This is a genomic window from Caldalkalibacillus mannanilyticus JCM 10596, assembly GCF_000615945.1.
Taxonomy (GTDB): domain Bacteria; phylum Bacillota; class Bacilli; order Caldalkalibacillales; family JCM-10596; genus Bacillus_AT; species Bacillus_AT mannanilyticus.
Genome location: NZ_BAMO01000025.1, coordinates 1 through 57,671, shown reverse-complemented (window position 1 = coordinate 57,671; position 57,671 = coordinate 1). Strand labels below are relative to the sequence as shown.

The following is a 57,671-nucleotide window of genomic DNA, read 5'->3' as shown; positions in this document are numbered from 1 at the left end:
GCGGCTATTAAAGAGGTTAAATGGATTCCAAGTTGGGGAGAAACACGCTTGCATAATATGGTTGCAGATCGTGGCGACTGGTGTATTTCCCGTCAAAGAGTGTGGGGAGTTCCTATTCCTATCTTCTACTGTACGGATTGTCATGTAGAAATAATTACAGATGACACCATTGACCATGTTTCAGGTGTATTCCGCCAAGAAGGATCGAATGCTTGGTATGCGAAAGAAGCTCAAGAGTTATTACCTGAAGGATTTACTTGCCCGAGTTGTGGTGGTACCCATTTTAGAAAAGAAACAGATACGATGGACGTGTGGTTTGATTCAGGTTCTTCTCATGAAGCCGTGCTAAAAGAGAGAGAAGAACTGCAATGGCCAGCAGACTTATACCTTGAAGGCTCCGATCAATATCGAGGCTGGTTTAACTCTTCATTATCTACAGCCGTCGCGACCAGTGGTCAAGCCCCTTATAAAACGATATTAAGTCATGGATTTACGCTTGATGGAGAAGGAAGAAAGATGTCTAAGTCCTTAGGAAATACGATCGTTCCAGCGAAGGTGATGGATCAATTAGGGGCAGATATTCTTCGTCTATGGGTAGCATCAGTAGACTATCAATCAGATGTTCGTATCTCAGATAATATCTTGAAACAAATTTCTGAAGTGTATCGTAAGATTCGTAATACGTTACGTTTTGTCTTAGGGAACCTAGAGGATTTCAATCCTACACAGGATCGAATTGCTCCGGCACAATGGTCTGAATTAGATCAATATATGATGATTAAGGCACAACGTCTTCTTGATCGAGTATTAAAATCCTACGAGCAATTCCAATTTCATAATGTCTATTCGACCATTCACAATTTCTGTACGATTGAGTTAAGCTCCTTGTACCTAGATATCTCTAAGGATCTATTGTATACAGAGCCTAGCACGTCTACGGCGCGTAAAGCGACTCAAACTGTGATGTATGAAATATTAACGATGATAGTTAAGCTAGTATCACCGATCATTCCACATACAGCGGATGAAGTGTGGAAATACGTACCAGGAACAGAGGTGAACAGTGTTCAATTAACAGATTTTCCACAGGTAGATTCAAGCTACTTCAATGATCAGTTAGAACAAAAATGGGATCAGTTTATCCTTGTTCGTGATGAAGTCTTAAAGGCGTTAGAGAATGCCAGAAAAGAAAAAGTAATAGGTCATTCCTTAAGTGCTGCCTTGCATCTATATCCTGAGCAAGGGGCTAGAGAGCTATTAGAACAGTTCGATCAATTAGAGAAGCTGTTTATTGTGTCTAAGGTAGAGCTTCATCAGTTGGAGGAGCTTCCTGCAGAGGGAGCAATTTCGTTAGAGGGACTAAAAGCTATTGTATTGCCGGCAGAAGGTGAGAAGTGTGAGCGTTGTTGGATTGTCACTCCAGAAATTGGTCAAGATCCAAATCATCCGACACTTTGTCCTGATTGTACAACGACTGTAAACACCCATTATGCACATTTGGTGGAATAAGCATAAACAAATGTAGAGAAGTGCTATAGAGCTAAATGATAAAATATAAAAGATCATAGTATTAGAGTTAATGCATAACCCCTTGGGAAAGGACGAATCAATTTCCCAAGGGGTTTATTTTTTTGAATGAAGGGTATAAGGGTTTATGACTGAATTAAAAGGGTATACTGAATTGTGAGAATATTAATGAAAAGGAGCATGACATGAGAAAGATAAGAAGAATGTCGCTTGAAGAGCTAGTTATGGAAAATAAAAAGAATTTACTAAAGGATCGCCATGCTTTGGACAAGATTGAAGAGAAAATTGAACAGAAAAGACTCCATTTACGCACCTAATGTCTAATGGATCAAGGAAAGAAAAAAGGCAGATCGTTGAAAGAATTAATTTCTTTAACGATCTGTCTTTTTTGTTACTGTAGGTAGAGCGATTGATCGGAGTTTTTTTGTAAAAATGAAAGGCAAATAGAATGAAATTGATAGGCTTCCTCGTCGTGGGGAAGCAGACCACTGTTTTCAAAAATATGCAATTCTGATCGTGGATTTAGATGTTTAAATCTGTTGGCATAGTGGACAGGAAGTAGCTTGGCATGTCGTCCCCAGAGAACCAGAGTCGGCATGGTCAGTTCCGACCATTCACTTTGGATAGGCACATCCAATTTTCCTCTTAAAAAAGCTTGGGTTGCTTCTCCTGCATAATTTCCTCCACGATGAGCAGCTAAGTAATATTGTTCAACGATATCCTCAGTTAAGTTTTCTTGGTGGTGATAGATAAACTCCTTTAAGAATTGTCTAATGTTTATTTTGGAAGAAATTAAATAATATAGAGATTGGTTAAGAATAGGAACCTGTAAAGCTAGATTTTTTAAAAACGCCGCATACATTTCATTTTGTTGCTGATGCTCCTCTTCGAGCTCTAGACCAGAAGGACAGATAAGGATCATTTGTTCAAGGGATGAAGCGTCTTGGGCAGCAAGTTGAATAACAAAACCAGCTGAAATGCCACTTGCTAGAATGGAGGTTGGGCGTTTGATCACATCTCGAATAAAATCTGTCAATAAATCAACATAGATCTGTGCTGAATAGCTTATTTTGGGCTTATCTGACAGACCGAAACCAAGTAAATCTATAGAGTAGACCTGGTAGTGATTGGAGAGTTCATCAATATTTTTTCTCCATTCATACGAAGAAGAGCCAGCTCCCACTCCATGAACCAGGAGTAGAGGCTTTCCTTTTCCTTTGACATGATAAGCGATGTGTCCCGCATGCCAGGGGTAAAAATAAAGCTCATCAAAATGAGTGGGATTCCATTCCTTTGATCTTCGTTCTATCTGTTGATTGATTTTGTTTAGGGTGAAGGCTGCCATTCCTGTTAAAGCTAAGGTTTTCATGATTGTTCTCACTAGTAGAGCCTCCTATTCGCGAATATATTCTCAATATTCCCCATCGTGTATTTTTTACTCTATCTAGTTTTCTGTTGTTTCCTCAGGTCGGGTGTGCTACAATTTGAGAAAAAATGCCTTTCAATTATGAGGAGGAAATCATGCTTTATTTTGTCATCGCACTCGTCGTCTTTCTACTAGACCAAGGAACTAAGAAACTCGTTATGGATCGTATGGCTTTGGGGGAGTCCATTCCTATACTATCCGATATTTTTTTCCTTACCTCTCATCGTAACCCAGGTGCGGCATTTGGCATTTTACCGAATCAACGCTGGTTTTTTATCATTGTTACGATCATTGTGGTCATCGGAATCATTTATTACCTCATTAAATTGAAGAATACGAAGAAACTCCTCTCCATTTCTCTGGGTTTAATTTTGGGAGGGGCTCTAGGCAATTTCTTAGACCGTGTCTTGTACGGAGAGGTAGTAGACTTCTTAGATGTAAAAATCCGTTTGGGTCAATTCTATTACGACTATCCTATCTTTAATATTGCAGATAGCGCCTTAGTGATTGGAGTAATCTTATTGCTGTTGGATACCTTAAAGGATAGCATAAGAGAAATCAAACAAAATCAAGCAACAACAGAATAGGATTGGAGCGTACATAATATGGAACAGGTTTTTGACTGGACATTTGAATCAACAGAACCAGAAAGAGTTGATCGATTTTTAAGTCTTGAAAATGAAGATTGGTCTCGTACTCAAATTCAAGAATGGATCAAATCAGGAAATATCGAAGTAAATGGAAATAAAATAAAGCCAAATTACAAATTGCAAGAGAATGACTGTATAGTGCTCAAAGTCCCACCACCTCAAGAATTGCATATTGCCCCAGAAAAAATGAACTTAGATATTGTTTTTGAAGATCAAGATGTCGTGGTCGTGAATAAGCCTCGCGGATTGGTTGTTCATCCAGCTCCGGGACATTATACCGGAACCCTTGTGAATGGCTTGTTAGCTCATTGTCAGGACCTCTCTGGAATTAATGGAGTATTAAGACCAGGGATCGTACATCGTATTGATATGGATACCTCAGGCCTTTTGATGGTAGCCAAAAATGATCGGGCTCACGCATCACTAGCTGAGCAACTTAAGGCTCATACGGTATCAAGAATGTATGTAGGGATTGTTCATGGTGATATTCAACATGAAAAAGGAACAATAGAAGCTCCTATAGGCAGAGACCCTGTTTTGAGAAAGCAGATGGCAGTCGTTGCTACTGGTAAGCCTGCGGTTACTCATTTTCGAGTACTAGAAAGGTTTGGTGAGTTTACACTGGTAGAACTGAAATTAGAAACAGGGAGGACTCATCAAATTCGAGTTCACATGAAATATATAGGTCATCCTCTGGCAGGAGATCCGAAATATGGACCGTCCAAAACATTAGAAATCAAAGGACAAGCATTACATGCTAAGGTCCTAGGATTTGATCATCCAAGGACAGGTGAAAGAATCCATTTTGAAGCTCCACTACCTAGAGACATGGAAACGGAAATAGAGCGCTTGAGAAGGTAGCTAGAGAAGATTATGGAAAGTCTATAAGCAAAAGAGGAAGAATCATGGGGAAACATCATCTTACAGTAGAAAAAATGACCGTTCAAGAAATCAAAGACTGGTTTCATCAGACATCGAGAGAAGAGATCTTGCTTTACTTAGATGTGATAAAAAAAGATCAAAGGGCAAGTGTCCATAAATTAGTAAAAGCATGGGAGAACAAAGAAGCTCAATACCAAGCACAACTTAATCAATGGCAGGTAATGAGTAGGGAAGAGAAGCTTCTTTTTTCAAAGGGCTATCAATATATTGTCGGCATAGATGAGGTAGGAAGGGGGCCGTTAGCAGGTCCTGTGGTGGCAGCAGCCGTCATTTTGCCTGAGGATTTCTTTTTACTTGGAATCAATGATTCTAAAAAACTAAGTGCCTCCAAAAGAGAAGAGTTAGCAGCCATCATAAAAAAAGAAGCTCTGGCCTATTCTGTTGCTTTTGTTGATGCCAAAGAAATTGATCGCATTAACATTTATGAGGCGACTAAAGTAGCGATGCTAAAAGCCATTCAGGAGTTACCTCTCTCTCCTAGCTATGCCTTAATTGACGCTATGAAACTCCCTTTGTCGATCCCTTATCAAGCGATCATTAAAGGGGATGCCCAGTCTATATCGATTGCTGCAGCCTCCATTGTGGCGAAAGTGGAAAGAGATCAATGGATGGAAACAATGTCTGAGTTATATCCGCAGTATGGATTTGAGCGAAATATGGGCTATGGAACAAAGGAACATGTTGAGGCGATTCAAGTACATGGAATCACCCCCATTCACAGAAAGTCTTTTGTAACGAACCTTTGTTAATAAATGAGCAGGAGTTGAGCAGGGATGCTTTCGTTCCCTTTTTTATCAAACATCATAAGAGGACTACAAAATCAAAGTAACCTATCACAATCTGTTACATTAACACCGGGGCAAATTGTATCTGGAGAAATTCTCAAACTTTTTCCAGATCAATCTGCCCTTGTTCAGTTGGGGAAAATTCAAGTTCATGCCAAACTTGAAACGCCGCTCAACGTTGATCAAAAAGCTTGGTTTCAGGTTCAAGAAAATAGGAACCCAGTGACCTTAAAGATTGTTTCTACTGTACAGCAGCCTACGCTTTCTTCCCGTATTCAAGAACCGAATGACCAGTATTTTCCATTATTATCTCTGTTTGGATTGAAGAAAACAGAGAGCAACATGGAAATCCTCAGATTTTTTGTTGATGAAAAATTGCCTATGGCAAAGGAAGGAATACAAATGCTAAGCCGATTGGTAAGTGAATCTAAGTCATCAGCAGAGCCATTATTAAGAGCTGCTCAATCCACCATTTTTAGAGGCTTACCACTTACTCCAGAGATTGTACAATCCATTCGTAGTTATTTGTTTGATCCACCAGTGCATCAGCAATTAAAAGAGTTTCTACCCATGCTGTCCAAACCTGAATTACATACTACACAGAGAGAGCTGGAGATTCAGCTGAATCGACTGGTCATTCAAGAAATAAGTCCGCCTTCAATTAAGTTGGCACTTCAACAGCTGGGGCTTGAACAGGAGAAAATACTAAAACAATCCATCAGACAAACTCTTCATGGTCCTCCAGAGCCACTTCCCTTAGAGCAGCAGCAACTTAAAACCGTTCTTCAACGTTTGGTGATGGACCCAGCCCTACCTAGCGCAATCAAAGAAAAAGCAAAGGGTATGATTCAGCATATTACAGGCCAACAAATTTTTTTACAAAGTGATGTGAATCCACAGAGTCCGTTTTATCAGGTGCTGTTTCAACTACCCATAGAATTTTCCCAGCAAACACAATACCTTTATGGTCAACTGGAAGGAAAGAAAAAAAACAATGGGCAGGTTGACCCTGACAACTGTAGATTGTTGTTTTATTTACAATTCCAATCCTTGGGGGAAACGGTTATTGATGTACAGGTTATCAATAGGCTTGTTTCTATTGCTATCTATAATGCCACTTCATTAAAGGAGATTATACACCAATACAAACCAATTCTATCTGTGGCATTGGGGGAAAAGGGATACACCTTGTCAAATCTAAGCTGGAAGGAGCCTCAGCAGGGGCATCAAGGTAGTCAGTCAGCTCTAAATTACCCTCTCCCTATACGCCCCTATAAAGGAGTGGATATCAAAATATGAGTGAAAAAGATCTATCAAGGAAAAAAGCAGTAGCTCTGCGCTATGATCAAAATGTTGCAGAAGCTCCTCAAGTAAAAGCGAAAGGTACAGGGGTGGTAGCCGATCAAATTATTGAATTAGCTCAACAAAATAATATTCCTATTCAGGAGGATACGGCACTTGTTGAGCTTTTATCTAAATTAGAACTTGATCAGCAAATACCTGAAGAGCTTTTTGAGGTCGTTGCTGAGATCATGGCGATGATCTATCGAATGGAAAAGAGGGTTGCAGAGAATGAGCAAGGAGGTGCGTAAGGCGCTTGGGAACTACGGAGAGGGATTGGCTTTAAGAGAATATATTTCCTCCGGCTATGAGCTCTTGGAACAACAATATCGATGTAAGCTAGGAGAAATCGACTTAATTTTTCAAAAAGAAAACTGCCTTTATTTCGTGGAGGTTAGAACGAAAACAAATGATTCCTTTGGCTTAGCAGAGGAATCAATCACTCAGAGGAAACAGGAAACCATTAGGAAGGTAGCCCAGTTTTACCTACAATCCAACCGTTTTCAGGATGTCAACCTTCAATTTGATGTGGTAGCCATCAGGATTTCTAAAAAAGAGAAAAAAGCTTGGATGAAACGGTTTGCTCAAGCTTTTTAAGTCTGTTTTTTATAAAAAGAAAGCCATTGTTACCTTTGTAGTGGGAATGAGGAGGATTTATAAAAATGTATATAAAGCTGTACGGAGCTCATTTATTAGGGCTTGATAGTCATATGATCGAAATCGAGGCAGATATTTCAAATGGGCTTCCCCATTTTGACATCGTAGGTCTACCTGGAACAGCATTGAAAGAATCAAAGGAGAGAGTCAGATCCGCCATCAAGAATAGTGGTTTTCAATTTCCTATGAAACGAATTACCATTAACTTAGCTCCTGCCCATATACGGAAAGAAGGATCTTATTTTGATACGGCGATCGCTTTAGCGATTCTCTTAGCTGATGAACAAATTGTATTATCAACAGAACAATACAACAAACTGGGAAATCAGTTATTTGTAGGGGAGCTTGCCTTGGATGGCAGTACCCGAAGAAACGATGGAATATTTCCACTGGTTTTAGCTGCAAAAGAAAAAAGGTATAAGAAAATGATTATCCCGAAAGAGAATCAAGAAGAAACAGCCTCTATTACAGGAATTGATATCATACCCATTCAACATCTTCGTGAATTAATTGACCTCATCAAAGAAACACCTTCTGATTTTACTCCCATCAAAACAACTTCTATTGAAACAAATGTCAAAAATACAAAACAGCTTGATCATGAAAAAAGACGAAGAGAAGAGCGAACCTTATTTGAGGATATTAAGGGTCAAGAACAGGTTAAACGTGCCTTTGAAGTAGCAGCGATAGGGAACCATCATCTCTTGATGATTGGACCTCCTGGTAGTGGAAAAACGATGTTAGCTTCAAGTTTTGGGACCTTGCTGCCAGAACTTTCGGAGAAGCAGTCTATCGAAGTGACAAAAATATATAGTGTCAATGGTGGGCTACAAGGAGAAGTCGGATTACGGAAAGAGCGTCCCTTTCGTTCTCCCATCATACAGCAACCACAGCGGGGATGATTGGGGGAGGGGTTCCAGTAAGACCTGGTGAGATCAGTATGGCTCATCATGGGGTTTTGTTTCTGGACGAGTTTTTAGAATTCAGAAGACCTGTTCTGGAGTCCTTGCGTGAACCGTTAGAAGAAGGCAGAGTAACCATCTCGCGCAATCACCATCAATATGTATTTCCTGCACAATTTTTGCTGATTGTAGCCATGAATCCTTGCCCCTGTGGTTTTTATGGTTATGAAAGTGAAAGAAAACAATGTATTTGTTCAGCCGCTCAAATAGAAAAGTATCGTGGGAAATTATCAGGTCCTCTATATGACCGTTTAGATATCCATATTGATGTTCCATTGATTAGCTTTCAAGAATTGACCAAAGAGAAGGGTGGGGATGGGGAATACACCACATCAAAAATGTGCCAGAGGATTCAACGAGCACTCCAATTTAAACAACAGCGAAAGGGGTCAGAAGTGGTTAACTCAAGACTGTCAGCGAAAGAAGTTGAGCAAGAATGCTCTTTAACCTCAGGGGCTCAGGAACTCCTCAAGCTTGCTTTTGAAAAGCTTCATTTTAGTGCCAGAGGTTATCATAAAATCTTAAAGCTGGCTCGTAGCATTGCTGATTTGAATCAAACAGAACAGATTGACGAATTAGCTATCTCCGAGGCGATATCTTATCGCTCACTTGATCGAAAAAGGTAGGGAATGATTACTTCTATACCCATAACAAAGCCCTTATATAGTTCTTCACTTCGTACACACTATAAATACTCTAAGAATGAATTAGAGAAGTTTTCAAACACAAGGGGGCTAGTATCGATGGCGAGCAGAAATAGGTTATTGGTACCAGGCGTTGAAAAGTTTTTGGACGAAGTGAAGTTTGAGATTGCTGAGGAGTTTGGTGTGCAATTAGGAGGACAATCGTCCTCTAGACAGAACGGATCTGTTGGGGGCGAAATTACGAAGCGCTTGGTTCAACAAGCAGAAAGTATGCAGTTTAAACAAAAATAATGAACAAACTGGGGTGAGTGAAGGGTGCCAAAGAAAAAACAGAGAGCGTATGATCCGAATCCTTCAACTCCACTTGATCATTGGAGTGTGGATGTTGATCCAGCAATGATGTCTGGGCAGTATTGGGAGCGGGAAGAAAACTCTCCGCTTGAAAAAGACATTGGCTGGGCAACAGAAGAAAATAAAGATTTACAAAAAAATATACCACCTGCGGGTGCCATGTTTATGCACCCCACCCATGATGTTAGTTATGAAAAAGATACTGTTCTTGGAGATGAAGCACCATAACGTTAGTAAATACAATGGCTAAATGGGTTTATCCCGAAGCAAGCCTCTTATGGAAACGGCACTTATGTGTTGAAGAGGCTTGTGTATACATACAAAACGACAAAATTTTCAATCTTGTCATAAAACGAAGCAGAAAAAAGAAGGGAAACAGGGTGCTAAAATAGAATTGTGAGGGATGGGGTCCAAGGAGGAGACGAATGGACATTACAATAAAACGCATGATCTTGCCTTTTATTTGTTTTAGCATTGCTGCATTAATAGGATGTACATCAACTATAGAGGTGGCTCAATCCGATCCATTACCACAAGGACTGAATCAAGAAAATAAAGAAGCATCGGAGCTTCGTGGACTTAGTGAATGGGGAGAAAAAAAATATAAAAAGGTCCTCCTTATTTCACAAACTGGGAAAGAAATCAATGTAAACCCTGAAGAATTTGAACATTATTGGAAAACTTTCTACCCATTTTTATTGGAAGAACCTACTTTTGAATTTGCACAGCAGTATACCATTATTACTTGGGATGAGGGGAATCAAGCTTATGTAACACAGGTGGCGGAAGAGGGAATAAAAGTAGGTCAACTTTTTTATTCTCACCCTGATATGTCCGCATTTTTACATTGGATTGACACTCAAATCGGAGAGCAATATTTAAAGAATTTGACAACAAGCCGTATCCTAGTTTCAGCTAATGATTTGTCTATTTCACAACGCCAAACCTCACAGGGGATGATCCCGCAAATTCTTACGATTTTAGATGCTTCGACCCTTATTAACGGAGAAGCAAGAATACGTTATCCATTATTTCCAAGTTATCAAATAGAACTTGAATTAGATCATGAAATCAACCGAACGATCTATGTCCTTAGTCCAACGATGATTGCGATTAGGGATGGTGATAGCGTGTGGAATTATCAGCTCAACGATTCTATTTTTAAAGTTCTGAAACAGGTTGTACCAATTCCTTCAGCGTCACCATCTAAAATAAACGATTTATTCACAGCGAGTGAAGTCCGTATATTCGAAAAGAATAGGAAAGTGTTACAGCTTCATGCAACAGATGGAATACAGGAAAATGCTATCATACACGAAATCGTTCGAATTCTCACACAAGGAAATAGTGTAACTACTGAACAAGAATTCCAAAAGGATGAAGAGGAAGACAATGTAATGCTTGAGTTTTATTTTGCTGATCACACCTCGGTCATAATTGAAGTCATAGATCAACATCATTTTCAGTATCAGGGTCAAACAATTTATTATTTGAAAGATGTTCGAACGCTGTTACAAGAAATGATAAAGTAGATGAACCATCAGATGGAGTTTTTACTCCACCTGATGGTTTTTCGTCCTTATCGGGTTCTTACCGATGTTAGAACGGGAGAAAAAAAGATTTTTAATATTTTTTGACACTTTCAGTTCGACAAATTGACTCTAATATTGTAAGCTGATAAGTGAAGTTTTAAAACAAAAAAGGATGTTTTTGGACAGGAGGAAGTAGGATGAATATCCATGAGTATCAAGGAAAAGGAATCCTGAAACAATATGGAGTAGTCGTTCCTGAAGGAAAGGTTGCTTTTACAGTAGATGAAGCTGTTGAAGCAGCAAAAGAACTAGGAACAGCAGTTGTAGTAGTGAAGGCTCAAATTCATGCTGGTGGACGCGGTAAAGCGGGTGGTGTGAAAGTAGCTAAAAACTTAGACGAAGTACGTACATATGCCTCAGAAATTTTAGGGAAAGTGTTAGTAACACACCAAACGGGTCCTGAAGGGAAAGAAGTAAAACGCTTACTTATTGAGCAAGGTTGCGATATTAAGAAGGAATATTATGTGGGTGTCGTTGTGGACCGCGCTACAGGTTGCGTTGTGATGATGGCTTCTGAAGAAGGTGGTACGGAGATCGAAGAAGTTGCTGAACATTCACCTGAGAAAATTTTTACAGAAGTGATTGATCCAGCTACTGGCTTAGTTCCATTCCAAGCTCGTAAATTAGCTTACGCGATCAACATTCCCAATGAGCTAGTCAATAAAACGGTTAAGTTTATGATGGCACTTTATCAAGCTTTTGTAGACAAAGATTGTTCAATGGCTGAGATCAATCCTTTAGTTGTTACTGGTGATGGAGATGTGATGGCACTTGATGCAAAATTAAATTTCGATTCCAATGCTTTATTCCGTCACAAAGATATTCTTGAATTAAGAGATTTAGAGGAAGAGGATGCCAAAGAAATAGAGGCTTCTAAATATGATTTAAGCTATATTGCGTTAGATGGAAATATCGGTTGTATGGTCAATGGAGCTGGACTAGCTATGGCTACAATGGATATTATTAAACACTATGGTGGAGACCCTGCCAACTTCCTTGATGTTGGAGGCGGTGCTACTACTGAAAAGGTAACTGAGGCCTTTAAAATTATTTTATCTGATGAGAAGGTTCAGGGAATCTTTGTCAACATTTTTGGTGGAATCATGAAATGTGATGTTATTGCCAATGGTGTTGTTGAAGCTGCAAAACAAGTAGGCTTGGATCGTCCGCTTGTTGTGCGTTTAGAAGGTACGAACGTAGAGTTAGGGAAGAAAATTCTAAATGAATCTGGACTAAACATCGTAGCTGCTGAATCAATGGCGGACGGTGCTGAAAAAATTGTCTCATTAGTAAAATAGGAAGGCGGGAGTAAGACGATGAGTATTCTTATAAATAAAGATACGAAAGTTATATGTCAAGGTATTACTGGTGCTACGGGGCTTTTTCATACCAAAGGCGCTATTGAATATGGAACTCAAATGGTAGGTGGTGTCACTCCTGGTAAAGGTGGCACTGAAATCGAAGGCTTACCAGTATTTGATACTGTTCAGCAGGCTGTAGATGCGACGGGTGCAACAGCTACTGTTATTTATGTTCCCCCTGCATTTGCTGCTGATGCTATTATGGAGGCTGTTGATGCCGAATTAGATCTTGCTATTTGTATCACTGAAGGAATTCCTGTCATTGATATGGTCAAAGTAAAACGCTATATGGAAGGTAAGAAAACAAGATTAGTAGGTCCGAACTGCCCTGGAGTAATCACTCCAGAAGAGTGTAAAATTGGAATTATGCCAGGCTACATTCACAAAAAAGGTCACGTAGGGGTCGTTTCACGTAGTGGTACATTAACATATGAAGCGGTTCATCAATTGTCTACTCGCGGAATTGGACAATCTACAGCAGTAGGAATTGGCGGTGACCCTGTCAATGGAACGAACTTTATCGATGTTTTAAATCTATTTAACCAAGATCCAGATACGTATGCTGTGATTATGATTGGTGAGATCGGTGGAACGGCTGAAGAAGAAGCTGCTGAGTGGATCAAAGCCAACATGACGAAGCCAGTAGTTGGATTTATTGGTGGGCAAACAGCACCTCCAGGAAAAAGAATGGGACATGCTGGGGCTATCATTGCAGGTGGAAAAGGAACAGCCGCAGAAAAGATTGCTACTCTTGAAGCTTGCGGTGTAAAAGTAGCAAAAACTCCAGCTGTTATGGGTGAAACGTTAGTGTCGGTTCTTGAAGAAAAAGGTTTGTTAGAAAAATGTATTACACATAAATAGGATATAAGGAAAACTTCGAAGCTACACCTCAAATAAAAAAGGTGTAGCTTTTTATTTTTGTCAGTGAAGGAGAAAATGAAGCAATGATCCAAGATGTATTCCTATGTTTATCGATTACTCCAAAAGTAGGATGGAGCACGATTGACCATTTGAATCAAGTGGGAATCGATCAAAGTGTATTTAACCTAGATAAGATCCAGTGGAAAAAAAGATATCCTTTTCTTAATGACAACCAAGCACTGGCATTAAGTGAAACAGTGACAAAAAACGTGCTGTTTCAACAAAAAAAGAAACTAGAAGCCTTGCAAATTCAGGCACTTACCCCTTATGATCCAGAGTATCCTCCTTTATTAAAAGAAATTTTTAATCCTCCTTGGGTTCTATATGCATGGGGAGATCTTACCCTACTTTCGCGCCCAGGATTAGGTGTGGTAGGTTCAAGGAAAACAACCCACTATGGACGTCATGTGACTGAAAAGTTGGTCCCAGAGCTTGTTCATAAGGGGTGGGTGATCGTGAGCGGTCTTGCTTTGGGTATTGACGCGATTAGCCATGAATCGACTCTTCGGGCAGGGGGAAAGACGGTAGCTGTTTTAGGCTCAGGCATTGATGTCATATACCCAAAAAACAATCGAAATTTGTATGAACGGATTAAGGAGCAAGGTTTGCTTCTTTCCGAATATCCACCGGGAACACCCGCTATTCCAGCGTATTTCCCTCAAAGAAATCGAATTATTTCTGGTCTTTCACATGGGATTATTGTGATTGAGGCGGCAAAGAAAAGCGGTTCTTTAATCACTGCCCACTTAGCACTGGAGCAAGGCAGGGATGTGTTCGCTATTCCTGGATCTATCTTTGATTTTCAGTCTGTCGGAACGAATTTGCTAATCCAGCAAGGGGCTAAGCTCGTGACGAATGCGTTAGATATAGTAGATGAATTTCCACATGTTTCCCTACCGCTACCCCAAGAAAAAAACGATCATGGATTAAATGAAGGAATAATGGTAGAAGATATAGAAAAGGAAATCTTAGAAGTGTTAAAATTCGAAAAGAAGCATATGAATGAAATACTCACTTTAACAGGGACCTCAATGACTGAATTATCTCACTATATGTTAAAGCTTGAAATGAAGGGATTTATAAAGGCATTGCCGGGCTCTTTCTACCAAAAAATTAGCTCGTTTGAATAAATTAAGAAATGAATGGTTTGACAAATGAATTATAATTGTTTCATAATGGAAAAGATTTTATAACACATGAGAGGGGGAGGACATCTCATGGCAGAATCCTTGGTAATTGTGGAATCTCCCGCTAAGGCGAAAACCATAGGTAAGTATCTCGGTAAGAAATATATAGTAAAAGCATCCATGGGTCACGTTCGTGATCTTCCTAAAAGTCAAATGGGTGTTGAAGTAGAAGACTTCACTCCTAAGTATATTACAATTAGAGGAAAAGGGAGTGTCCTGAAAGAATTAAAGGATGCCGCAAAAAAAGTGAAAAAAATATATCTAGCGGCTGACCCTGACCGTGAAGGGGAGGCAATTGCTTGGCATTTAGCTCACAGCTTAAATATCGAGCCTTCTTCGACCTGTCGAGTCGTCTTTAATGAGATAACAAAACAAGCGATTGTTGATGCATTTAAACATCCAAGACCAATTAATATGGACTTGGTTAATGCGCAACAAGCTAGACGTATCTTAGATCGCTTAGTTGGATATAACATTAGTCCACTATTATGGAAAAAAGTAAAAAAAGGATTAAGTGCTGGTCGAGTCCAATCTGTTGCTGTTAAACTGATATCCGATAGAGAAAAAGAAATTACAAGCTTTATCCCTGAAGAATATTGGAGTATTACGGCTCAATTGGAACAAAAGAAAACTTCTTTTGAAGCCAAGTTTTACGGTGTGGATCAGAAGAAGAAGAAGGATCTCCCTAATAAGGAAGAAGTAGATAAAATCATTAAACAAATTCAGAAACAGGATTTTATCGTTTCTTCTGTACAAGAAAGAGAAAGAAAAAGAAACCCTGCACTTCCCTTTATCACAAGTTCATTACAACAGGAAGCAGCGCGCAAGCTTAATTTTAGAGCGGCTAAAACCATGATGATTGCTCAGCAGCTTTACGAAGGTGTGGATCTGGGTAAAGAAGGCGTAACGGGTCTTATTACCTATATGCGTACAGATTCAACTAGAATTTCTGACACAGCAAAAAATGAAGCTGCCCAGTACATACGTGAAACTTATGGGGAGAACTTTTTATCCACAGTAAGCCCTGCGGAGAAAAAGAAACAGAATGCACAGGATGCCCATGAAGCCATTAGACCAACATCCATCATGCATGATCCAGCTTCGCTTAAGAACATCCTATCTCGTGATCAGCTTAGACTGTATCGCTTAATTTGGGAACGTTTTATTGCTAGCCAGATGGCCCCTGCTGTTCTAGATACATTAACGGTTGATTTTAATGTGAATGGTGTCATCTTTCGCTCAACCGGATCTAAGCTAAAGTTTCCAGGCTTCATGAAGGTCTATGTAGAAGGCAATGATGATGGGAAAACAGATGAAGACTCTTTTCTTCCTGAGTTAAAAGAAGGGCAAAAGGTTAAGGTTCAAAATATTGATAGTAAGCAGCATTTTACTCAACCTCCGCCAAGGTATACAGAGGCTAGGTTAGTTAGAACGTTAGAAGAGCTTGGAATAGGCAGACCTTCAACCTATGCGCCTACGCTAGATACCATCCAAAAACGAGGGTATGTGGGCTTGGAGGATAAGCGATTTGTTCCTACGGAATTAGGAGAAATCGTAATTAAGTTAATGGAAGAGTTTTTTCCCGAAATCTTAAATACGGATTTTACTGCTGAGATGGAGTCACATCTTGACTTTATTGAAGAAGGAAAAGAAGATTGGGTGCAGATCCTAAAAGATTTTTATAAGGACTTCGAAAAGAGACTGACTGTAGCTGAGGAAGAAATGAAGGAAGTAGAGCTTGAAGATGAAATTGCTGATGAGGACTGCGAGCTATGTGGAAAACATATGGTCTACAAATTTGGTCGCTTTGGCAAGTTTCTGGCTTGCTCTGGTTTCCCAGATTGTCGAAATACAAAACCTATAGTCAAAGAGATAGGTGTGGAATGTCCTAAATGTAAAGAAGGGCAAATCGTTGAAAGAAAGAGCAAGAAGAAACGTCTGTTTTATGGATGTAATCGTTATCCAGAATGTGATTTCTTGTCTTGGGATAAACCTATTTCTAGACCATGTCCAAAGTGTGAAGGGATGCTGGTCGAAAAGAAAGGGAAAAAAGAAACAAAGATCCAATGTGTATCCTGCGATTATGAAGAAAAGCAGTTGTAACTAGAAAGGATTGTAGATATGTCTGAACCCATTGTAAAAGTAGTCGGAGCAGGTTTAGCAGGAAGTGAAGCTGCGTGGCAAATTGCCAAGCAGGGGGTAAGAGTCCATTTATACGAAATGAGACCTGTGCAGAAAACGCCTGCTCATCGCTCAGAGCAATTCGCCGAGTTGGTCTGTAGTAATTCATTAAGAGCAAACACCTTAACCAATGCAGTAGGAATTTTGAAAGAGGAAATGCGTCATCTAGATTCAGTTATTATTAGAGCTGCTGATGAGTGTTCGGTGCCAGCTGGTGGTGCTCTTGCGGTGGACCGTGAGGAGTTCTCCGGCAAGGTTACTCAATATGTTCAAGAACACCCATTGATTACAGTTTCACGCGAAGAGGTGACCGACATTCCAGATGGGATTTCCATTATCGCTACTGGACCTCTAACCTCTCCTGCCCTTTCAGAGAAATTAAAGCAGGTTACAGGAGAAGAATATCTATACTTCTATGATGCAGCAGCTCCCATCATAGATAAAGAAACCATTAATATGGATAAAGTATACTTAGCCTCGCGCTATGATAAAGGAGAAGCTGCTTACCTCAATTGCCCAATGAATGAAGAGGAGTTTACCGCCTTCTACGAAGCACTGATTACAGCAGAGGTTGTTCCATTGAAGGAGTTTGAGAAAGAAATTTATTTCGAAGGATGTATGCCGGTTGAAGTCATGGCGAAACGCGGAGATAAAACATTGTTGTTTGGTCCCCTTAAACCAGTAGGCCTCATTGATCCTAGAACAGGCAAACAACCCCATGCTGTTGTTCAATTAAGGCAAGACAATAGTGCGGGAACATTATATAATATTGTTGGTTTTCAAACTCACTTAAAATGGGGAGATCAAAAAAAGGTGATACAACTCATTCCAGGATTAGAACAAGCGGAGATCATTCGCTATGGAGTGATGCACCGTAATACCTTTATTAACTCACCTAATCTGCTTTCGCCGACCTACCAGTATAAAGGTCGGGATCATTTGTTTTTTGCTGGACAGATGACGGGAGTAGAAGGCTATGTTGAATCTGCCGCTTCTGGTTTGATTGCAGGAATCAATGCTGCGCGTCATGCTAAAGGAAAAGAGCCCTTGGTGTTTCCGCATGAAACCGCGATTGGTAGCATGAGTCATTATATTACAACGGCAGATCCTACTAATTTTCAGCCTATGAATGCGAACTTTGGTCTGTTTCCGCCTTTACCTAAGAGAATTAGAAACAAAAAGGAAAAAAATGAAAAGTATGCTGAAAGAGCACTAAGCACAATTCAGAATTTTTCACAAAATATACACAATTGATATTGCTTCCTCATATTGGAACATGGTAATATAGACGTGACGGTGTAAGGATAAGGGTGATATCAAATTGAACGAAGCTTTAATGAAATTCGTCCATTTATTTATAGAATATTTACAAATAGAGAAAAATGCTTCAGATCATACGATTACTAACTACGTTAGAGATATTGAAGACTTTTCCGAATTTCTAAAGCAGCAAACCAGATTGGACTTTGCTGCTGTTTCTTATTTAGACGTCAGAAGTTATTTAACTCTGTTACATAAAAAAGAATATGGGAGAAGGACGATCGCGCGAAAACTTTCCAGCTTACGAAGCTTTTTTCGCTTTTTACAACGTGAGCAATATCTCCAGTCAAATCCAATCCAACTAGCTGCCTCCCCAAAATTAGACAAACGATTACCGCACTATTTCTATTCCACTGAATTAGAGGAACTTTTTTCTGTTGCGGATCTAACACAGCCCCTAGGACAAAGAAATCAAGCAATCTTAGAAACACTATACGCCTCAGGGATGCGGGTCAGCGAACTTGTAGGATTAGATCTTGAACACCTTGATTTGGATGTGGGAATGGCACTTGTCTATGGGAAAGGTAGCAAGGAGCGTTTTGTACCACTCGGGCAATTTGCGATAGAGGCACTGGAAAGATATATAGATAACGGGCGTCTACAACTCAAACCCAAAAATGAAAAGGCTCTATTTCTTAACAAATTAGGAAATCGATTAAGTGATCGAAGTGTAAGAAGAATTCTAAATCAGCTTATAGAACAGAGCACCCTTACTCTGAGAATATCACCTCATAAATTAAGACACTCTTTTGCTACTCATATGCTTGAAGGAGGAGCAGACCTACGTTCAGTACAAGAAATGCTAGGACACGTGAATATATCTACTACACAAATTTATACTCATATTACAAACCAACGATTAAGGGAAGTGTACAACAAAACACACCCGCGTTCGTAAGAAAAAGGAGTTGGTCTTGGTGGAACAACAATTTCATGCAACAACCATTTTTGCAGTACAGCATAATGGAGAAGGATCAATGACAGGCGATGGGCAAGTAACTTTTGGCAACGCGATGGTCATGAAGCACTCCGCCAAAAAAGTGCGCCGGCTGTATCGTGGTCAAGTGGTTGCGGGTTTTGCTGGTTCTGTAGCCGATGCGTTAACGATCTTCGAAATGTTCGAAGCGAAGTTAGAGGAGTATCACGGGAGCTTAAAAAGAGCAGCTGTAGAATTGGCCAAAGAATGGCGTATGGATAAAATGCTGAGACGCTTGGAAGCCATGATGATTGTTATGGATAAAGAGCATCTTCTCCTTATATCAGGGAATGGAGAAGTCATCGAGCCAGATGATGGCATCTTAGCCATTGGATCAGGAGGAACCTATGCTTTAGCAGCGGGAAGAGCATTAAAAAAATATTCTCCCCAGTTAACAGCTAGAGAAATTTCGGAAGCGGCTCTAACCATAGCTGGAGAAATTTGTGTCTATACAAATAATCAATTGGTGACTGAAGAAGTAATGTAAATCAAATACCATAATAAGGTTGGAGGTTGATCTTTTGAACAGAGAAGCGTTAACTCCAAAACAAATTGTTTCAGAATTAGATAAATATATCGTTGGTCAACATCAGGCCAAGAAATCTGTTGCAATTGCTTTGAGGAATAGATATCGAAGAAGCTTACTACCTGCTCATCTTCAGGATGAGGTCATTCCTAAAAACATTTTAATGATCGGATCAACTGGAGTCGGAAAAACAGAAATCGCAAGGCGCTTGGCTAAGCTTGTCAATGCTCCTTTTATCAAAGTAGAAGCAACTAAATTTACTGAAGTTGGGTACGTTGGACGTGACGTAGAATCGATGGTCAGAGATCTAGTTGATACCGCGATACGCATGGTGAAGGAAGAAAAGATGGAGAGTGTGAAAGAACAAGCAGAAAAAAATGCGAACCAGCGTATCGTTGAGCTTTTGGCCCCGAATAAAAAAGCAGCTAAATCTTTTAAAAATCCTTTGGAGATGTTTTTCGGTGGAAATGAGGATGAAGCCGAAGATAAACAGGAGCATGTGATTTCAGAGGAACAAGAGTTGGCTCAAAGGCGAAGACAATTAACACATCAGTTAGCTTTGGGTGAGTTAGAAAATCATTATGTTGAGATTGAAGTAGAAGACCAGTCACCTAATATGTTTGAAATCTTTTCAGGTCAAGGTGTCGAACAAATGGGAATTAACATGCAAGAAATGTTTGGCAATCTCATGCCTAAAAAGACAAAAAAACGTAAGCTTACCGTGGCAGAAGCAAGAAAAATACTAACCCAGGTAGAGGCTGGTAAATTGATTGATTTAGATGAGGTGCAACAAGAATCAATACGTAGGGCTGAGCAATCTGGTATTATTTTCATCGATGAAATAGATAAAATTGCCGGTAAACAGTCGGGCCAATCTCCAGATATATCAAGAGAAGGAGTTCAAAGAGATATCCTTCCAATTGTTGAAGGCTCAACCATTATGACTAAATACGGTCCAGTAAAGACTGATTATGTCTTATTTGTAGCTGCCGGCGCTTTTCATATGGCAAAGCCATCTGATTTAATTCCAGAGCTACAAGGGAGATTTCCTATTCGTGTAGAGCTTACTGATTTAGTGATTGAGGATTTTATTCGAATCTTAACGGAACCAAAAAACGCTTTGACGAAACAGTATGCAGCACTTATTGAAACAGAGGGAATTAAGGTAACCTTTACAGAGGAAGCCATCCGAGAAATTGCAGGAATTGCTTCAGAAGTTAATCGTTCGACAGATAATATTGGAGCGCGTAGACTACACACGATATTGGAAAGGCTATTGGAAGATCTGTCCTATGAAGCTTCAGATATTCATCTAGAGGAAGTTGTCATTACCCCTGAATATGTTCATGAAAAATTAGATGGAATTATTAAGAACAAAGATCTATCTCAATATATTTTGTAAAGTCTGAAAGGAGTTTGATGATATGGATTTATTAAGTAAGACACGTAGAATTAATAATATGCTGCAAAGGGTATCAGGTCCCGTTAACTTTAAGGAAATGGCCGAGGTACTATGTGAAGTAATTGAAGCTAATGTGTTTGTTGTTAGCAGAAAAGGAAAGCTATTAGGCTTTTCAATTGCTCAGGAGATTGAAAATGAAAGGATGTCACATTATCTAGAGGATCGTAAATTTCCTGTGGAATATACCGAAGGCATCTTAAAGCTACAAGAAACATCTGCTAATTTAGAAGTAGATAGTCCTTACACTATTTTCCCAGTAGAAATGAAGACCTTCTTCTCTAATGCATTAACCACAGTGGTACCTATAGTAGGTGGAGGAGAACGATTGGGGACATTGGTTTTAGGTCGCGTTAATAACACATTTGAAGATGATGATCTTATTCTAGCAGAATATGGTGCAACCGTTGTAGGGATGGAAATCTTAAGAGAACGTGCAGAGGAAATCGAGCATGAGGCAAGAAGTAAAGCTGTTGTTCAAATGGCGATCAGTTCTTTATCCTACAGTGAGTTAGAAGCAGTAGAGCATATTTTTCATGAATTAGATGGAAAAGAAGGCTTGTTAGTAGCAAGTAAAATCGCAGACAGAGTAGGGATTACTCGTTCCGTGATTGTCAATGCCCTGCGTAAGCTAGAGAGTGCTGGGGTCATTGAATCTCGATCATTGGGGATGAAAGGAACATTTATCAAAATCTTAAATGAAAAATTAATGATCGAACTTGAAAAACTAAAGAATGCGTAGTATAAATTCCCTATACTGCCATATTAGATAGTTGACTACCATAATTGCATAAGTAATACCATAAAATACTTGGCCTTTTCCAATAAGAAAAGGCTTTTTTATTTTATCTACATTTGATAGTATTTATGTATCTGTTACAACAAGCTTCGACAAAAAACGATATATTTTTTATATGAAAGTCGAAAAATATAGGACTTTAAGCCAATAAAACTGTTTTATGTCTAGACCGTTTATCCTATTTTTAAGCTTTTGGATAAAAAAATAAAGGTATTTTGAAGGTTTTTGTAGAAAAATGTAACACCTTTATTTTTTCTATTATTTTCAGAAGGAGGGATGAATTAAAATGAGCATCTTTTCTACCTCAACTACTAACCTAGAAACGCGTTAAATGTAGCGTCACTAAAGCAACGAGTGATCTCTTCAAATGTTGCTAACGTTGATACGCCTAACTATAAAAGTAAAGAGGTTTCCTTTCAATCGGCTTTACTTAACGCAGTTGAACAGCAAAAAGGATTAAAAAGTTACCGCACAAGTGAAAAGCATCTTCCATTTTCGACACACCAAAGCGCAATCAGCCATATGCCAAAGTAGTATCAAGGCCTCATACTTTATTTAATCATAATGGGAATAACGTAGACATGGATTATGAAATGGCTCAGCTAGCCCAAAACCAACTTTGGTATAATGCGCTAACGGAAAGAATCAATGGTAGATTTAATTCTTTAAGAACTGTGATCACTGACGGGAGGTAAGGTAGTTGAGTTTATTTCAAGGGTTAAACATTAGTTCAAGTGCTCTAACAATGAATCGATTTAGAATGGACGTTATTTCGTCAAATATTGCTAATGCCAATACGACGAGAGCTAAATTGCAAAATGGAGAGTGGGTTCCATACCAACGCAAAATGGTGGAGATTTCACCTACAGGCGGAAAACCTTTCCGAAGCTTTCTGGATAAAGCTGTAGGCACTCAATCAGGTCCTCTAACAGCTGGTGTTCAGGTGTCAAAAATTAAAACAGATCGTACCCCTTTTAACCTTGTCTATGATCCAACTCATCCTGATGCTGATCAAGAAGGGTATGTTCGTCTGCCGAATGTCGATATAGCCAAGGAAATGGTGGATATGATGTCGGCAACTCGTTCTTACGAAGCTAATGTTACAGCATTAAATGCTTCAAAAGGAATGTTCTTAAAAGCATTGGAGATTGGAAAATAGAAGGGGGTAAGCGATCGTGAAGGTAAATAGCATACAAAACTTGATTCCACTAGAAAAAATTCAGCAAACTCCTAAAAGCGAATCGACATCAATTGATTTTAAAAATACTTTGATGGACGCCCTAAATAAGGTAGAGGCTGCACAAAAAGAGTCAGAAATCAAAACAAATCAACTTATTACAGGTGAAATTACTGATATACATCAGGTCATGATAGCGGCACAAAAGGCTAGCTTATCTTTGCAGCTTACTGTCCAGGTAAGAAATAAAGTAGTAGAGTCTTATCAGGAGATCATGAGAATGCAAGTATAATTAGCGACCTAGGATGGGGTGAATTATGAAGGACCAGATGCTGCAATATAAAAATCAAATAAAAGAGACTTGGGACAGTCTCTCAAAAAAAAATAAACTAATGATTATCGGGACATTTATCATATTGTCCGTAACGTTGGCCCTTTTTATTCATTGGGCGTCCAAGCCAGAATACGTCCCTATTTATACGAATCTTAAGCCTGCAGAAGCTGGTGAAATTGTATCAACAATAGAAGCGACTGGGGTTCCTGTACAGTTGTCACCTGATGGAACGAGCGTAAGTGTTCCGAAGGCACATGCAGCAAAGCTGAAAGTGGATTTAGCACACGCAGGGATTCCAAGAAGTGGAAACATTAATTACGGTATATTTAGTGAAAATATGGGTTTTGGAATGACAGATAAGCAATTTGATGTGGTTGAACGGGACGCCATGCAGAATGAGCTAAGGTATTTGATCGAAGAGATGGATGGCATTTATAGTGCTAATGTGATGATTACTTTGCCAAAGGAGTCACTTTGGGTCGCTGATGGTGATCAAACAGCTACTGCCTCTGTGGTACTAAGTCTGCAACCAGGTCTAGAGCTTGATCCGACAAAAGTAAAAGGATTGTACCATCTGATTAGTAAGAGTGTGCCCTCCTTACCGGTAGAAAATATCGTCATTATGGATCAGAACATGTACCCATTGGAGTACGTGAACGATTCAGGACTGGACTCTTCACTAACTGTCCATCAACAAAATAGACAGATCAAAAAAGACATCGAGAAAGACATCCAACGTGAATTACAACAATTCTTAGGACGTATTTTAGGAATGGACCGTGTCATCGTATCGGTTTTTGCGACAGTAGATTTTTCAAAAGAGAAAAGAGAAGAAAATTTAGTTGAAGCGATTGACAAAGAGAACAACGAAGGAATCGCCATAAGTATAGAAAGAATTCAAGAATCCTTCTCAGGGGAAGGAACGTCAATGGATGGTGTTCCTGGGACTGGAGAAACAGATATTGCTGGTTACCCAGGCGCTAACGGAGCTCAAAATAGTGAGTATGAAAAAACGGAAGAACGAATTAATCGTGAAGTGAATCGAATCTTTCGTCAGATTGAAGCGAGTCCCTTTATGATCAATGATCTTGCCATTAGCGTAGGTGTTGATCCTCCTGAGGGTGTAGAAATTGATGAAGTAAAAGGTGAGATTGAAACCATTTTGCGCAATGTCGTTCAAACCTCTCTAAGTGCAAATGGAGTAATACCTGAGAATTTAGAGGAGAAAATTACAGTTTTTGCGAACGAATTTAAGGGTCGCCCTGTCATTGAAGATCCTCAGGCGAGTATTTCTCAGCTTCTTCTTTATGGTGTAGGAGCATTAGCCCTATTAGCTATTGCGGGTGTTGCATTTGCCTTAATTCGTAAATCTCGAAGAAAAGAAGATGAGGAATTGGAAGAGGTAGTATCACAACCTGTTGCTCCAATGCAAGACTTTGATTTTGATCAAGATAATCCAGAAAAAGCGAAGAGAAAACGAATCGAGCGTTTGGCACAAAACAAACCAGATGAATTTGCGAAGTTGTTAAGAACATGGATAGCTGAAGAGTAGGTGAAAAAAATGGGGAAATCATTAAAAGAAGTCAATGGAAAACAAAAAGCTGCCTTGTTACTCATTTCGCTTGGCCCAGAAGTATCTGCTCAGGTGTTCAAACACTTGAGTGAAGAAGAGATTGAACAACTTACACTTGAAATAGCAAATGTAAGAAAAGTAGACTCTGCACAAAAAGAAATGATTTTAGACGAATTTCATGATTTGTGTGTCGCCCAGGATTATATTAGTTCAGGCGGTATTACGTACGCCAAAGACATCTTAGAAAAAGCATTAGGTCAGCAAAAAGCATTGGATATCATTAATCGTTTAACTGCCACCTTGCAGGTACGACCTTTTGATTTTGCTAGAAAAGCAGATCCGGGTCAAATCCTAAACTTTATTCAAAATGAGCATTCTCAAACGATTGCCTTGGTTCTTTCTTATTTAGAGCCCGTTCAATCCGCTCAAATATTATCTGAGCTGCCTCAAGATAAACAAGCGGATGTCGCTAGAAGAATTGCTTTGATGGATAGTACTTCTCCAGAAGTAATCAGTCAAGTAGAGCATATTTTAGAACAGAAGTTGTCTGCAACGGTTACTCAAGACTTTACTGCAGCAGGCGGAATTGAAGCTGTGGTTCAAGTATTAAATGGAGTCGATCGTGGAACAGAGCGAACCATTCTGGACGCTCTTGAAATTCAAGATCCTGAATTAGCAGAAGAGATTAAGAAGAGAATGTTTGTCTTTGAAGATATTGTGTCGATTGATAATCGTTCCATTCAACGTGTCATTCGTGACGTAGAGAATGCCGATCTACAGCTTGCCCTAAAAGTTGCGAGTGAAGAAGTGAAGGAAGTTATTTTCAGAAATATGTCCAAACGTATGGCAGATACATTTAAGGAAGAAATGGAGTTTATGGGCCCTGTTCGTTTGAAGGATGTTGAGGAAGCTCAAACCCGTATTGTCGCCATCATTCGCAGATTAGAAGAGTCTGGAGAGATTATCATTGCTCGTGGTGGAGGAGATGATATCATTGTCTAACGTCTACAAATTTTCTCAAGTAGAAAATGACAAGAAAGTTATCGTCACTAAACCGATCGCGGTTCAGCCGAAAGAACCTTCTGTAGAAGAGAGTCAAACCCTGGAAAGTGAAATGGATGAGTTAATCAGACAAAGAGACGGCTTAATTCAAGAAATTCAAGAGCTTCAAACTCGAAAATCTGAGCTAGCGGATGAGTTAACCATAGAGCGAGAGAAATTTCTGCATGAACTACATGAGTTGAAAGAAAATCAGGAAAACGAAATGAGAATTCAAGCCGATACTATATATACAGAGTCAAATCAGCAAGGGTTTGAACAAGGATATGAAACAGGGTATCAGCAGGGAATGCAGGAATGGGTTGAAAAAAACCAAGAAATTCAGCAGATTATTACCTTAGCATATGAAGAGAAGCAAACGATTATTCAAGAAGCAGAACCATTTTTGCTTGATTTAAGTGTTCAAATTGCTAAAAAAATCTTACATGTTGAATTAGAGTTGCATCCTGAAAAGGTTGTCGACATGATCAAAAAGTGCTTGCTTCAAGTTAGTGAAAGGCAGGAAGTAGTGCTTCAGGTGGCTCCAACTAGCTATCCAATCGTCCAAGGACAAGTGGAAGAATTGAAACAGTTTATTGAACCAAGTGCTGAGTTGCGTGTTGTACCAGATCAGACCTACTCGGGTCTAGGTTGTATGATTCATACTCCTCATGGTTCATTTGATGTGACGCTGGATAGTCAATTAGCAGAAATCAAAAAACATCTTTTAAGTTATTTTGAGGAGAGTGCAGAACAATGATGAGAAGGGTGGATGAGTATATTTCTGTACTTGATCAAATACAAGCTGTTCAAAAGCATGGTAAAGTAAGTCAAGTCATTGGATTGACCATAGAGTCAGATGGTCCTAACGCTAAGATTGGGGAGATCTGCCTCATCTACCCCCACCAAGAAGCTGTACCCATTAAAGCTGAGGTTGTTGGATTTAAGCAAAGTAAAATATTGCTGATGCCATTAAATGATATCTCACATATTGGTCCAGGATGTTTAGTTGTTGCAACAGGTTCTCCTCTACAAATCAAGGTAGGTACGAATTTACTGGGGAGTATTTTAGATGGGAATGGTTGTCCTTTGGACGGCTCAAAACTCCCCAAAGGATTAAGAAGCTTTTCTACAAATAATCAGCCGCCAAACCCGTTATCAAGGCCTAGAATCCATGAACCGATGGAGGTTGGGGTACGCTGCATAGATGGATTGTTAACCATTGGTAAGGGTCAAAGGATCGGGATTTTTGCAGGAAGTGGTGTAGGAAAAAGTACATTAATGGGAATGATCGCTCGAAATACCTCGGCAGATATTAATGTGATTGCACTTATTGGAGAGAGAGGAAGAGAGGTTCGAGATTTTATTGAACGAGATCTTGGACCGGAAGGGTTGAAAAAGTCCGTTGTTATTGTTGCAACCTCTGATCAACCTGCGCTTACACGACTCAAAGGAGCTCTTACTGCTACTGCCATTGCCGAATATTTTAGAGATCAAGGAAACAATGTCATGCTCATGATGGATTCAGTGACACGTTTTGCTATGGCACAACGTGAAGTAGGGCTGGCTATTGGTGAACCGCCGACAAGCAAAGGATATACTCCAAGTGTGTTTGCTTTATTACCAAAGCTCTTGGAACGCTCAGGAACTTCATCGAGAGGCTCTATTACTGCTTTTTATACCGTTCTAGTTGATGGTGATGATATGAATGAACCCATTGCCGATGCTGTTCGTGGAATTTTAGATGGGCATATCGTGTAGATCGTAAAATAGCTCAAAAGGGACAGTTTCCAGCGATCAATCTTCTACAAAGTGTAAGTCGAGTGATGCATGAGATTGTTTCAGCTGAACAATTGCAAGCAGCAGAAATATTGAAAAAAAATCTAGCGATATATGAATCCTCAGAGGATTTGATTACCATTGGGGCATATAAAAAGGGATCAAGCAAAGAGATAGATCAAGCCATACGGGTCTATCCTCAAATTCAAGAATACTTACGCCAGGGAATTTATGAAGTCCCCTCTTTCCAAGAAAGTATTCAGTTGCTACAAACTAGGTTTGGAAAGGATGTCATAAATGTCTAAATACATTTATCCTTATCAACGAATTCTTGAAATGAAGGTCAAAGAGAAAGAAAATGCTCAGCTCTTAATGGCGAAAGCAGTACAAAAGCAAACAAATATTGAGTCCCGCATTATGGATCTTCAATCGACAATTACAACTGTACAAGAGCGTTTGTCTTCGGAACAGAATGTAGGGATGCCTATTCTGCAATTAAGGATGATTGGCGATTATGTGAGTAATTTGCAGAAACGTGTCGGAATTGAACGAATACAACTCGATTTCGCTAAAAAAAATGTCGATAAAAAGCAGGAAGTTCTAAGAGATGCGTTGAAAGAAGAAAAGACATGGGACTTATTAAAAGAAAAAAAACAACAAGAACATCTAGAGTTTATAAAACAAAAAGAGCAATCACAGCTAGATGAAATATCCAACCAAATGTTTTATAGACAGATGGAGGCTAAGGGGTGAACGAAATGGAGGAAACCGAAAAACCATATACGAAGCTGGAATTCTTTTTCTATGCTTTGTTCATTCCTATTGTGTTTGCTATCGCTTTGTTTATCATCATCGGACATTTTAGTGGATATAACGTTGTAGGGAAAGCCTTAGAAGTAGGACATAAGGTGCCAGGACTCTCTTCCATTCTTCCGGCTAAAGAGGAAGAGAAGAGCGAAACTGTAGGAGTAGAGTTGGACAAGGTCCTAACTAATCTTGAAGAGGCTGAAGATCGAATTAAGAATTTGATCGCAGAAAAAGCACAACTAGAAGAAAATGTTTCTGTTAAGGAAGCAGAAATCGAGGCATTACAGGAGCTAATTAAACGCTTAGAAGAATCATCAACAAACCAGACGATTTCTTCTGAAGAGTATCATTCGAAGGTTCAAGAATTAGCGAAGCTGTATGGTGGAATGTCAGCCGGTAAAGCCGCTCCTATTATACAGAACCTGACTTTAATGGAAGCCGCTCTTATTTTAGATCGAATGAATAATACCCAACGAGCAGGAATTTTAGCTAAAATGGACCCTACCTTCGCTGCAAAGCTAACTGTTACATTAAAGGAAATGGATAAAGTAGATCATCCCGAAATAGCTGCATTACAAGAGCGTATTCAGTTGCTAATGCAAGAGTCCAACGTAAAAACGGAAGGAACGAAGAATACCTTAACCATTGATCAAATGGCAAATACCTTTAATCAAATGCAAGCAGGTCAAGCAGCAGGAATCTTAACCGAAATGAGCGCTACTACCGCTGATTTTAATCTTGCTACTAGGATATTGGCGAATATGAATGAAGCGAATCGTTCCACACTCATTGCCGCAATGCCCACTGAAATTGCCAGAAGATATACGAAGGCACTAGTAAATTAATTCGTTATCTTTCTCCTGTGAAAGGGGGTGAAAAAATAAAATGTCAGCTATTCAATCAATGATACCCTTATCGACCTCTGCACTTACTGATCATGCAGCACCGGCTACTCATCTAGGTTCTGCAAATGGTAAAGGACCTAAATCTTTTGGATTGCTGCTTCTACAGTCACAAAATCAATTGCGTACTGAAGTGGAAAAAGTGGATACTACACCGCTCCTTGAGTCTGTACCTGAAGTTCTTTTAGATCTGATGGCAATGTTCTCTCTCAAAGATGAGGAAATCGACACAGAGCTTCAACAACAGGTTGAGATCGAAGAAGAAATGGTAGTAAATTACTTGGAACAGTTAATTGATATGCTCCAACATGCAGAGCAAGATAAGGTTGAAGAATCATCTTATGAAGCGATCCTATCCTTCTTAACTCAGCTGCCGATTACGTTAGTACCAGAACAAAAGGAACATTCTCAGCCTACATTTTTGGACGGAGCAGAAGGGAAAGGGGCTCAAGTACAACAAAACCTTTTTCAAGCACAAGATTTTCTGAAATGGCAGTATTTATATGAGAAATTTGCAGGGAATCAAGCTTCCAAAATAGCGGATAGCACCACTTCAATTTCAAAGCAGCTAGAAGAAGCTCTATCATCGCTTAATAAAGTGTGGAGTAATCAAGCTGAATGGAAACAGTTTCTGGTTGGACAGATGCAAAGCCAACTGAATGTAAAAGAAGCCATCGCAACAATGACTAAAACAGGAAGAGCTCTAGCGATGATGCCAGCTTTTGTACCTTCTGCTTTATTGGTAAGTAAAGAGATGCAACAAGAAACCTCTCAGACAGATATGAGAAATACTGAGTCGCTTCCAACCATGAAGCAGGAATCTGAAGTATTGATTAAACCTACTCCAGCGGTAACAAACTCTTTAGAAATGGGAGTAAGGGATGCTGCTACATCTCAAAATGTACAGACTCAAGCTAATACTGAACCGGCTCCAACCGTTCGGATGGGACAATTGCTTCAGGACATGAAAGAGGTATTCAGAACACATTTTCAACAGTTGAAAAGTGATGATGCGGCACAAATAAGAATCAAGCTTGCTCCAGAACACTTGGGACATCTCGATATTAAAGTGATATCAGAAAATGGGAAAATAAGCGCGGTTGTTCTTGCAAGCAGTAGATTAGCCAAAGAAGCACTCGAACTTCAATTAAGCCAACTAAGACTTGCTTTAACTCAGCAAGGTTTGCAGGTAGATAAAATTGAAGTGGCTCAACAAAATCAAACCAATCAATCACTACATCAACAACAAGATACGAAAGGCAACCAACAATACTCTCAACAAAGAGATCAAGAGGCACAATCAACTGGAAACGAAGAGGACGAATTTTCATTTGAAAGTGAACTTGAAAGGATGCAGGAAGAGATTGCTGGAATCAACTATGTTGTTTAAGGAGAGAGTGTCATATGCCATCAACAAACAACTCAGTGTTCCCTTCATTACCACAAAATAATGGTTACTACTCCAATGTTCCTACATTCGAAGAAAGGGGTACATTAGGGAAGGATGCATTTCTAAAGCTTCTAGTTGTTCAGCTAAGAAATCAAGATCCGATGGAACCACTTCAGGATCGTGAATTTATTGCTCAAATGACTCAATTTAGTAGCTTGGAGCAGCTCACAAATATGGGGAAAAGCATGAACCGTTTTTTAGACTTCCAAATGAACAATGTGATCACCCAACAAGCCAACATGCTCAATCAGAAAGTGTATTGGGAAGAAAAACTTGATCATATGACGAGAAAAGGGGAAGGCGTTGTAACGGCTCTTACACTAAAAGATGGAGCCCTATTTGCAGAATTAGATAACGGAGTAAGAATCCCGCTTGAGTATATCTATCGTATTGAAAGAGCGGCTCAACAAGAAAATAAATCATCTAATCAGGTGACCGAGCAAGAAAACAAGGCAACAGAAAAGGTGGTTGAAGAGGATAATGGCTCAGTTTAAAATAGGAAATTCTTATTATCCTAAGAGTCCTATTCTGCCAAATCATCACCCATCTAGAAAGATAAATCATGTACCGCCGAACTCAAATAGCTTTGCACAACATTTGCAGGATACACTTATACAACAACAACCTAAATTAAAATTTAGTCAACATGCGACAGCTCGTTTGGAAGAAAGAGGGATTGATTTATCGACTGATCAAATGGCTCGATTACAGGATGGTATGATGAAGGCCAAGGAGAAAGGCTCGAAGGAATCGTTATTGTTACTTGAAGGACTCGCGTTTGTCGTAAGTGTAAAAAACAACACTGTCATTACAGCTATGGACCAAAAAACGATGAATGATCAAATCATTACAAATATTGATAGTGCTGTGATCTTATAAAATTATATGGCTGGACCAATACGGAAGCCATCTGTTGCTGACTGATTGAGGCAACACACAAATCATGAGGGGGAAAACAATACATGTTAAGATCATTATACTCTGGTGTTTCTGGAATGAAGGGCTTTCAAGTGAAGTTGGACGTAATCGGTAATAATATTGCCAATGTAAATACGGTTGGTTATAAGAAGAGCCGTGTGGTATTCTCTGATGTATTAAGTCAGAACATCTCTGGTGTCACAGCTCCTGAAGCAGGTGAGCGTGGAGGAGTTAACGGAAGACAAGTAGGTTTAGGTTCAACGATCGCTGCGATTGATGTTCTTCACACTCCTGGTTCTCCTATGACAACTGGAGTCATGACGGATTTAGCGATTGAAGGGAATGGCTTTTTCTTAGTGGTTCCTCCAGGAGGAAATGAAGATAATCCACTCTATACTCGTGCAGGAAACTTCTATCGAGATGCGGCTGGTAACTTAGTTACATCTCAAGGATATTTAGTTCTTGGAGATGGTGGACCGATTGAAATAGATGAAGGATTTGTTGCCTTTGAGATTTCTCGTAATGGTGATATTATCGGGGTTACTCAAGACGGAGATTCTGAACTAATAGGAACCTTGGCTTTAGGATTTGTTGCTAACCCAGCTGGATTGCGTAAAGTCGGTGGTTCAATGTATGAGATGACTCAGAACGCGAATCCTGGAGGGGAGCATAATATTTCCACCATTGATGATGCAGAAGGTCAATTAGCACAAATTATCTCTGGAGTATTAGAGATGTCCAACGTTGATTTGACAGAAGAATTTACTGAAATGATCATTGCACAAAGAGGTTTCCAAGCCAATTCCAGAATCATTACAACATCAGATGAAATATTACAAGAAGTAGTAAATCTGAAACGATAGGAGGGATAGGCTGAATGGATGATACATTCATTCAGCCGACCTATCTATGATTGAACTAACAAAATTAAACCAGCAAAAAATCACAATCAATGCCATTTATATCGAGAGAGTAGAACCAACACCTGATACATTAATCACATTAACAAATGGAAAAAAGATTCTAGTATTAGAGCCTGTAGGGGAGGTATCAGATAAAGTGACTGCTTTTTATAAAAAGATAGGTCTCTTTTTTGAGATGAAAGAGGGGCAGGATGATGTTTAAAAATAAACTGTTTAATATGGCTCTTATCATTATGATAGGTATCACATTGTTGGGTGGAGTTTCCTTTGTTCTCTGGAAAACAACGTTTGCTCCAACTACTGGAGCAGCACAAGAAGAAGTGATCGAAGAAAGAAAATTAACGGCAGATGAATTAGTGGAATACATGGTAACAACTGATGTAATTACCACTAATATTAGTCCGAAAGGCTATATTGTCGTACAATTTGGTATCCTTCTTGATGGTAAGAAAGCAAAGGCAGAATTTGAAAAAAGAAATGTACAGGTGCGTTCCATCATTATCTCTGAGCTTGCTTCTTTAACTCATGCAGACTTAGAAGGAAGTGCAGGAATTAATCGTCTAGAAGCCATTCTAATGAATCGCTTTAATGAAATTATGTTAGATGGAAAAGTACAAAGTATCTATACAGTTGATCTCAAATTGCAATAATGGTAGAACTTTTTGAAATATAGCTATTCATTATACATTATTTTTTACTTATAGAAGGAGGTGATTCCCTTGCCAGAAGTATTATCCCAAGGCGAAATTGATGCGTTATTAGCGGCGATTTCCTCTGGTGAAATGGATGCGGAAGAGCTGAAAAAAGAGGATACTGAGAAAAAGGTTAAGGTTTACGATTTTAAAAGAGCTTTACGCTTTTCAAAAGATCAAATCCGAAGTTTGACAAGAATTTATGAGAACTACTCTAGAATATTAACCACTTATTTTTCAGCTCAACTTAGAACCTTTGTCCAAATTTCAGTAGCATCTGTTGACCAGCTTCCTTATGAGGAATTTATTCGATCCATTCCCAAAATGACGATTCTTAACGTATTTACAGCTTCTCCACTAGAAGGTCGAATGGTAATGGAGGTTCACCCTAATATTGCTTATGCCATGCTAGAAAGAATGTTGGGTGGGCAAGGGACAAGTCCTACCAAAAGCTCCACGTTAACCGAAATTGAAACGATTGTAATGGAAAGAATCTTTCTGAAGGCACTTGAAGGCTTTCAGGATGCGTGGAAATCTGTAATTGAACTGGATCCTGAATTAGATGTTTTAGAAACCAACCCTCAATTTATGCAAATTGTTTCACCAAATGAAACGGTAGCGGTTATTTCTTTAAGCACCAAGGTTGGGGATGTAACAGGGATGATTAACTTTTGTTTACCTCATGTCGTTTTAGAACCAATCATGCCTAAGCTTTCTGCCCATTACTGGATGAATGCACAGAAGAAAGTGAGGGCACCAAAAGAACAAGAGGTATTAGAAAAAAGATTGAAGCAAGCTAAATTACCTCTTATAGCTGAACTTGGACATTCGACGATTCATATCCAGGAATTCTTACAATTATCTGCTGGCGATGTGATTCGTTTGAATGAAGCAGTCGATGATCCACTCGTGGTTCGCGTAGGAAATCAAGCTAAATTCCACGCCCAACCCGGTGTACTTAAAGGAAAGATGGCTATACAGATTACAGAGGTAATTAGAGAGGAGGAAGAAGATGACAAGTGATATGCTTTCTCAAGATGAAATCGATGCGTTATTGAAACAGGGTGGCGGTGAGGAAGAGGATGCTTCTTCCAGTGAGCACAATATTGAAGATTTTATTTCTCCGCTTGAACAGGATGCCTTAGGAGAGATTGGAAATATTACATTTGGAAGTGCGTCGACGGCTCTTTCTACCTTATTAGGTCAAAAAGTAGATATTACAACACCTAAAATTTCATTATTAATGCGTGATGCGGTACAGGATAGTTTTCCTAATCCACATGTAGCCGTTCATGTGAAATATACAGAAGGCTTTCAAGGGATCAATCTTCTAGTGATTAAAGAAATTGATGCTAAAATTATTGCAGATTTAATGATGGGAGGAGATGGAACCAACCCGAGTGGTGAGTTGAATGAACTTCATGTAAGTGCTGTTCAAGAAGCTATGAACCAAATGATGGTTCAGCAGCCACCTCCATGTCAACCATTTTTAGCCGTAAGGTTGATATTTCTCCACCTGGAATTGACATTATGGATGTATCGAATGAAGGACCTCCTGAACAGCTTACTCAAGATGAAGTGTTCATCCAAGTGTCATTTAGAATGAAGGTTGGAAACCTCATTGATTCAAATATTATGCAATTAATCACGGTTCCATTTGCCAAGCAAATGGTGGATCTCTTAATGAATCCAACGACTGATTCTGCTCCAGCAGAAGCCAAAGCACCTGAGTCTACACCTGCTCCTAGTGCGGAGCCTGTTGCTCCAGCAGCACAGCCAAATGTGAGTGCACCGCCGCCTCAACAACAGCAGGTCCCTCAGCAGCCGATGTATGAGCAGCCAATGTATCATCAGCCACCGCCGATGCCGAATCAGCTGCATGCGAATCGTTCAGCCAACGTGCAATCTGTTCAATTCTCTAGCTTTGATCAGAATCCACCTATGAACACTGATACAAAAAATTTGAATTTGTTATTAGATATTCCGTTAAACGTAACAGTGGAATTAGGACGTACAAAACGAGTGATCAAGGACATTTTAGAATTATCACCTGGATCTATTTTGGAATTAGACAAATTAGCAGGAGAGCCAGTTGATATTTTAGTCAATAATAAGTTAATAGCCAAAGGCGAGGTTGTCGTTATCGAAGAAAACTTTGGTGTGCGTGTTACAGATATCTTAAGTCAATGGGATCGATTACAAAAACTTCAATAATAATAGGATTATCTAAGGGAGGAACCACAAAATGGCAAAAATTTTAATTGTTGATGATGCAGCATTCATGAGAATGATGATTAAGGAAATCTTATCGAAAAATGGATTCGAGGTTGTAGGAGAAGCACATGATGGAGCTCAAGCTGTTGAAAAATATAAAGAACTAACTCCTGACCTTGTAACTATGGATATTACAATGCCTGAAATGGATGGGATCTCTGCATTGAAGGAAATAAAGAAAATTAATCCAAATGCGAAAATCATTATGTGTTCTGCTATGGGACAACAAGCCATGGTAATCGATGCCATTCAAGCGGGAGCAAAAGACTTTATCGTTAAGCCGTTCCAAGCAGAACGTGTATTAGAAGCGATTAACAAAACATTAGGATAAGAAATAGAATCGTAAATTCTCAGAAAGGGTGTACACTTTGATTCGGAAAAAAGGATTTATCTATAGTTGTTTGATCGTCGCACTTTTCATTTTGAATCTATTTGTGCACCAATCCGTTTCTGCTAATGAAGAGAATATGGAAGTGAAAAAAGAACCATCTGTAGCGGACAGCTTGCTAAAAGATGAAAATGAAGAACCAAAGCAGACGGAGGAGTTAGTGTCTATTACTACCGATTCGAATCACACTAACCCCTTCACCCTTATTCTTAAACTCGTATTTTATACATTGGTTATTATCGTTTTAATCTATGGGTTAAGAAAAGTACTTGCTATTCAACAAAGAAAGCTCCAGCATAACTCATTGTTTAACCATTTAGGTGGAACTTCTCTAGGACCTAATAAATCCTTACAACTAGTAAAAGTAGGTGGTCAAATCTATTTACTGGGAGTAGGTGAACAGATTTCGCTCATTAAAGAAATCAAGGATGAGAGTGAAAAATCAGTTATAGAGAGTAGCTTAGAGGATGACAATCAAGTTATTTCAAAAGGATTTGTCGATTTAATTCAATCAAAATTTAATAGCAGAGATCAAAATGAATCTGCTAAATCTTCTTTTCATGAAATGTTTAGTCATAGTCTCGAGAATCAGCTCCAGAAAAGAAAAAAGGTTGAGCTTGAACTGCAAGCCGACGAAATTCAGCAAAAAGAGGGTAGATTCAAGTGACAGAAATACTATTTGCAGCAGTCGATCCTACACAAGCTTTGATACCTGGAATTAATCTTAATATAGGAGCTACAGATGATCCAAACGGTGTGTCTACAACATTAAGGATCTTGTTGTTAATGACGGTTCTGTCATTAGCTCCAGCTATTCTTATTTTAATGACTTGTTTTACTAGAATTGTGATCGTACTTTCCTTTGTACGTACAGCTCTAGCAACACAATCAATGCCACCGAATCAAGTGATTATTGGTTTGTCCTTGTTTCTTACATTTTTCGTCATGTCCCCTGTGTTTGCTGAAGTGAATGAAACAGCGTTAAAGCCATTTCAGGAAGGTCAAATTTCACAGGAGGAAGCTTTTGATACAGCGATGATTCCAATGAAAGAGTTTATGGCGAAGCATACTCGTGAGAAAGATTTAGCTTTGTTTCTAAAATATACTAGAGTCGAAAAGCCTACTACAATTCAAGATATTCCGTTAACTGTATTAGTACCGGCTTTTGCTATTAGCGAACTCAAAACAGCCTTTCAAATTGGATTTATGATTTTTATTCCATTTTTGGTTATTGACATGGTAGTTGCCAGTACCTTGATGGCAATGGGAATGATGATGCTACCACCTGTTATGATTTCTTTACCTTTTAAAATTCTATTATTTATTTTAGTAGATGGATGGCATTTGGTAGTACAATCATTATTGCTTAGTTTTTAACGAAGTAGGAGGAGAAGAATATGTCACCAGATATGGTCATTAAGCTGGCAGAGCAATCGATATATACGATACTTATGATCGCAGGTCCCATGCTTCTTCTCGCACTTGGAGTGGGGTTGCTTGTAAGTATCTTTCAAGCTACTACACAAATTCAGGAGCAAACCTTAGCGTTTATTCCTAAAATCGTGGCTGTGTTACTCTCACTCGTGATATTTGGACCATGGATGTTAACCTTAATGCTTGATTTCACAAATCAACTATTTAGGAATTTACACAGATTTATAGGATAGTGGAGAAACGAAATGCTAATATGGCTAGAACAATTACCGGTCTTTCTACTCATTCTTGTACGGATTACTTCATTTTTCGTTTCTGCTCCTATTTTTTCAATGAAGGGAGTTCCAATGCCTTTTAAAGTGGGCCTTGGAGTATTTATTTCTTTTGTTAGTTATTTGACCATTTCAGTAGAGCAACCGATTATGTTGGATTTCACTTATATCCTGTTGATCCTGAAAGAAGCAGTGATTGGGCTTGCACTTGGATTTGTAGCATCCCTTATTTTGTACACTGTTCAGGTAGCAGGAGCGTTTATTGACTTCCAAATGGGGTTTGCCATTGCCAATGTAGTGGATCCTCAAACAGGAGCCCAGGTTCCGATACTCGGTAACTTTAAGTACATGCTCGCTCTCTTTTTCTTACTCAGTGTGAATGGTCATCACTTACTTATTGATGCGGTCATAAAAAGCTACCAAATGGTACCTATTGATCTCGCCTTTGTTCCAATAGGAAGTGAAAGAGTCGCTCTCTTTATTAGTTCATTGTTTGTTCAGATGTTTGTTGTAGCATTTCAACTTGCTATTCCCATTGTTGGATCATTGTTCTTAGTTGACGTAGCACTTGGATTCTTAGCCCGTACCGTACCACAATTAAATGTATTTGTGGTTGGACTCCCATTAAAAATATTAGTTGGCTTCACCATTATTCTTTTAACCTTTGCCACTTTCTTTCAATTGTTAGGCGGATTGTTTAGGGATATGGTTGATGCGATGGGGCAATTGCTGAAGCTACTTGGAGGTTAATCATGTCAACAAGATTTCCGATGAACCTGCAGTTCTTTGCTCAAGAGAAGACGGAGAAAGCGACTCCGAAGAAGAGGCAAGACCAGAGGAAAAAGGGGCAGGTAGCAAAAAGCCAGGAAGTGGCAACCTCGCTTATTATGTTAACAGTTTTTATTGCTCTCTTTTTTGTAGGGGGCTGGATATTTAACATACTCCTCTCCATTTTTAAAAGAGCCTTGATTGAATATTCAAGCTGGGAGCTGTCGGTTCCCAATGTTCATACAATGTTTGTTGATTTTACCTTAGAGGCAGCCAAGGCAGTACTGCCGATCATGACAGTAGCCTTAGTTGCTGGAGTATTTAGTAATTATATTCAAGTGGGGTTTCTTTTTACGACGGATCCATTGAAGATGAAGCTTGAGCGTTTAAATCCCATTCAAGGGTTTAAACGAATTTATTCTCTTCGAGCGATTGTGGAATTTCTGAAGTCTATGTTTAAGATATCGTTTATTTCGACCGTAGTTTTTACTCTTTTATTCTTGAAAAAAGAGGAAATTTTTCTTTTATCACAAAAGAGCATAGGACACGCCTTATCTCTCATTGGTACTTTAACTTTTCAGATCGGTCTTACTGTTGCGATTATCTTATTGTTCTTAGCAGTCCTAGATTATCTTTATCAAAAATATGATTTTGAAAAAAATATTCGAATGTCAAAGCAAGACATTAAGGATGAACATAAGAAAGCAGAAGGGGACCCCCTTATTAAAGCAAAAATACGAGAACGTCAGCGGCAAATGGCGATGAGGCGTATGATGCAAGAGGTACCAAAAGCCGATGTAGTCATCACGAACCCTACTCACTTTGCGGTTGCTCTCAAATATGATGGAGACACGATGGAGGCTCCTCGAGTTATTGCCAAGGGGATGGATCAGGTCGCTCTCAAAATCAAAGAGATTGCGAAGCAAAATCATATCATCACAATGGAAAATAAACCATTGGCTCGTGCACTCTATCATCAAGTTGACATTGGGGGTGCCGTACCTGAAGAGTTATTTAAAGCCGTTGCAGAAGTTCTTGCTTACGTGTATCGCATTAAAGGAAAAGTATAGAAGGGGAGGTTAGAGAATGGCAGTAAGAGATTATAGTGTTCTAATATCCGTTATTTTGATTGTCGTTATGATGGTCATTCCTCTACCGCCTTTATTATTAGATTTTCTGATCATTATCAACATATCACTAGCCTTAACCGTTATCTTAGTGGCGATGAATACGAAGGAAGCCTTGCAGTTCTCTATCTTTCCAACCTTGTTGCTTTTAACCACTCTCTTTCGTTTAGGATTAAATGTATCAACAACGAGATCGATTTTAACCAATCGTGAAGCTGGAAAAGTAATTGAAACATTTGGAACATTTGTTGTTGGTGGAAGTGCCATCATTGGTTTTATGGTATTCCTAATCTTGGTCATTATTCAATTCATCGTCATCACCAAAGGATCGGAGCGAGTAGCGGAAGTTGGGGCTCGTTTCACCTTAGATGCGATGCCTGGTAAGCAGATGAGTATTGATGCTGATCTTAACGCAGGTATGATTACCGATAAAGAAGCGAAGGAAAGACGTTTGAAAATTGAGCGCGAAGCTGATTTTTACGGTGCGATGGACGGAGCAAGTAAATTCGTTAAAGGAGATGCCATTGCCGGTATTATTATCACGATTATTAATATCATAGGTGGTTTAATTATCGGGGTCATTGTTCATAGTATGGCTTTTGGTGATGCAGCTGCAACCTTTACGATTCTATCCATTGGTGATGGTCTTGTCAGCCAAATCCCTGCGCTATTAATTTCTACAGCTACAGGTATCATCGTGACGAGAGCGGCTTCTGATGGGAATCTTGGAACTGATTTAACAAGACAATTATTTGCGTATCCTAAATTACTATATGTAGTTGGAGGGACGATTGCGGCGCTTGGTGTCTTTACTCCCATTGGTCCTGTTCTAACTTTTCCTGTGGCAGCTTTCATCATTTTCGGAGGGTTTCAGATGCAAAAGAACCTGGACCAAAATATGGAAGATATGGAGTCGGAGGAAGAGAAGCAAGAGCTAGAAGAAGTCCGAAGTCCAGAAAGTGTTGTCAATCTATTACAAGTTGATCCGATTGAGTTCGAATTTGGTTATGGATTAATTCCTTTAGCAGATACTAACCAAGGAGGAGACTTGTTAGACCGTGTGATTATGATTCGTCGTCAATGCGCCCTAGAATTAGGGATTATTGTTCCGGTCATTCGAATACGAGATAACATCCAATTAAAACCGAATGAGTATGTTATAAAAATCAAAGGAAATCGAATTGCTTCTGGGGAACTGCTACTTGATCATTTTCTAGCGATGAGTCCTGGAATTGAAGATGATTCAATTGAAGGAATCGAAACCACAGAACCAGCATTCGGACTACCCGCTCTGTGGGTTAATGAGGATATGAAAGATGTAGCTGAGATGTCTGGATACACAGTGGTTGATCCTCCTTCCGTTGTATCTACTCATTTAACAGAGCTTATTCGAAAGCATGCTCACGAGTTGTTAGGACGTCAAGAAGTGAAATCACTTGTGGATAATGTCAGAGAATCTTCGCCTGCTGTCGTAGAGGAACTGATCCCAAGTATGATGAGTATTGGAGAAGTCCAGAAGGTGCTTATGAAGCTGCTTAAAGAAAAAGTATCCATTCGAAATTTAGGCTTAATTCTTGAAACAATAGCAGATCATGCTTCATTTACTAAAGATCCCGATGTATTGACAGAATATGTGAGACAAGCTTTAGCTCGACAAATTACGTTACAGTTTAGCAGTCAAGGAGATACTCTCAAGGTCATTACAGCGGGTGCTAGCCTTGAGAAAAGAATTGCGGATGCGATCACTCAGACAGAACAAGGGAACTTTCTATCCTTGGATCCAGATACCTCACAAAAAGTATATCAAGAGGTTGTTCAGCAGATGACAAAAGTCCAGCAGATGGGTGTTCAGCCTATCCTGTTAACATCACCTGCCATACGAATGTATGTACGACAATTCCTAGAGAGGTATATCCCTGATCTCCCTGTACTATCCTACAATGAACTGGAAACAGACATTGAAATACAGAGTGTAGGGGTGGTGAATATTTCATGAGAATAAAGAAATATATTGTGAATTCTATCCCGGATGCTTTACAAATGATTCGTAAAGATCTTGGCAATGATGCCATTATCCTCAATACCAAAAAGATCAAGACGGGTGGCTTTCTTGGGCTTTTCACTAAACAACAAATCGAAGTTATTGCAGCGATAGATCAAGAAAAAAAATCTCAGAATAACGTAAAAGCTTCACCTATTACAGTGAAACAAGAAATCCCTCCCGTAACAGAAGTGGCAGATCCAATTATGAATGAACAGTGGGAAGAACGACAGGGCATAGAACCTAGTTTGTCCCCTGTTCAACCCAAAAAGATACCTTCGCACTCGGCTGTCCAGAGTGATGAAATATTAGACGAAATTAAAAACATGAAAAAAGTCATGCAGCAAATGCTTGGAGAGAATAGGAATGCTCTTCCCGAACCCATACAGTATTTAGATCAGATCTTGATGGATCAACAGGTATCAAATCATATTCGCTCTGAAATTATCACTCGCTTAATGCTGAAGATTAATCAGTCACAGGTCGACCATAAACAAATTATTCAAATGGCGAAAGAAGAGCTGCAAATATACCTAAATGGTATACAGCCAGAAACTGATGAGAAATTTGCTAAAATCGTGTGCTTCATTGGCCCTACTGGTGTGGGGAAAACAACAACGATAGCCAAACTTGCGGCAGATTTGCTAATCAAACACAAAAAGAAAGTAGGCTTTATTACTACGGATACGTATAGAATTGCTGCAGTAGAACAATTAAAGACTTACGCCAATATTCTCAATATGCCGATCGAAGTTGTTTTTTCACCAGAAGAATTAGAAGGTGCAGTAGAAAACTTAGCTGAGTGTGACATGATTCTAATGGATACGGCTGGACGAAATTATTTGCAGTTAATGTATGTAGAAGAATTGGAGCAAATGCTTCCGAAAAATGAAGAGATTCAGATTAATTTGGTTCTAAGTCTAACTTCAAAAACAGAAGACATGGATCAGATTGTTAAGAACTTTGACATCTTACCCATTGACCGTTTGATCTTGACTAAATTAGACGAAACAAGTTCTTATGGGATGATCCTGAACCTAATCGAAAAACATTCATTTCCTTTGACCTATATTACGAATGGACAAAATGTTCCCGATGATATCTTAGTGGCAAGTCCCCACCTCATTACTGATTTAATACTGGGAGAAGATAACCATGAGAGACCAAGCTGAAAAATTAAGAGAGCAAATTAACCGTAGTCAAGGGAACAGCGTGAATAAACAAACACGAATCATTACTGTCACAAGTGGTAAAGGCGGAGTTGGTAAGTCCAATTTTTCTTTGAATTTTGCTTTAAGTCTTCTTCAGCAGAACAAAAAGGTACTCATTTTTGATGTGGATTTAGGATTAGCTAATATTGATGTATTAATGGGGGTTTCTCCTAGACATAATATCCTACAAATGATTGATAAGGATCTTTCTATTTGGGACATTGTAGAGGAAGGGCCTATGGGTCTCCAATTTATTGCAGGAGGTTCTGGATTTAACCATCTCTTTCAGTTAGATGAGAGAAAATTAACAAAGTTTTTTGATGAATTAAGCTCTATTCATGGACAAGTTGATTACGTCATCTTGGATACTGGGGCAGGGCTTTCAAATGAAAACCTACGTTTCATCTTAGCATCCGATGATGTCATCGTTGTGACAACACCAGAGCCTACATCCATTACTGATGCTTATGCAGTATTGAAAATGATCCATTCTAAGGACCCTCAAACAGATATTAAACTTGTAGTCAATCGATGTGTTTCAGATAAAGAAGGACTACAGACAGCTAGAAAGCTTCAGTTGGTGGCTAAGCAGTTTTTAGGGAAAGAAGTTCAAGTATTAGGATACATTCCCGACGATCAAAATGTCACCAAGGCTGTCAAAAAACAAAATCCTTTTATTCTTGAATTTCCTTCTACAACAGCAGCCAATGCTATGAATAAGATCGTACAAACCTTCTTGAACATACCAACTATTACCACTGGAGGAATTAAAGGATTTCTCAAAAAAATGTTTAATAAAATAGGGTAATATAGTGTGAAGTTCATACTAAGAAAGGAGGATTTTCATTGGCTAAAATTAGGGTGTTAGTAGTAGATGATTCAGCCTTTATGCGCAAAGTAATTAAAGACCTATTAGAAACAGATCCTAATTTAGAGGTAATTGGTACAGCAAGGAATGGACAGGATGCGCTTGAAAAAGTTCCTCAATTAAAGCCAGACGTAGTCACGTTAGATGTTGAAATGCCTGTCTTAGATGGATTGGATACACTTAAAGAACTAGTTGGAAAATATAATCTTCCCGTAATCATGCTCAGTAGTACGACGAAAATAGGAGCAGAAAATACAGTGATTGCCTTGGAGCGAGGAGCATTTGATTTTATTTCTAAACCCTCGGGCTCAATCTCACTTGATTTACATAAAGTGAGTGAGGAATTAATCACCAAGGTGCACTTAGCGGCAAAGCATGGGATAAAAAAGCCTCTATCTCGTCTTCATAAAACAGTTCTCAATCAAGAAAAAAGCGAACCGAAGAAAAAACCAGAATTATTAACTTGGACTCGAGAATCTTCCCTTGAGAAAAAAGCAGTGGGAGCGTTGCCGGATCTCAAATTAAAAAATATTGTCTTAGTTGGGACATCAACAGGAGGTCCTAAAGCGCTACAACAATTTTTGTCTAACCTGCCACGCTTTGACCATACAGCTTTGCTGGTGGTTCAGCATATGCCACCTTCCTTTACTCTTTCTTTAGCAAAGCGCTTAGACCAAATGTCAGCTTATGACGTCGTTGAAGCGAAAGATGGTGACCTAATTAAAGGAGGATGTGTTTATATAGCACCTGGAGGCTTTCAAATGATGGTGCGTGCTCTAAATCATCAAAAATTAGCCATACAGACTACTCAAGACCCACCTAGAGGGGGACATCGTCCTTCTGTCGATGTATTGTTTGAATCAGCAGTATCCATCCCTCACCAGCAACTGTATTCGGTGATTATGACTGGAATGGGGAAGGATGGTACCGAGGGTTTAAGGAAGCTGCAACAAGAAAAGAAGGTTTTTTCAATTGCTGAAGAGGAGTCAAGTTGTGTTGTATATGGGATGCCAAGAGCCGCTATTGAGGCAAAATTGGTCCATGAAATTGCTCCGCTGACTCAAATTCACGTAGTGTTACAGAGATTGCTCAAAGAGTAGGAGGTGTCCCATATTATGGACATGAATCAATACCTAGATATGTTTATTGAAGAAGCTCAGGAACATTTGCAAGCGATTAACCAGCATCTGTTAAATTTTGAAAAGGAACCTACGAATATTGGAATTATCAACGAAATTTTTAGATCTGCCCACACATTAAAAGGGATGTCAGCCACAATGGGTTTTGAAGATTTAGCCTCATTAACTCATGAAATGGAAAACGTGTTAGATCTCCTTAGAAACCACAAAATTGTAGCTAATGTTGATATTATTGATGTCATTTTTAAAAGTGTGGATGCACTAGAGGGAATGGTTCAATCCATTATTGAAACTGGAAACGGAAAAGCAGATGTAACTCATATCGTCAATCAGCTATCTTCAATTGTAAATGGCGACTTCAAAGGCAATTCAACAACAGCATCTACACCAACAAGTTCTACAGAGGCAGAAAACCAGGTGGCAGAACTTGAGGATGTCAATACGAACATGACGATTGATGAATTTGAACTTACAGTCATCAAACAATCGATTGAAAATGGGTTTAATGTCTTAAATATTGCTGTGGCTTTGAGAGATAATTGTGTTTTGCGAGCAGTGCGAGCCTATATGGTTTTCGATTTGCTCGAAAAGAACGGTGAAGTGATTAAATCAAATCCCTCTGTGGAAGATATTGAAGAAGAGAAGTTTGATCTTTCGTTCGAAGTAATGTATGTAACCAAAGAGAGTGCAGAAAATATTCAGCAAATGATTCTCAAAGTATCGGAAATTGAAAAGGCGGAAGTTGTCACGATCAATGTGAATCAGCTCAAGCTAACGAATGGCAGAAATCAGAATGTGACTTCAGAAGAAACAAGTAAGGAACAAGTGCAACCGCCTGTTTCGGCTCCTGAAAAAGCCGAGGCCTCTGTACCTACTCCTGCTCCATTGGCTGAGAGTGATGTGGCGGATGTGAAGAATAGTCAACAAAGCAGGAACCAAAACCGTACAATTCGTGTTAATATTGACCGATTAGATGTATTGATGAATTTATTTAGTGAATTGGTCATCGACCGTGGACGATTAGAACAGATTTCCAAGGAAGTCAAACACCAAGAGCTGGAAGAAACGGTTGAGCACATGAGTCGTATTAGTGTAGATCTGCAAAATATTATCCTCAATATGAGAATGGTACAAATCGAACAAGTATTTAATAGATTCCCTCGAATGATTCGTGGTTTGGCAAAGGATCTGAATAAGAAAGTTGACCTTCAAATTTCCGGGGCAGAAACAGAATTAGATCGTACTGTCATTGACGAGATTGGTGACCCACTTGTTCATTTGCTCAGAAACGCTGTTGACCATGGTTTAGAAACAACGGAAGAGCGTCTTAAAGCAGGAAAGCCTGAGGAAGGGATTATCCAGCTAAAAGCCTATCACAGTGGAAATCATGTGTTTATCGAGATTATTGATGATGGAAAGGGAATTAATCGAGATAACATCCTAAAAAAAGCTTTAGAAAAAAATATTGTTTCTAGAGAAAAAGCAAATGAATTATCGGATCAAGAAGTATTTCAATTATTATTTGCTTCTGGCTTCAGTACAGCGGATGTCATCTCTGATATTTCTGGACGAGGTGTAGGCTTAGATGTAGTAAAGAATAAAATCGAATCACTTGGTGGCTCTGTATCTGTAGACTCAAAATTAGGCGAAGGAACCACTTTCTCTATCCAGCTTCCATTAACCTTATCTATCTTGTCTGCGATGCTCGTTCAATTAGGAGAGGCTAAATATGCGATACCACTCACTTCAATTATTGAAACAGCCGTCTTTAAAAAGGAACAAATCCTATCTGCTCATCGACAAAAGGTCATTGATTTTAGAGGAAAAGTCGTTCCCCTTGTTTTCTTAAAGGATGTGTTTAACGAACCTGTTACAGAAGGAGCAGAAGAATTTATCTCTGTCGTGATCGTACGAAAGGGAGAGAAATTAGCTGGACTTGTAGTGGACTCATTCATTGGTCAACAAGAAATTGTTCTTAAATCTCTAGGGAACTACCTAACTAATGTATTTGCAATCTCTGGTGCAACGATCTTAGGTGATGGACAAGTAGCCTTAATTATTGATTGTAATGCACTTATTAAATAGGAGGGATTTAGATGTTGGATAAAAACAGCAATGTAACGAATGAGATCAAGGTCATTGTTTTTCGCTTAAAGGATGAGGAATATGGAGTAGACGTGAATCAGGTTCGATCCATCGAAAGGATGCAGCACATTACTCGAGTGCCTAGAACTCCTGAATTTGTGAAGGGTGTCATCAATTTAAGAGGTGTGGTTACGCCAATTATTAACCTACGAAGCCGCTTTGATTTAGCAGAAGAGGGCTACACGGACAATACACGTATTATTATCGTTGCTGTAGGTGAAATGGAGGTTGGACTGATTGTTGATGCCGCTAATGATGTGATCGATGTACCTCAAGACATTATTGAACCGCCACCTGAAGTGGTTGGAGGTATTGAGTCAAACTATCTTCGTGGGGTAGCTAAGCTGGAAAATCGTCTTCTGATTTTATTAAACCTAGATAAGGTTTTAACACCAGAAGAATTAAAACAAATGAAAAAAATTGAGGAAGTATAATGAAGTCCTGGGAGCAGTTTAAAGAACTGCAACTAGACGTTTTAAAAGAAATAGGAAATATCGGTGCAGGGAATGCGGCTACTGCTTTATCCCAGCTTTTGCAGAAAACGATTGATATGAAGGTTCCTAATGTAAAGATTCTCTCATTTGATGACATCACTGATTATGTGGGCGGAGCAGAGCAAGTTGTTGTGACTGTTTTCTTGAAAATTGAAGGCGAAATCTCAGGGAATATGTTTTTTATCCTGCAAGAAGGTGCAGCCAAACGACTGCTTAGTTCCCTTATAGGAGACACTGGGGAAGAGGGCTTAACAGAAATTGAATTTTCAGCTGCAAGAAATCGGTAATATCTTAACGGGATCTTACTTATCTGCCTTAGCAGATCTAACTAAATTGAACATTCAACCTCTGTTCCTGCTGTAGCCATTGACATGGCAGCTGCCATCTTAAGTTATGGTTTGATTGAATTAGGCCGCGTCGGTGATTATGCTTTGGTTATTGATAACACCTTTTTAGATGTTGGTGAATCGGAAGCGGATCAAAACATTAATGGCCAATTCTTCTTACTTCCTGATCCTGAGTCCTTCTCGAAATTGTTTAGTGCTTTAGGAGTTCCTTTTCATGAGTAACATTATTAAAGTAGGTATGGCAGACTTAAATGTGGCTCTTGCGCCCGATCGTCTTCGCACCTCTGGTCTTGGCTCTTGTGTAGGACTGACATTATTTGATCCTACCAGTAAAGTGGCGGGTTTAGCCCATGTCATGCTTCCTTCATCAGAACTTTCAAAGCAGGGAGAATTGAATGAAGCCAAATATGCTGACACAGCGATTCCTCTGCTAATACAAAAGATGAAAGAACTAGGAGCCAACACTCGTAAGCTACAATCGAAGATGGCGGGTGGAGCTCAAATGTTTGTTTTTCAATCAACAAATGACTCAATGAGAATTGGACCCAGGAATGTTGAGGCTTGTAAGGAAATGCTTCAGAAGTTCAATATCCCCCTACTGGCGGAAGATACAGGTGGAAATTGCGGGCGTACCATTGAATTTATTACAGAATCAGGTCTATTGAATATTCGTACTGTGAATCAAGGAGTAAAGGAAGTTTAATCTAATGCCACTTTCTATTTTGATGAATATCATCATTAGTTTTCTAATTTTTATCTTGACCTTCACAATATCTTTTCAAACTAATCTCTTTTTGGACGCAGTGTTCAGAGCTTTTGTTGTATTTATAGTGTCATTTATTTCTATTTTTCTTTGCACTTATGTAATAAAAGAGATCGCTCATAAAAACAGTTCTAGTTCTACTATAGAAGATATCCCTGAAATTAAAAATGAAGATACAAGTGACTTTACACTAAATCAAGAAGCGAGCAAGGGTGGCATAATTGACTTCCAGACACCGGATGATCAACTAGAGTTCAAACCCTTTCAACCTAGAAAATTAGAAGAGCGAGACGAATAGGTGGTGAGACAGTTTGACTGGTAAAAAATGGAGTAGTGAAGAAATCGAGATTTGGAATAAGTGGAGAGAACATAGGAATCAAGAGGCAGGGAATTTTATCGTAGCCAAATATCTCCCTCTTGTGGATTATGTCGTCCACCGTTTGTCTATTAGTTTACCTCATACTGTGCAAAAAGATGATTTAAAGAGCTTTGGTTTTAATGGGTTGTTAGATGCCATTGATAAATTTGATTTTAGCCGCGGGCTTCAATTTGAAACCTATGCAAGCTGGAGGATCAAAGGGGCTATTATTGATGGTTTAAGACAAAATGATTGGATTCCTCGATCTGTTCGTGATAAGGCAAGAAAAATTGAGGAAGCGTACACATTATTAGAGCAGGAGAACCTACGCTCGGTTTCTGATCATGAGGTGAGTCAATTTTTAGGGATTAGTGAAGAAGAAGTAAACAAAGTGATCGTAGAGGCTTCATTGTCTAGTATTACCTCGATTGATGAGCCGATTTATGATGATGAAGAACACCAGATAGGGCGTTACAACATGATCAAAAACATGAATGCTGAGTCGCCTGAAGGAGTTTTGCATCAACAATTTATTAAAGATATCTTGAAGCTATCCATTGAACGTTTACCTGAAAAAGAAAAAATTGTTGTATCCTTGTTTTACTTTGAAGAAATGAATCTGACTGAAATAGCGGAGATTATGGGTTTATCTACCTCTAGAATTTCACAACTCCATTCAAAAGCAATGTTACGATTAAAGGCAGCTATGACAAATGAAAAGGAGCATGTTCGTCAGATTTAAGACCCATATCAGACTGGAGGGGTTGAAATGGACGATCAAAAGAAAAAAAGTAACCAGGATTATGAGCAGTATGTCGAGGTGCAAATCGCCGAGAATCTTCTTACAGCTTCCGTTCGTTGTACAGCCATAGAAGAAGTGAATCCTGCTTATAAGGATGTTATCTCCTTATTGGAAAAAAAGGAGTCACATATGGAATCCTTGAAGAGGCTGTGCACTCTTTTGTAGCAGAGCCTTCCCTATACAAGGAAAAAGAGCTTCTTGTCGCTCAAGGCACTCCAGCTATTCATGGAGAAGATGCCTTTCTAGAGATGATCTATCAGCAACAAGAATCTAAAACACCTAAGGAAAGCGATGATGGTAAAGTTGATTTTATCAGATTACGAATATTTCTAATGTAGAGAAAGGTCAGCTTATTGCCAAAAAAATGCCTGCCACGGAAGGAACACCTGGCACTACTGTGACAAACATGGAACTTAAAGCGATTTCTGGAAAGGATATCAGAGTGAAAGTGGGTAAAAATGTGGTATTAGAGCCCACGACACAGGCATTGTATGCTGTTATTTCTGGACAAGTTTCTATTACCTCAGATGAAAAGATAAATGTTTTTCCTATATTCGAAGTGAACGGAGATTTAGATTTTGAGATAGGAAATATTGACTTTGTAGGCAATGTCGTCATACGAGGGAATGTTCCTACTGGTTTTAAGATCAAGGCAAAAGGTGATGTTCGAATTACAGGAAGTGTAGAAGGGGCTGAAATTGATGCAGAAGGCTCCATTACAATACAATCGGGTATCACAGCTCAACATAAGGGCGAAGTGAAGGCGGGGCGAGATCTAAAGACCAACTTTATTAGCAATGGGAATGTAAGTGCGGATGGAGACGTGATTGTCGCTCAGTCGATTATGCATTCTAATGTGATTGCCGGTGGCTCCATTACTTGCATGGGTGCCAAGGGACTAATTGTTGGCGGTTCCATTCAAGCGGGAAAAAGTGTCAAATGCCGTACAATAGGCAATATGATGGCTACTCCAACTCGTATAGAAGTAGGAGCGAATCCTAAATTAATGAATCGTATTCGAGAGATTCAACAAATTCTGAGAGATCATAGTGTAACTCTTGAAAAAACAGAGCAGGCTCTAAAGGTGCTAGAGCAGCTTCAAACCAAATTAGGTCAATTACCAACGGATAAGAAGGAATTGAAGCTGAAATTAATGAATACCAAACTCAAATTAGATCAAGATAAAGACCTTTTGCGAGAGGAATTAAATACTTTACAAAAAGAGGCTGATTCTGACGGACTTTCTTCCATTGAGGTTTCAAGTCATGTCTATCAAGGATCAAAACTCGTTTTTGGGAAATATATAAAGTATATCAAAGACAACGAACAAAGAATGAAATATTACTTAGATCAATCAGAGATTGTTGCAACGCCTCTCATGTAGGCTCTGTTATAGAGTGAAGGAGGGTTCGGGTAATGAGTTTAAAAGCGATTGAAATGCAGGTTGCCTTACCTCGAACACAGGATGCTGGTAGAGTTCAGGAGCAATTTAATCAGCGAAACGTAGTTGAACAGCACCAAATTCAACAAGAACAAAAACAAAAGGCAGAATTAGAACGAAAAAAGAGTACAAAAATGGAAGGGTCCATTAGTCGGATGATTCAGGATGAGGAAGCTTCTTCTCAGTCTAGAGACCAATCTTCAAAAAAACGAAAAGAAAAAAAGAAAGAAGAGGTTTCCCCGCATCCGTACAAAGGAAAGCATATTGATATCTCGTTATAAAGCAGTTTGTGCCATTATTTACTATTGTATTTCTTTCATATGAGGTGAATCTATTGCTTTACACATTAATTATTAGCTTTCTTCTCCATCTGGTTACTTTACTTGCTATTTTTATTTTGTACCAAAGACGTGGCTTAGAAAGGTTAAACCTTCCATCTATGAAGGATGATGTAGAAACCATTCATGAAAGTATACAGGCTTTTGTTGAGGAACTTGAAAAAGAAAATGAAGCCCTGTATGAGAAGCTGGTCCAACATATGAAAATGAAGGAACAACAATGGGAAGAGCGAATAAGAGAGATCGAACAGCGGCTTTCTGATACTCAGGAACAATTATCTCAAGAACGAGAGAAGAGAGAGGCTGAAACACATATGAATCCTTCTGCTACTTCTACGATGAATGCAGAGGAGTTCACATTCCCTTTAGCAGATTCACCTCCTAGTGAAACGGATTCATCTCCGATTCCAGCACCTGAAATTTCTGTTATGGAACCTGAGAAGTTAGAACAAGAGTCTGTAGAACCTGAAGCATCTACGGGTCACTACCAAAAGGCCTTAGAGCTATATCGACAAGGGTTTTCTCCTGAACAGATTTCTAAAGTATTGAAAATAGGGAAAGGTGAAACCATCCTACTTATTAATATGATTAAGAAAAAAAGCCAGCATCATGTTGAATAATAAACCATGTGAATGATTTCTTCATTTGCATGGTTTATTTTTCACTTGAGGTAGTTGTTGCTTATTTACTAAAGATATGGTATATTATCACTTGGTGTTAAATCACACACGTTAGCTAAGATCAGGTAGGGTGCTTACGTTTTTTACGTAAGTCTACTTGGAGAAGCGGCTAGCGGAGGTATAAAACCTAAGGAGGAATTTATTCATGGCAGTAATTTCTATGAAACAACTTTTAGAAGCAGGGGTACATTTCGGTCATCAGACACGTCGTTGGAACCCTAAGATGGACCGTTACATCTTTACAGAAAGAAACGGGATCTACATTATCGATCTACAGAAGACGGTAAAGAAAGTAGAAGAAGCCTACAATTTCGTTAAAGAGCTTGCTTCTAATGGTGGAACAATGCTTTTTGTAGGTACGAAGAAACAAGCTCAAGATTCTGTAAAAGAAGAAGCTGAGCGCAGTGGAATGTACTATATTAACTCTCGCTGGTTAGGTGGAACATTAACCAACTTCCAAACGATTCAAAAAAGAATTGATCGTCTTAAGCAATTAGAGGCTATGGAGACGGATGGTACTTTTGAGGTTCTTCCTAAGAAAGAAGTAATCCTTCTTCGTAAAGAAAAAGATCGTTTAGAAAAATTCCTAGGCGGAATTAAAAATATGCAAGATTTACCAAGTGCATTATTTGTAGTAGACCCTCGCAAAGAGCGTATTGCGATTGCTGAAGCACGCAAGCTTGGTATTCCTATTGTATCGATCGTTGATACAAACTGTGATCCAGATGAAGTGGACTATGTGATTCCTGGAAATGACGATGCGATTCGTGCAGTTAAATTGTTAACTGCTAAAATTGCGGATGCGATTATTGAAGGAAATCAAGGCGAACAAACAACTGCGTAAATCCTGTAGGGTGGTCTAAGAGGAGATTGCTCTTAGACCACTTTTTCCTAAATAATGATACGTTCTTCGTGAATACTGATTTATTCAGGTAACTAAGGTACATAATGTATAATATATATATTGCTAAGGAGGATATTTAAAATGGCAATTTCAGCTAGTATGGTAAAAGAGCTTCGTGAAAAAACAGGCGCTGGGATGATGGACTGTAAAAAAGCACTTACGGAAACAAATGGTGATATGGATAAAGCAATCGAATTCTTACGCGAAAAAGGTCTTTCTTCCGCAGCGAAAAAAGCAGATCGAATTGCTGCTGAGGGTCTAACCGCTGTATCTGTAGAAGGAAATCGTGCGGTACTACTTGAAGTGAACTGTGAAACTGACTTCGTAGCTAAGAATGCAGATTTCCAAAGCTTTATCAACGATTTAGCTAGTCAAGTGTTAGCTCAAAACCCTTCAAGTGTTGATGAATTGCTTGAACAAAAAATGGGCGAAGGCACTGTTAAAGAAAGATTAAGTGGCTTAATTGCTAAGATCGGTGAAAATATGAATGTGCGTCGTTTTCAAGTTGTTGAAAAGACAGATGCTGATTCATTTGGAGCTTATGTTCACATGGGCGGAAGAATTAGTGTATTAACAGTACTTGTAAACAGCACAAATGAAAATGTTGCGAAAGATATTGCAATGCATATTGCAGCGATTAATCCAAGATTCTTATCAAAAGACCAAGTGTCTGCTGAAGTAGTTGCTCAAGAAAAAGAAATCTTGACACAACAGGCATTAAATGAAGGAAAGCCTGCGAACATCGTTGAGAAAATGGTTGAAGGTCGTTTAGGAAAATTCTATCAAGAAACAGTGTTGCTTGAGCAAGCTTTCGTAAAAGACCCTGACATTACAGTAGGCAAACTAGTTCAAAAAGAAGGAAACAATGCTTCTGTGAGAGAATTTTTCCGTTTTGAGCTAGGTGAAGGAATTGAAAAGCGTCAAGATAACTTTGCTGAGGAAGTAATGGCTCAAGTAAAGAAATAATAGATACGTTTGCTCGATTAAAAATAGGGAACACGGGGTGTTCCCTATTTTTCAAGAGTTTTTGAACAAATGTAGAATAATAAGCACAACGATAGTGCTTCCTAGAGTCCTTTTGCAGGAGAAAAGTAGAGGATGTAGAATAATTTAGTATAGGATTGGAGGATGCTTTATGGCTCATAAAAAATACACTAGAGTCGTTTTAAAGCTTAGTGGAGAAGCCTTAGCGGGAGAAATCGGATATGGAATTGATCCAACGGTCATCCAATCGATTGCTCGACAAATAAAAGAAGTAGTAGAACTTGATGTAGAAGTGGCTGTCGTCGTAGGAGGCGGTAACATTTGGAGAGGGATGGCTGGCAGTGCGAAAGGCATGGATCGTGCCACAGCAGATTATATGGGAATGCTTGCTACAGTCATGAATTCTCTAGCCTTGCAAGATTCTCTAGAAGCTGAAGGTGTTCCAACTCGAGTTCAGGCCTCCATTGAAATGCGTCAGGTGGCTGAGCCATACATAAGACGTCGAGCGATACGCCATCTAGAGAAAAAACGTGTTGTGATTTTTGCAGCAGGTACAGGAAATCCATACTTTTCAACTGATACAACAGCTGCTCTGCGTGCTGCTGAAATTGAAGCTGAAGTGATTCTAATGGCGAAAAACAAGGTTGATGGAGTCTATTCTTCAGACCCTAAACTAGATGATAATGCAGTCAAATATGATGAAGTAACCTTCCTTGAAGTGATCCAAAAGGGATTGGGAGTCATGGACTCAACAGCATCCTCTCTATGTATGGATAATGATATTCCGTTAGTTGTCTTCTCTATCACTGAAGAAGGGAATATTAAACGAGCCATTCTTGGAGAAGAAATAGGAACGATTGTTAGGGGGAATAAATAATGCCTAATCAAGTGAAAGCTGATGCCAATGAAAGAATGGACAAAGCGATTTCTCAGTTAAAGAGAGAATTAGCTACACTACGCGCAGGACGTGCCAATCCGTCTTTGTTAGATAAAGTTCAAGTTGAATACTACGGTGCTATGACACCAGTAAACCAGCTTGCTAATATTAGTACTCCTGAACCTAGACTACTCGTTATTCAACCATGGGATAAAACTTCTCTGGCAGCCATTGAAAAAGCGATCATGAAATCGGAATTAGGGTTAAACCCTAGTAATGATGGATCTATCATTCGCCTTGCTATTCCTGCCCTTACAGAAGAAAGACGTGTTGAATTAGTAAAGATGGTCAAGAAGTATGGGGAAGAATGTAAGGTGGCGATTCGTAACATTCGTCGTGATGCGAATGATGCGATCAAAAAGATCGAAAAAGAAGGAACGATTTCTGAAGATGAATCACGCCGCCACCAGGAAACCATTCAAAAAACAACAGATGAGCATATTGTTTCAGTAGATCAGATCGTAGTAGAGAAAGAAAAAGAAATAATGGAAGTATAAGCTTTTGGTGAGTTCAATCACCCTCCAAGTAGAGGGTGATTTTGTTCATCAGTTCTTATGGGGGAAAAGCCATGTTACAAAAAATAAGCCATTGGATGAAAAAAGAGGAGCAAACCACAGAGATATCTTTGGAGAATATTCCGAAACATGTAGCAATCATCATGGATGGTAATGGACGCTGGGCAAAAAAGCGAAGTTTACCACGTATAGCAGGTCATAGTGCAGGGATGAAGGCGGTTAAAGAGGTGACTCGTGTCGCAGATGATTTAGGTGTGAAGATACTGACTCTTTATGCTTTTTCAACAGAGAACTGGAAGCGACCGAAAGAAGAGGTAGAGTTTTTGATGAAGCTTCCTCAAGAATATTTAAAAACAGAGCTTGAAGAACTTGTCGAAAAGAATGTTCAGGTTCGCTTGCTAGGATCGGAAGAGGGTCTTCCTGAACATACGTTGAATGCCTTGAAGGAAGCAAGAGAAAGAACAAAAGATAATACAGGCCTCATTTTAAATTTTGCCTTAAACTATGGGAGTCGTGCGGAGATTGCTCAGATGGTTCAAGGAATTTCTCGCGATGTTTTGTCAGGGAACATATCCGTTGATCAAATAGATGAAAAATTGATTGATCAGTATTTACTTACAAAAGGATTAGAAGATCCAGACCTTTTAATAAGAACAAAAGAGATTCGTTTGAGTAACTTTATGTTATGGCAAATTGCTTACTCTGAACTATGGTTTACAGATGTGTACTGGCCAGATTTTTCTCGAGAGCATTTTATTGAAGCGATCTTAGAGTATCAACGCAGAGTACGTAGATACGGTTCTGTATAACCCCTAAGGAGGGTTTCAGCTATGAAGGAAAGAATTTTAACTGGCTTTATTGGGGGAGCAGCCTTTCTTATCTTCTTGTATCTAGGAGGTAAGTTGTTTGCATCCCTTATTTCTTTATTAACTGTTATTGCCTATATCGAGTTAATGAAAATGGCAAAAATTAGATTGTGGAGCTTTCCCAGTTTACTTGGTATAGTAGGTGTAATAACGCCGATATTGAGTACTTTTCTCTTTTTAGGAGATTACTCATTTTTACAAGGGTTTGAACGTATACTGATTAGTGTGGCGTTTCTATTACTGATCTATATTGTCATTTCCAAGAATCAGTTTACTTTTGAACAAGCTGGGATTTGTCTACTGGGGATTATCTATATCGGAGTAGGCTTTTATGCTTTAATTGATACACGAATTTCCTCAGGCTTAGCTTACTTTGTTTTTATTCTTATTTTGATTTGGACAACAGATTCAGGAGCCTACTTTACAGGCAGATATATAGGTAAGAATCGTTTGTGGCCCTCAATTAGCCCTAATAAAACCATTGAAGGAGCTCTAGGAGGAGTAGGCTTTGCGATCCTTGTAGGTCTTTTGTTTCAACTATTCACTTCCTTTTTTAATGGATACATGACAGTCATTTGGATGTCCTTGCTGATTTCATTAGTGGGTCAGTTAGGGGATCTTGTAGAGTCTGCCATTAAACGATATTATGAGGTGAAAGATTCAGGTTCATTGCTTCCAGGGCATGGGGGAATATTGGATCGCTTCGATAGCTTACTTTTTGTTTTTCTTATATTATATCTTTTGCAAATGCACTAAGGGACAGGAGTTTATGATATGAAACAAATTGCCATTTTAGGCTCAACTGGTTCAGTTGGGACTCAGGCTTTAGATGTGATTCGTTCACATCCAGAACAATTTGAACTGGTAGCGATGGCCGTAGGATCAAATTTGGACAGAGCGATTGAGCAGGTCAATACATATAAACCTAAGCTAGTCTCTATAGCTACAAAGGAGCTTGCTGAACGTTTAAAAGAATCGATCTCGAAAGATATCAAAGTGACATATGGTGAAGAAGGTTTAACTGAAGTAGCCACCTTCCCAAGCTCGGATATTCTTTTAACGGCTGTTGTTGGGAGTGTGGGATTGATTCCTACCATGGCGGCGATTCAAGCCGGAAAAAGAATCGCTCTTGCCAATAAAGAAACATTAGTGTCAGCAGGACATTTGGTCATGGAAATGGCAGCAAAGCATCAGGTTGAAATATTACCTGTCGATAGTGAGCATTCTGCTATCTATCAATGCTTGCAAGGAGAAAAGCTCAGTCAGGTAGATGAGATTATATTAACCGCCTCTGGTGGCAGTTTTCGCAACAAGAGTAGAGCAGAATTAAAAGATGTGACTCTTCAGGAAGCGCTGAATCATCCAAACTGGTCTA

62 protein-coding genes and 6 pseudogenes (1 of these 68 running past the window's edge) are annotated in these 57,671 nt (G+C 39.1%); 67 read left to right on the top strand and 1 reads right to left on the bottom strand.

Features of this window, described 5'->3' with window-relative positions; genetic code table 11:
* On the top strand, positions 1-1,509 hold the 3' portion of the coding sequence (gene ileS, locus JCM10596_RS14075; protein ID WP_025027682.1) for an isoleucine--tRNA ligase. The gene continues 1,269 nt to the left of window position 1, outside the view; only the last 1,509 of its 2,778 coding nucleotides appear in the window; the start codon falls outside the window, past its left edge; its stop codon occupies positions 1,507-1,509.
* Between the two features lie 203 nt (positions 1,510-1,712).
* Positions 1,713-1,844, top strand: a complete 132-nt coding sequence (locus tag JCM10596_RS28790; RefSeq protein ID WP_081792052.1) for an FbpB family small basic protein — start codon at positions 1,713-1,715, stop codon at positions 1,842-1,844.
* 74 nt (positions 1,845-1,918) lie between these two features.
* On the opposite strand, the gene JCM10596_RS14065 is transcribed toward JCM10596_RS28790, so the two are convergent.
* Positions 1,919-2,908 carry an alpha/beta fold hydrolase gene (locus tag JCM10596_RS14065; RefSeq protein WP_025027681.1) on the bottom strand — a complete coding sequence of 330 codons (990 nt, stop codon included), beginning with the start codon at positions 2,906-2,908 and terminating at the stop codon, positions 1,919-1,921.
* A 140-nt stretch (positions 2,909-3,048) separates the two neighbouring features.
* Between JCM10596_RS14065 and lspA the strand changes: the two genes are divergently transcribed.
* From lspA to JCM10596_RS13760, 65 genes and pseudogenes are all read left to right on the top strand, one after another.
* Positions 3,049-3,540 (top strand): signal peptidase II, encoded by a 492-nt coding sequence (gene lspA / locus JCM10596_RS14060; RefSeq protein WP_025027680.1) that lies wholly within the window; start codon positions 3,049-3,051, stop codon positions 3,538-3,540.
* Between the two features lie 18 nt (positions 3,541-3,558).
* Complete coding sequence (locus JCM10596_RS14055; RefSeq protein WP_025027679.1) at positions 3,559-4,464, top strand: RluA family pseudouridine synthase; 906 nt, start codon at positions 3,559-3,561, stop codon at positions 4,462-4,464.
* Between the two features lie 44 nt (positions 4,465-4,508).
* Positions 4,509-5,294 carry a ribonuclease HII gene (gene rnhB, locus JCM10596_RS14050; protein ID WP_025027678.1) on the top strand — a complete coding sequence of 262 codons (786 nt, stop codon included), beginning with the start codon at positions 4,509-4,511 and terminating at the stop codon, positions 5,292-5,294.
* Between the two features lie 24 nt (positions 5,295-5,318).
* Positions 5,319-6,629: a TP0910 N-terminal domain-containing protein gene (locus tag JCM10596_RS14045; RefSeq protein ID WP_025027677.1), complete on the top strand. Its 1,311-nt coding sequence runs from the start codon at positions 5,319-5,321 to the stop codon at positions 6,627-6,629.
* The gene (locus tag JCM10596_RS14040; protein WP_025027676.1) at positions 6,626-6,922 is read left to right on the top strand and encodes an EscU/YscU/HrcU family type III secretion system export apparatus switch protein; all 297 of its coding nucleotides are present in this window, start codon (positions 6,626-6,628) and stop codon (positions 6,920-6,922) included. The genes JCM10596_RS14045 and JCM10596_RS14040 overlap by 4 nt, the downstream gene beginning before the upstream one ends.
* On the top strand, positions 6,903-7,268 hold the full coding sequence (locus tag JCM10596_RS14035; protein ID WP_025027675.1) for a YraN family protein: 366 nt from the start codon (positions 6,903-6,905) through the stop codon (positions 7,266-7,268). Before JCM10596_RS14040 ends, JCM10596_RS14035 begins: the two co-directional genes overlap by 20 nt.
* Before the next feature lie 65 nt (positions 7,269-7,333).
* Positions 7,334-8,523: pseudogene (locus JCM10596_RS29785) on the top strand (YifB family Mg chelatase-like AAA ATPase); the annotation flags it as partial.
* A gap of 105 nt (positions 8,524-8,628) precedes the next feature.
* On the top strand, positions 8,629-8,916 hold the full coding sequence (locus JCM10596_RS31410; RefSeq protein ID WP_369345643.1) for a magnesium chelatase subunit ChlI family protein: 288 nt from the start codon (positions 8,629-8,631) through the stop codon (positions 8,914-8,916).
* 117 nt (positions 8,917-9,033) lie between these two features.
* Entirely contained in the window at positions 9,034-9,225 is a 192-nt protein-coding gene (locus tag JCM10596_RS14025) for an alpha/beta-type small acid-soluble spore protein (RefSeq protein WP_025027674.1), read from the top strand.
* A 24-nt stretch (positions 9,226-9,249) separates the two neighbouring features.
* A complete protein-coding gene (locus tag JCM10596_RS14020; protein ID WP_025027673.1) occupies positions 9,250-9,513 on the top strand; it encodes a DUF3905 domain-containing protein in 264 nt (87 codons plus the stop codon).
* A 197-nt stretch (positions 9,514-9,710) separates the two neighbouring features.
* Positions 9,711-10,817, top strand: a complete 1,107-nt coding sequence (locus JCM10596_RS14015) for a hypothetical protein (RefSeq protein ID WP_025027672.1) — start codon at positions 9,711-9,713, stop codon at positions 10,815-10,817.
* 197 nt (positions 10,818-11,014) lie between these two features.
* Positions 11,015-12,175: an ADP-forming succinate--CoA ligase subunit beta gene (gene sucC / locus JCM10596_RS14010; protein WP_025027671.1), complete on the top strand. Its 1,161-nt coding sequence runs from the start codon at positions 11,015-11,017 to the stop codon at positions 12,173-12,175.
* Positions 12,176-12,193: 18 nt separating this feature from the next.
* Positions 12,194-13,099 (top strand): succinate--CoA ligase subunit alpha, encoded by a 906-nt coding sequence (gene sucD, locus JCM10596_RS14005; protein ID WP_025027670.1) that lies wholly within the window; start codon positions 12,194-12,196, stop codon positions 13,097-13,099.
* A gap of 83 nt (positions 13,100-13,182) precedes the next feature.
* The gene (gene dprA / locus JCM10596_RS14000; protein WP_025027669.1) at positions 13,183-14,289 is read left to right on the top strand and encodes a DNA-processing protein DprA; all 1,107 of its coding nucleotides are present in this window, start codon (positions 13,183-13,185) and stop codon (positions 14,287-14,289) included.
* Positions 14,290-14,376: 87 nt separating this feature from the next.
* A complete protein-coding gene (gene topA, locus JCM10596_RS13995; protein ID WP_025027668.1) occupies positions 14,377-16,449 on the top strand; it encodes a type I DNA topoisomerase in 2,073 nt (690 codons plus the stop codon).
* Between the two features lie 18 nt (positions 16,450-16,467).
* Positions 16,468-17,781: an FADH(2)-oxidizing methylenetetrahydrofolate--tRNA-(uracil(54)-C(5))-methyltransferase TrmFO gene (gene trmFO / locus JCM10596_RS13990; RefSeq protein ID WP_025027667.1), complete on the top strand. Its 1,314-nt coding sequence runs from the start codon at positions 16,468-16,470 to the stop codon at positions 17,779-17,781.
* Positions 17,782-17,863: 82 nt separating this feature from the next.
* Complete coding sequence (gene xerC / locus JCM10596_RS13985; RefSeq protein ID WP_034681376.1) at positions 17,864-18,745, top strand: tyrosine recombinase XerC; 882 nt, start codon at positions 17,864-17,866, stop codon at positions 18,743-18,745.
* A 19-nt stretch (positions 18,746-18,764) separates the two neighbouring features.
* Positions 18,765-19,310: an ATP-dependent protease subunit HslV gene (gene hslV / locus JCM10596_RS13980; protein ID WP_025027665.1), complete on the top strand. Its 546-nt coding sequence runs from the start codon at positions 18,765-18,767 to the stop codon at positions 19,308-19,310.
* 34 nt (positions 19,311-19,344) lie between these two features.
* Entirely contained in the window at positions 19,345-20,751 is a 1,407-nt protein-coding gene (gene hslU / locus JCM10596_RS13975; RefSeq protein WP_025027664.1) for an ATP-dependent protease ATPase subunit HslU, read from the top strand.
* A gap of 22 nt (positions 20,752-20,773) precedes the next feature.
* Positions 20,774-21,550 (top strand): GTP-sensing pleiotropic transcriptional regulator CodY, encoded by a 777-nt coding sequence (gene codY / locus JCM10596_RS13970; RefSeq protein WP_025027663.1) that lies wholly within the window; start codon positions 20,774-20,776, stop codon positions 21,548-21,550.
* A gap of 411 nt (positions 21,551-21,961) precedes the next feature.
* Positions 21,962-22,141, top strand: a complete 180-nt coding sequence (locus JCM10596_RS31405) for a flagellar basal body rod protein FlgB (RefSeq protein ID WP_369345641.1) — start codon at positions 21,962-21,964, stop codon at positions 22,139-22,141.
* Positions 22,142-22,307: 166 nt separating this feature from the next.
* A complete protein-coding gene (gene flgC, locus JCM10596_RS13965) occupies positions 22,308-22,766 on the top strand; it encodes a flagellar basal body rod protein FlgC (RefSeq protein ID WP_025027662.1) in 459 nt (152 codons plus the stop codon).
* Between the two features lie 58 nt (positions 22,767-22,824).
* Positions 22,825-23,076 carry a flagellar hook-basal body complex protein FliE gene (fliE, locus tag JCM10596_RS13960; protein ID WP_051541327.1) on the top strand — a complete coding sequence of 84 codons (252 nt, stop codon included), beginning with the start codon at positions 22,825-22,827 and terminating at the stop codon, positions 23,074-23,076.
* A 25-nt stretch (positions 23,077-23,101) separates the two neighbouring features.
* Complete coding sequence (fliF, locus tag JCM10596_RS13955; protein WP_025027660.1) at positions 23,102-24,670, top strand: flagellar basal-body MS-ring/collar protein FliF; 1,569 nt, start codon at positions 23,102-23,104, stop codon at positions 24,668-24,670.
* Positions 24,671-24,679: 9 nt separating this feature from the next.
* Entirely contained in the window at positions 24,680-25,693 is a 1,014-nt protein-coding gene (gene fliG, locus JCM10596_RS13950) for a flagellar motor switch protein FliG (protein ID WP_025027659.1), read from the top strand.
* The gene (locus JCM10596_RS13945; RefSeq protein ID WP_025027658.1) at positions 25,686-26,489 is read left to right on the top strand and encodes a FliH/SctL family protein; all 804 of its coding nucleotides are present in this window, start codon (positions 25,686-25,688) and stop codon (positions 26,487-26,489) included. The genes fliG and JCM10596_RS13945 overlap by 8 nt, the downstream gene beginning before the upstream one ends.
* Positions 26,486-27,813: pseudogene (gene fliI, locus JCM10596_RS25615) on the top strand (flagellar protein export ATPase FliI). The gene JCM10596_RS13945 and the pseudogene fliI overlap by 4 nt, the downstream one beginning before the upstream one ends.
* Positions 27,806-28,261, top strand: a complete 456-nt coding sequence (gene fliJ, locus JCM10596_RS13935; RefSeq protein WP_025027657.1) for a flagellar export protein FliJ — start codon at positions 27,806-27,808, stop codon at positions 28,259-28,261. The pseudogene fliI and the gene fliJ overlap by 8 nt, the downstream one beginning before the upstream one ends.
* A complete protein-coding gene (locus JCM10596_RS13930; RefSeq protein ID WP_025027656.1) occupies positions 28,258-29,160 on the top strand; it encodes a MotE family protein in 903 nt (300 codons plus the stop codon). Before fliJ ends, JCM10596_RS13930 begins: the two co-directional genes overlap by 4 nt.
* A gap of 40 nt (positions 29,161-29,200) precedes the next feature.
* Positions 29,201-30,607, top strand: a complete 1,407-nt coding sequence (locus JCM10596_RS13925; protein WP_025027655.1) for a flagellar hook-length control protein FliK — start codon at positions 29,201-29,203, stop codon at positions 30,605-30,607.
* A 14-nt stretch (positions 30,608-30,621) separates the two neighbouring features.
* A complete protein-coding gene (locus tag JCM10596_RS25610; RefSeq protein ID WP_025027654.1) occupies positions 30,622-31,161 on the top strand; it encodes a flagellar hook capping FlgD N-terminal domain-containing protein in 540 nt (179 codons plus the stop codon).
* Positions 31,148-31,546 carry a TIGR02530 family flagellar biosynthesis protein gene (locus tag JCM10596_RS13915; RefSeq protein ID WP_025027653.1) on the top strand — a complete coding sequence of 133 codons (399 nt, stop codon included), beginning with the start codon at positions 31,148-31,150 and terminating at the stop codon, positions 31,544-31,546. The genes JCM10596_RS25610 and JCM10596_RS13915 overlap by 14 nt, the downstream gene beginning before the upstream one ends.
* 83 nt (positions 31,547-31,629) lie before the next feature.
* A complete protein-coding gene (locus JCM10596_RS13910) occupies positions 31,630-32,448 on the top strand; it encodes a flagellar hook-basal body complex protein (protein WP_025027652.1) in 819 nt (272 codons plus the stop codon).
* Positions 32,449-32,494: 46 nt separating this feature from the next.
* On the top strand, positions 32,495-32,710 hold the full coding sequence (locus tag JCM10596_RS13905; RefSeq protein WP_025027651.1) for a flagellar FlbD family protein: 216 nt from the start codon (positions 32,495-32,497) through the stop codon (positions 32,708-32,710).
* Positions 32,703-33,158: a flagellar basal body-associated FliL family protein gene (locus JCM10596_RS13900; protein ID WP_025027650.1), complete on the top strand. Its 456-nt coding sequence runs from the start codon at positions 32,703-32,705 to the stop codon at positions 33,156-33,158. The genes JCM10596_RS13905 and JCM10596_RS13900 overlap by 8 nt, the downstream gene beginning before the upstream one ends.
* A 69-nt stretch (positions 33,159-33,227) precedes the next feature.
* Complete coding sequence (gene fliM / locus JCM10596_RS13895) at positions 33,228-34,223, top strand: flagellar motor switch protein FliM (RefSeq protein WP_025027649.1); 996 nt, start codon at positions 33,228-33,230, stop codon at positions 34,221-34,223.
* Positions 34,213-35,414: pseudogene (gene fliY / locus JCM10596_RS25605) on the top strand (flagellar motor switch phosphatase FliY). Before fliM ends, fliY begins: the two are co-directional and overlap by 11 nt.
* Positions 35,415-35,445: 31 nt before the next feature.
* Positions 35,446-35,805: a chemotaxis protein CheY gene (gene cheY / locus JCM10596_RS13885; RefSeq protein ID WP_025027648.1), complete on the top strand. Its 360-nt coding sequence runs from the start codon at positions 35,446-35,448 to the stop codon at positions 35,803-35,805.
* A 37-nt stretch (positions 35,806-35,842) separates the two neighbouring features.
* Positions 35,843-36,529, top strand: a complete 687-nt coding sequence (locus tag JCM10596_RS25600) for a flagellar biosynthetic protein FliO (RefSeq protein ID WP_025027647.1) — start codon at positions 35,843-35,845, stop codon at positions 36,527-36,529.
* Positions 36,526-37,239, top strand: coding sequence for a flagellar type III secretion system pore protein FliP (gene fliP / locus JCM10596_RS13875; RefSeq protein ID WP_025027646.1), 714 nt, complete (start codon positions 36,526-36,528; stop codon positions 37,237-37,239). The genes JCM10596_RS25600 and fliP overlap by 4 nt, the downstream gene beginning before the upstream one ends.
* Before the next feature lie 20 nt (positions 37,240-37,259).
* A complete protein-coding gene (fliQ, locus tag JCM10596_RS13870) occupies positions 37,260-37,529 on the top strand; it encodes a flagellar biosynthesis protein FliQ (protein WP_025027645.1) in 270 nt (89 codons plus the stop codon).
* A 12-nt stretch (positions 37,530-37,541) separates the two neighbouring features.
* Positions 37,542-38,318 carry a flagellar biosynthetic protein FliR gene (fliR, locus tag JCM10596_RS13865; RefSeq protein WP_025027644.1) on the top strand — a complete coding sequence of 259 codons (777 nt, stop codon included), beginning with the start codon at positions 37,542-37,544 and terminating at the stop codon, positions 38,316-38,318.
* 2 nt (positions 38,319-38,320) lie between these two features.
* Complete coding sequence (gene flhB / locus JCM10596_RS13860) at positions 38,321-39,406, top strand: flagellar biosynthesis protein FlhB (protein WP_025027643.1); 1,086 nt, start codon at positions 38,321-38,323, stop codon at positions 39,404-39,406.
* Between the two features lie 16 nt (positions 39,407-39,422).
* Entirely contained in the window at positions 39,423-41,459 is a 2,037-nt protein-coding gene (gene flhA, locus JCM10596_RS13855) for a flagellar biosynthesis protein FlhA (RefSeq protein WP_025027642.1), read from the top strand.
* Positions 41,456-42,676 carry a flagellar biosynthesis GTPase FlhF gene (gene flhF, locus JCM10596_RS13850; RefSeq protein ID WP_025027641.1) on the top strand — a complete coding sequence of 407 codons (1,221 nt, stop codon included), beginning with the start codon at positions 41,456-41,458 and terminating at the stop codon, positions 42,674-42,676. The genes flhA and flhF overlap by 4 nt, the downstream gene beginning before the upstream one ends.
* The gene (locus JCM10596_RS13845) at positions 42,660-43,523 is read left to right on the top strand and encodes a MinD/ParA family protein (RefSeq protein ID WP_025027640.1); all 864 of its coding nucleotides are present in this window, start codon (positions 42,660-42,662) and stop codon (positions 43,521-43,523) included. The genes flhF and JCM10596_RS13845 overlap by 17 nt, the downstream gene beginning before the upstream one ends.
* 38 nt (positions 43,524-43,561) lie before the next feature.
* Entirely contained in the window at positions 43,562-44,683 is a 1,122-nt protein-coding gene (locus JCM10596_RS13840; RefSeq protein WP_025027639.1) for a protein-glutamate methylesterase/protein-glutamine glutaminase, read from the top strand.
* Positions 44,684-44,698: 15 nt separating this feature from the next.
* Entirely contained in the window at positions 44,699-46,807 is a 2,109-nt protein-coding gene (locus tag JCM10596_RS13835) for a chemotaxis protein CheA (RefSeq protein WP_025027638.1), read from the top strand.
* A gap of 11 nt (positions 46,808-46,818) precedes the next feature.
* A complete protein-coding gene (locus JCM10596_RS13830; RefSeq protein ID WP_025027637.1) occupies positions 46,819-47,301 on the top strand; it encodes a chemotaxis protein CheW in 483 nt (160 codons plus the stop codon).
* Positions 47,301-47,930, top strand: a pseudogene (locus tag JCM10596_RS25595) (chemotaxis protein CheC). Before JCM10596_RS13830 ends, JCM10596_RS25595 begins: the two are co-directional and overlap by 1 nt.
* Complete coding sequence (locus JCM10596_RS13820; protein ID WP_025027636.1) at positions 47,923-48,411, top strand: chemotaxis protein CheD; 489 nt, start codon at positions 47,923-47,925, stop codon at positions 48,409-48,411. The pseudogene JCM10596_RS25595 and the gene JCM10596_RS13820 overlap by 8 nt, the downstream one beginning before the upstream one ends.
* Positions 48,412-48,415: 4 nt before the next feature.
* A complete protein-coding gene (locus tag JCM10596_RS13815; protein ID WP_025027635.1) occupies positions 48,416-48,769 on the top strand; it encodes a hypothetical protein in 354 nt (117 codons plus the stop codon).
* Between the two features lie 13 nt (positions 48,770-48,782).
* Positions 48,783-49,571, top strand: coding sequence for a FliA/WhiG family RNA polymerase sigma factor (locus JCM10596_RS13810; protein ID WP_025027634.1), 789 nt, complete (start codon positions 48,783-48,785; stop codon positions 49,569-49,571).
* 27 nt (positions 49,572-49,598) lie between these two features.
* Positions 49,599-49,796 carry a hypothetical protein gene (locus tag JCM10596_RS28000; protein ID WP_051541322.1) on the top strand — a complete coding sequence of 66 codons (198 nt, stop codon included), beginning with the start codon at positions 49,599-49,601 and terminating at the stop codon, positions 49,794-49,796.
* Positions 49,781-50,094, top strand: a pseudogene (locus tag JCM10596_RS31400) (flagellar assembly protein A); the annotation flags it as partial. The gene JCM10596_RS28000 and the pseudogene JCM10596_RS31400, both read left to right, overlap by 16 nt.
* Positions 50,074-51,015, top strand: coding sequence for a FapA family protein (locus tag JCM10596_RS25590; RefSeq protein WP_369345642.1), 942 nt, complete (start codon positions 50,074-50,076; stop codon positions 51,013-51,015). The pseudogene JCM10596_RS31400 and the gene JCM10596_RS25590, both read left to right, overlap by 21 nt.
* A gap of 32 nt (positions 51,016-51,047) precedes the next feature.
* The gene (locus tag JCM10596_RS13800; protein WP_025027633.1) at positions 51,048-51,353 is read left to right on the top strand and encodes a hypothetical protein; all 306 of its coding nucleotides are present in this window, start codon (positions 51,048-51,050) and stop codon (positions 51,351-51,353) included.
* Between the two features lie 53 nt (positions 51,354-51,406).
* Positions 51,407-52,030: a DUF6115 domain-containing protein gene (locus JCM10596_RS13795; RefSeq protein WP_025027632.1), complete on the top strand. Its 624-nt coding sequence runs from the start codon at positions 51,407-51,409 to the stop codon at positions 52,028-52,030.
* A gap of 205 nt (positions 52,031-52,235) precedes the next feature.
* Positions 52,236-52,934: a 30S ribosomal protein S2 gene (rpsB, locus tag JCM10596_RS13790; RefSeq protein WP_025027631.1), complete on the top strand. Its 699-nt coding sequence runs from the start codon at positions 52,236-52,238 to the stop codon at positions 52,932-52,934.
* A 141-nt stretch (positions 52,935-53,075) separates the two neighbouring features.
* Positions 53,076-53,960 carry a translation elongation factor Ts gene (tsf, locus tag JCM10596_RS13785; protein ID WP_025027630.1) on the top strand — a complete coding sequence of 295 codons (885 nt, stop codon included), beginning with the start codon at positions 53,076-53,078 and terminating at the stop codon, positions 53,958-53,960.
* A gap of 169 nt (positions 53,961-54,129) precedes the next feature.
* A complete protein-coding gene (gene pyrH / locus JCM10596_RS13780; RefSeq protein WP_025027629.1) occupies positions 54,130-54,855 on the top strand; it encodes a UMP kinase in 726 nt (241 codons plus the stop codon).
* Entirely contained in the window at positions 54,855-55,412 is a 558-nt protein-coding gene (gene frr / locus JCM10596_RS13775; RefSeq protein ID WP_025027628.1) for a ribosome recycling factor, read from the top strand. Before pyrH ends, frr begins: the two co-directional genes overlap by 1 nt.
* A gap of 71 nt (positions 55,413-55,483) precedes the next feature.
* Positions 55,484-56,239, top strand: a complete 756-nt coding sequence (gene uppS, locus JCM10596_RS13770) for an undecaprenyl pyrophosphate synthase (RefSeq protein WP_025027627.1) — start codon at positions 55,484-55,486, stop codon at positions 56,237-56,239.
* Positions 56,240-56,260: 21 nt separating this feature from the next.
* Positions 56,261-57,052, top strand: coding sequence for a phosphatidate cytidylyltransferase (locus JCM10596_RS13765; protein WP_025027626.1), 792 nt, complete (start codon positions 56,261-56,263; stop codon positions 57,050-57,052).
* Between the two features lie 18 nt (positions 57,053-57,070).
* Positions 57,071-57,671, top strand: a pseudogene (locus JCM10596_RS13760) (1-deoxy-D-xylulose-5-phosphate reductoisomerase); the annotation flags it as partial.

What these genes read in the sequence shown, in the direction of transcription:
- JCM10596_RS28790 (WP_081792052.1), top strand. Translation starts at nt 1,713, where the DNA reads ATGAGAAAGATAAGAAGAATGTCGCTTGAAGAGCTAGTTATGGAAAAT.
- lspA (WP_025027680.1), top strand. Translation starts at nt 3,049, where the DNA reads ATGCTTTATTTTGTCATCGCACTCGTCGTCTTTCTACTAGACCAAGGA.
- JCM10596_RS14055 (WP_025027679.1), top strand. Translation starts at nt 3,559, where the DNA reads ATGGAACAGGTTTTTGACTGGACATTTGAATCAACAGAACCAGAAAGA.
- rnhB (WP_025027678.1), top strand. Translation starts at nt 4,509, where the DNA reads ATGGGGAAACATCATCTTACAGTAGAAAAAATGACCGTTCAAGAAATC.
- JCM10596_RS14045 (WP_025027677.1), top strand. Translation starts at nt 5,319, where the DNA reads ATGCTTTCGTTCCCTTTTTTATCAAACATCATAAGAGGACTACAAAAT.
- JCM10596_RS14040 (WP_025027676.1), top strand. Translation starts at nt 6,626, where the DNA reads ATGAGTGAAAAAGATCTATCAAGGAAAAAAGCAGTAGCTCTGCGCTAT.
- JCM10596_RS14035 (WP_025027675.1), top strand. Translation starts at nt 6,903, where the DNA reads ATGAGCAAGGAGGTGCGTAAGGCGCTTGGGAACTACGGAGAGGGATTG.
- JCM10596_RS31410 (WP_369345643.1), top strand. Translation starts at nt 8,629, where the DNA reads ATGTGCCAGAGGATTCAACGAGCACTCCAATTTAAACAACAGCGAAAG.
- JCM10596_RS14025 (WP_025027674.1), top strand. Translation starts at nt 9,034, where the DNA reads ATGGCGAGCAGAAATAGGTTATTGGTACCAGGCGTTGAAAAGTTTTTG.
- JCM10596_RS14015 (WP_025027672.1), top strand. Translation starts at nt 9,711, where the DNA reads ATGGACATTACAATAAAACGCATGATCTTGCCTTTTATTTGTTTTAGC.
- sucC (WP_025027671.1), top strand. Translation starts at nt 11,015, where the DNA reads ATGAATATCCATGAGTATCAAGGAAAAGGAATCCTGAAACAATATGGA.
- sucD (WP_025027670.1), top strand. Translation starts at nt 12,194, where the DNA reads ATGAGTATTCTTATAAATAAAGATACGAAAGTTATATGTCAAGGTATT.
- dprA (WP_025027669.1), top strand. Translation starts at nt 13,183, where the DNA reads ATGATCCAAGATGTATTCCTATGTTTATCGATTACTCCAAAAGTAGGA.
- topA (WP_025027668.1), top strand. Translation starts at nt 14,377, where the DNA reads ATGGCAGAATCCTTGGTAATTGTGGAATCTCCCGCTAAGGCGAAAACC.
- trmFO (WP_025027667.1), top strand. Translation starts at nt 16,468, where the DNA reads ATGTCTGAACCCATTGTAAAAGTAGTCGGAGCAGGTTTAGCAGGAAGT.
- xerC (WP_034681376.1), top strand. Translation starts at nt 17,864, where the DNA reads ATGAAATTCGTCCATTTATTTATAGAATATTTACAAATAGAGAAAAAT.
- codY (WP_025027663.1), top strand. Translation starts at nt 20,774, where the DNA reads ATGGATTTATTAAGTAAGACACGTAGAATTAATAATATGCTGCAAAGG.
- fliF (WP_025027660.1), top strand. Translation starts at nt 23,102, where the DNA reads ATGAAGGACCAGATGCTGCAATATAAAAATCAAATAAAAGAGACTTGG.
- fliG (WP_025027659.1), top strand. Translation starts at nt 24,680, where the DNA reads ATGGGGAAATCATTAAAAGAAGTCAATGGAAAACAAAAAGCTGCCTTG.
- fliJ (WP_025027657.1), top strand. Translation starts at nt 27,806, where the DNA reads ATGTCTAAATACATTTATCCTTATCAACGAATTCTTGAAATGAAGGTC.
- JCM10596_RS13925 (WP_025027655.1), top strand. Translation starts at nt 29,201, where the DNA reads ATGTCAGCTATTCAATCAATGATACCCTTATCGACCTCTGCACTTACT.
- JCM10596_RS25610 (WP_025027654.1), top strand. Translation starts at nt 30,622, where the DNA reads ATGCCATCAACAAACAACTCAGTGTTCCCTTCATTACCACAAAATAAT.
- JCM10596_RS13915 (WP_025027653.1), top strand. Translation starts at nt 31,148, where the DNA reads ATGGCTCAGTTTAAAATAGGAAATTCTTATTATCCTAAGAGTCCTATT.
- JCM10596_RS13910 (WP_025027652.1), top strand. Translation starts at nt 31,630, where the DNA reads ATGTTAAGATCATTATACTCTGGTGTTTCTGGAATGAAGGGCTTTCAA.
- JCM10596_RS13905 (WP_025027651.1), top strand. Translation starts at nt 32,495, where the DNA reads ATGATTGAACTAACAAAATTAAACCAGCAAAAAATCACAATCAATGCC.
- JCM10596_RS13900 (WP_025027650.1), top strand. Translation starts at nt 32,703, where the DNA reads ATGTTTAAAAATAAACTGTTTAATATGGCTCTTATCATTATGATAGGT.
- cheY (WP_025027648.1), top strand. Translation starts at nt 35,446, where the DNA reads ATGGCAAAAATTTTAATTGTTGATGATGCAGCATTCATGAGAATGATG.
- fliQ (WP_025027645.1), top strand. Translation starts at nt 37,260, where the DNA reads ATGTCACCAGATATGGTCATTAAGCTGGCAGAGCAATCGATATATACG.
- fliR (WP_025027644.1), top strand. Translation starts at nt 37,542, where the DNA reads ATGCTAATATGGCTAGAACAATTACCGGTCTTTCTACTCATTCTTGTA.
- flhB (WP_025027643.1), top strand. Translation starts at nt 38,321, where the DNA reads ATGTCAACAAGATTTCCGATGAACCTGCAGTTCTTTGCTCAAGAGAAG.
- flhA (WP_025027642.1), top strand. Translation starts at nt 39,423, where the DNA reads ATGGCAGTAAGAGATTATAGTGTTCTAATATCCGTTATTTTGATTGTC.
- flhF (WP_025027641.1), top strand. Translation starts at nt 41,456, where the DNA reads ATGAGAATAAAGAAATATATTGTGAATTCTATCCCGGATGCTTTACAA.
- JCM10596_RS13845 (WP_025027640.1), top strand. Translation starts at nt 42,660, where the DNA reads ATGAGAGACCAAGCTGAAAAATTAAGAGAGCAAATTAACCGTAGTCAA.
- JCM10596_RS13835 (WP_025027638.1), top strand. Translation starts at nt 44,699, where the DNA reads ATGGACATGAATCAATACCTAGATATGTTTATTGAAGAAGCTCAGGAA.
- JCM10596_RS13830 (WP_025027637.1), top strand. Translation starts at nt 46,819, where the DNA reads ATGTTGGATAAAAACAGCAATGTAACGAATGAGATCAAGGTCATTGTT.
- JCM10596_RS13820 (WP_025027636.1), top strand. Translation starts at nt 47,923, where the DNA reads ATGAGTAACATTATTAAAGTAGGTATGGCAGACTTAAATGTGGCTCTT.
- JCM10596_RS13815 (WP_025027635.1), top strand. Translation starts at nt 48,416, where the DNA reads ATGCCACTTTCTATTTTGATGAATATCATCATTAGTTTTCTAATTTTT.
- JCM10596_RS28000 (WP_051541322.1), top strand. Translation starts at nt 49,599, where the DNA reads ATGGACGATCAAAAGAAAAAAAGTAACCAGGATTATGAGCAGTATGTC.
- JCM10596_RS13800 (WP_025027633.1), top strand. Translation starts at nt 51,048, where the DNA reads ATGAGTTTAAAAGCGATTGAAATGCAGGTTGCCTTACCTCGAACACAG.
- rpsB (WP_025027631.1), top strand. Translation starts at nt 52,236, where the DNA reads ATGGCAGTAATTTCTATGAAACAACTTTTAGAAGCAGGGGTACATTTC.
- tsf (WP_025027630.1), top strand. Translation starts at nt 53,076, where the DNA reads ATGGCAATTTCAGCTAGTATGGTAAAAGAGCTTCGTGAAAAAACAGGC.
- pyrH (WP_025027629.1), top strand. Translation starts at nt 54,130, where the DNA reads ATGGCTCATAAAAAATACACTAGAGTCGTTTTAAAGCTTAGTGGAGAA.
- frr (WP_025027628.1), top strand. Translation starts at nt 54,855, where the DNA reads ATGCCTAATCAAGTGAAAGCTGATGCCAATGAAAGAATGGACAAAGCG.
- uppS (WP_025027627.1), top strand. Translation starts at nt 55,484, where the DNA reads ATGTTACAAAAAATAAGCCATTGGATGAAAAAAGAGGAGCAAACCACA.
- JCM10596_RS13765 (WP_025027626.1), top strand. Translation starts at nt 56,261, where the DNA reads ATGAAGGAAAGAATTTTAACTGGCTTTATTGGGGGAGCAGCCTTTCTT.